Source organism: Streptomyces sp. TRM70350, assembly GCF_019219825.1.
Lineage (GTDB): Bacteria > Actinomycetota > Actinomycetes > Streptomycetales > Streptomycetaceae > Streptomyces.
The window spans coordinates 1-57,671 of the sequence record NZ_JAHUXH010000023.1; the positions used below are offsets into that span (position 1 = coordinate 1).

At 72.0% G+C, this 57,671-nt stretch carries 44 protein-coding genes and 4 pseudogenes (1 of these 48 running past the window's edge); 26 read left to right on the forward strand and 22 right to left on the reverse strand.

Features of this window, described 5'->3' with window-relative positions; genetic code table 11:
* Positions 1-192: 192 nt before the first annotated feature.
* Positions 193-1,374 (reverse strand): PP2C family protein-serine/threonine phosphatase, encoded by a 1,182-nt coding sequence (locus KWI83_RS27480; protein WP_218517079.1) that lies wholly within the window; start codon positions 1,372-1,374, stop codon positions 193-195.
* Between the two features lie 173 nt (positions 1,375-1,547).
* Between KWI83_RS27480 and KWI83_RS27485 the strand changes: the two genes are divergently transcribed.
* Positions 1,548-2,801 (forward strand): GNAT family N-acetyltransferase, encoded by a 1,254-nt coding sequence (locus tag KWI83_RS27485; RefSeq protein ID WP_218517080.1) that lies wholly within the window; start codon positions 1,548-1,550, stop codon positions 2,799-2,801.
* A gap of 7 nt (positions 2,802-2,808) precedes the next feature.
* On the opposite strand, the gene KWI83_RS27490 is transcribed toward KWI83_RS27485, so the two are convergent.
* Entirely contained in the window at positions 2,809-3,618 is an 810-nt protein-coding gene (locus tag KWI83_RS27490; protein ID WP_218517081.1) for an Fpg/Nei family DNA glycosylase, read from the reverse strand.
* Between the two features lie 99 nt (positions 3,619-3,717).
* Positions 3,718-4,206 (reverse strand): ribose-5-phosphate isomerase, encoded by a 489-nt coding sequence (locus KWI83_RS27495; RefSeq protein WP_218517082.1) that lies wholly within the window; start codon positions 4,204-4,206, stop codon positions 3,718-3,720.
* Between the two features lie 217 nt (positions 4,207-4,423).
* Between KWI83_RS27495 and KWI83_RS27500 the strand changes: the two genes are divergently transcribed.
* Positions 4,424-5,920 (forward strand): amino acid permease, encoded by a 1,497-nt coding sequence (locus KWI83_RS27500; RefSeq protein ID WP_218517083.1) that lies wholly within the window; start codon positions 4,424-4,426, stop codon positions 5,918-5,920.
* Between the two features lie 37 nt (positions 5,921-5,957).
* On the opposite strand, the gene KWI83_RS27505 is transcribed toward KWI83_RS27500, so the two are convergent.
* Positions 5,958-7,535 (reverse strand): protein kinase, encoded by a 1,578-nt coding sequence (locus KWI83_RS27505; protein ID WP_374106393.1) that lies wholly within the window; start codon positions 7,533-7,535, stop codon positions 5,958-5,960.
* Positions 7,536-7,776: 241 nt separating this feature from the next.
* Between KWI83_RS27505 and KWI83_RS27510 the strand changes: the two genes are divergently transcribed.
* Positions 7,777-8,487, forward strand: a complete 711-nt coding sequence (locus KWI83_RS27510) for a hypothetical protein (RefSeq protein WP_218517085.1) — start codon at positions 7,777-7,779, stop codon at positions 8,485-8,487.
* Positions 8,488-8,570: 83 nt separating this feature from the next.
* On the opposite strand, the gene KWI83_RS27515 is transcribed toward KWI83_RS27510, so the two are convergent.
* A complete protein-coding gene (locus KWI83_RS27515; protein WP_218517086.1) occupies positions 8,571-9,155 on the reverse strand; it encodes a biotin transporter BioY in 585 nt (194 codons plus the stop codon).
* 308 nt (positions 9,156-9,463) lie between these two features.
* On the opposite strand from KWI83_RS27515, the gene KWI83_RS27520 reads away from it, so the two are divergent.
* The 3 genes from KWI83_RS27520 (at position 9,464) to KWI83_RS27530 (ending at position 11,939) form a co-directional block, all read left to right on the forward strand.
* Complete coding sequence (locus KWI83_RS27520) at positions 9,464-10,843, forward strand: amino acid permease (RefSeq protein ID WP_218517087.1); 1,380 nt, start codon at positions 9,464-9,466, stop codon at positions 10,841-10,843.
* A 106-nt stretch (positions 10,844-10,949) separates the two neighbouring features.
* A complete protein-coding gene (locus KWI83_RS27525; protein ID WP_218517088.1) occupies positions 10,950-11,591 on the forward strand; it encodes a superoxide dismutase in 642 nt (213 codons plus the stop codon).
* 141 nt (positions 11,592-11,732) lie between these two features.
* Positions 11,733-11,939 carry a hypothetical protein gene (locus KWI83_RS27530; RefSeq protein ID WP_218517186.1) on the forward strand — a complete coding sequence of 69 codons (207 nt, stop codon included), beginning with the start codon at positions 11,733-11,735 and terminating at the stop codon, positions 11,937-11,939.
* Between the two features lie 9 nt (positions 11,940-11,948).
* On the opposite strand, the gene KWI83_RS27535 is transcribed toward KWI83_RS27530, so the two are convergent.
* Entirely contained in the window at positions 11,949-12,587 is a 639-nt protein-coding gene (locus KWI83_RS27535; RefSeq protein WP_218517089.1) for a DsbA family protein, read from the reverse strand.
* Positions 12,588-12,734: 147 nt separating this feature from the next.
* Between KWI83_RS27535 and pepN (KWI83_RS27540) the strand changes: the two genes are divergently transcribed.
* Both pepN (KWI83_RS27540) and KWI83_RS27545 read left to right on the forward strand, forming a co-directional pair.
* The gene (gene pepN, locus KWI83_RS27540) at positions 12,735-15,317 is read left to right on the forward strand and encodes an aminopeptidase N (RefSeq protein WP_218517090.1); all 2,583 of its coding nucleotides are present in this window, start codon (positions 12,735-12,737) and stop codon (positions 15,315-15,317) included.
* A 239-nt stretch (positions 15,318-15,556) separates the two neighbouring features.
* A complete protein-coding gene (locus tag KWI83_RS27545) occupies positions 15,557-16,594 on the forward strand; it encodes a hypothetical protein (protein ID WP_218517091.1) in 1,038 nt (345 codons plus the stop codon).
* Positions 16,595-16,672: 78 nt separating this feature from the next.
* Here KWI83_RS27545 and KWI83_RS27550 read toward each other — a convergent pair whose 3' ends face one another.
* The gene (locus KWI83_RS27550) at positions 16,673-17,815 is read right to left on the reverse strand and encodes a serine hydrolase (protein ID WP_218517092.1); all 1,143 of its coding nucleotides are present in this window, start codon (positions 17,813-17,815) and stop codon (positions 16,673-16,675) included.
* Between the two features lie 149 nt (positions 17,816-17,964).
* Complete coding sequence (locus KWI83_RS27555) at positions 17,965-18,420, reverse strand: NUDIX hydrolase (protein ID WP_218517093.1); 456 nt, start codon at positions 18,418-18,420, stop codon at positions 17,965-17,967.
* Positions 18,421-18,654: 234 nt separating this feature from the next.
* Here KWI83_RS27555 and KWI83_RS27560 point away from each other — a divergent pair, with 234 nt between their 5' ends.
* The gene (locus KWI83_RS27560) at positions 18,655-21,957 is read left to right on the forward strand and encodes a S8 family serine peptidase (RefSeq protein WP_218517094.1); all 3,303 of its coding nucleotides are present in this window, start codon (positions 18,655-18,657) and stop codon (positions 21,955-21,957) included.
* Positions 21,958-22,077: 120 nt separating this feature from the next.
* Here the strand turns inward: KWI83_RS27560 and KWI83_RS27565 are convergent.
* From KWI83_RS27565 to KWI83_RS27595, 7 genes and pseudogenes are all read right to left on the reverse strand, one after another.
* Positions 22,078-23,212 (reverse strand): annotated as a pseudogene (locus KWI83_RS27565) (protein-L-isoaspartate(D-aspartate) O-methyltransferase).
* A gap of 9 nt (positions 23,213-23,221) precedes the next feature.
* Complete coding sequence (locus KWI83_RS27570; RefSeq protein ID WP_218517095.1) at positions 23,222-24,145, reverse strand: radical SAM protein; 924 nt, start codon at positions 24,143-24,145, stop codon at positions 23,222-23,224.
* The gene (locus KWI83_RS27575; protein WP_218517096.1) at positions 24,142-24,711 is read right to left on the reverse strand and encodes a DUF6415 family natural product biosynthesis protein; all 570 of its coding nucleotides are present in this window, start codon (positions 24,709-24,711) and stop codon (positions 24,142-24,144) included. The genes KWI83_RS27570 and KWI83_RS27575 overlap by 4 nt, the downstream gene beginning before the upstream one ends.
* 559 nt (positions 24,712-25,270) lie before the next feature.
* A pseudogene (locus tag KWI83_RS27580) lies at positions 25,271-26,459 on the reverse strand (helix-turn-helix domain-containing protein).
* Positions 26,460-26,523: 64 nt separating this feature from the next.
* Positions 26,524-27,165: an HAD family hydrolase gene (locus tag KWI83_RS27585; protein ID WP_218517097.1), complete on the reverse strand. Its 642-nt coding sequence runs from the start codon at positions 27,163-27,165 to the stop codon at positions 26,524-26,526.
* A 764-nt stretch (positions 27,166-27,929) separates the two neighbouring features.
* Complete coding sequence (locus KWI83_RS27590; protein ID WP_308122209.1) at positions 27,930-28,658, reverse strand: hypothetical protein; 729 nt, start codon at positions 28,656-28,658, stop codon at positions 27,930-27,932.
* 1 nt (position 28,659) lies between these two features.
* Positions 28,660-29,205 (reverse strand): RNA polymerase sigma factor, encoded by a 546-nt coding sequence (locus tag KWI83_RS27595; RefSeq protein ID WP_218517098.1) that lies wholly within the window; start codon positions 29,203-29,205, stop codon positions 28,660-28,662.
* A gap of 214 nt (positions 29,206-29,419) precedes the next feature.
* On the opposite strand from KWI83_RS27595, the gene KWI83_RS27600 reads away from it, so the two are divergent.
* Positions 29,420-30,448, forward strand: a complete 1,029-nt coding sequence (locus KWI83_RS27600) for an aspartate-semialdehyde dehydrogenase (RefSeq protein WP_218517099.1) — start codon at positions 29,420-29,422, stop codon at positions 30,446-30,448.
* On the opposite strand, the gene KWI83_RS27605 is transcribed toward KWI83_RS27600, so the two are convergent.
* Positions 30,445-30,939 carry a DUF1203 domain-containing protein gene (locus KWI83_RS27605; protein WP_218517100.1) on the reverse strand — a complete coding sequence of 165 codons (495 nt, stop codon included), beginning with the start codon at positions 30,937-30,939 and terminating at the stop codon, positions 30,445-30,447. The two genes, KWI83_RS27600 and KWI83_RS27605, sit on opposite strands and share 4 nt — an antisense overlap.
* A gap of 113 nt (positions 30,940-31,052) precedes the next feature.
* Here KWI83_RS27605 and pepN (KWI83_RS27610) point away from each other — a divergent pair, with 113 nt between their 5' ends.
* From pepN (KWI83_RS27610) to KWI83_RS27620, 3 genes are all read left to right on the forward strand, one after another.
* Positions 31,053-33,671, forward strand: a complete 2,619-nt coding sequence (gene pepN / locus KWI83_RS27610) for an aminopeptidase N (RefSeq protein WP_218517101.1) — start codon at positions 31,053-31,055, stop codon at positions 33,669-33,671.
* Between the two features lie 92 nt (positions 33,672-33,763).
* Positions 33,764-34,219, forward strand: coding sequence for a GNAT family N-acetyltransferase (locus KWI83_RS27615; protein WP_218517102.1), 456 nt, complete (start codon positions 33,764-33,766; stop codon positions 34,217-34,219).
* A gap of 259 nt (positions 34,220-34,478) precedes the next feature.
* Positions 34,479-35,018, forward strand: coding sequence for a MarR family winged helix-turn-helix transcriptional regulator (locus tag KWI83_RS27620; RefSeq protein ID WP_218517103.1), 540 nt, complete (start codon positions 34,479-34,481; stop codon positions 35,016-35,018).
* A gap of 10 nt (positions 35,019-35,028) precedes the next feature.
* Here KWI83_RS27620 and KWI83_RS40425 read toward each other — a convergent pair whose 3' ends face one another.
* Together KWI83_RS40425 and KWI83_RS40430 are read right to left on the reverse strand one after the other, a co-directional pair.
* Positions 35,029-35,355, reverse strand: a complete 327-nt coding sequence (locus tag KWI83_RS40425) for a hypothetical protein (RefSeq protein WP_374106394.1) — start codon at positions 35,353-35,355, stop codon at positions 35,029-35,031.
* Between the two features lie 145 nt (positions 35,356-35,500).
* Positions 35,501-35,575 (reverse strand): annotated as a pseudogene (locus tag KWI83_RS40430) (FAD-dependent monooxygenase); the annotation flags it as partial.
* On the opposite strand from KWI83_RS40430, the pseudogene KWI83_RS27630 reads away from it, so the two are divergent.
* A pseudogene (locus KWI83_RS27630) lies at positions 35,574-35,977 on the forward strand (TetR/AcrR family transcriptional regulator). The pseudogenes KWI83_RS40430 and KWI83_RS27630 overlap by 2 nt on opposite strands.
* Positions 35,978-36,079: 102 nt before the next feature.
* Here the strand turns inward: KWI83_RS27630 and KWI83_RS27635 are convergent.
* The 3 genes from KWI83_RS27635 to KWI83_RS27645 form a co-directional block, all read right to left on the reverse strand.
* On the reverse strand, positions 36,080-36,355 hold the full coding sequence (locus KWI83_RS27635) for a hypothetical protein (RefSeq protein ID WP_218517104.1): 276 nt from the start codon (positions 36,353-36,355) through the stop codon (positions 36,080-36,082).
* Positions 36,356-36,433: 78 nt separating this feature from the next.
* Positions 36,434-38,563 carry a 4-alpha-glucanotransferase gene (gene malQ / locus KWI83_RS27640; protein ID WP_218517105.1) on the reverse strand — a complete coding sequence of 710 codons (2,130 nt, stop codon included), beginning with the start codon at positions 38,561-38,563 and terminating at the stop codon, positions 36,434-36,436.
* Positions 38,564-38,863 (reverse strand): hypothetical protein, encoded by a 300-nt coding sequence (locus KWI83_RS27645; RefSeq protein ID WP_218517187.1) that lies wholly within the window; start codon positions 38,861-38,863, stop codon positions 38,564-38,566.
* Positions 38,864-39,109: 246 nt separating this feature from the next.
* Here KWI83_RS27645 and KWI83_RS27650 point away from each other — a divergent pair, with 246 nt between their 5' ends.
* The 4 genes from KWI83_RS27650 to KWI83_RS27665 all read left to right on the forward strand — a co-directional run bounded on the left by KWI83_RS27650 (position 39,110) and on the right by KWI83_RS27665 (position 44,705).
* The gene (locus KWI83_RS27650) at positions 39,110-42,028 is read left to right on the forward strand and encodes a beta-N-acetylglucosaminidase domain-containing protein (protein WP_308122210.1); all 2,919 of its coding nucleotides are present in this window, start codon (positions 39,110-39,112) and stop codon (positions 42,026-42,028) included.
* A 102-nt stretch (positions 42,029-42,130) separates the two neighbouring features.
* Positions 42,131-42,664 carry a PadR family transcriptional regulator gene (locus KWI83_RS27655; RefSeq protein ID WP_218517107.1) on the forward strand — a complete coding sequence of 178 codons (534 nt, stop codon included), beginning with the start codon at positions 42,131-42,133 and terminating at the stop codon, positions 42,662-42,664.
* Positions 42,661-43,347 (forward strand): ABC transporter ATP-binding protein, encoded by a 687-nt coding sequence (locus KWI83_RS27660; RefSeq protein WP_218517108.1) that lies wholly within the window; start codon positions 42,661-42,663, stop codon positions 43,345-43,347. Before KWI83_RS27655 ends, KWI83_RS27660 begins: the two co-directional genes overlap by 4 nt.
* A 23-nt stretch (positions 43,348-43,370) precedes the next feature.
* A complete protein-coding gene (locus tag KWI83_RS27665; protein ID WP_218517109.1) occupies positions 43,371-44,705 on the forward strand; it encodes an FtsX-like permease family protein in 1,335 nt (444 codons plus the stop codon).
* Between the two features lie 89 nt (positions 44,706-44,794).
* Here the strand turns inward: KWI83_RS27665 and KWI83_RS27670 are convergent, their stop codons facing one another.
* On the reverse strand, positions 44,795-45,331 hold the full coding sequence (locus tag KWI83_RS27670; RefSeq protein ID WP_218517110.1) for an HNH endonuclease: 537 nt from the start codon (positions 45,329-45,331) through the stop codon (positions 44,795-44,797).
* A gap of 343 nt (positions 45,332-45,674) precedes the next feature.
* On the opposite strand from KWI83_RS27670, the gene KWI83_RS27675 reads away from it, so the two are divergent.
* The 8 genes from KWI83_RS27675 to KWI83_RS27710 form a co-directional block, all read left to right on the forward strand.
* The gene (locus tag KWI83_RS27675) at positions 45,675-46,790 is read left to right on the forward strand and encodes a mechanosensitive ion channel family protein (protein WP_218517111.1); all 1,116 of its coding nucleotides are present in this window, start codon (positions 45,675-45,677) and stop codon (positions 46,788-46,790) included.
* Between the two features lie 241 nt (positions 46,791-47,031).
* On the forward strand, positions 47,032-48,318 hold the full coding sequence (locus tag KWI83_RS27680; RefSeq protein WP_218517112.1) for an ROK family transcriptional regulator: 1,287 nt from the start codon (positions 47,032-47,034) through the stop codon (positions 48,316-48,318).
* 242 nt (positions 48,319-48,560) lie between these two features.
* Positions 48,561-49,829 carry a 6-phospho-beta-glucosidase gene (locus KWI83_RS27685; protein ID WP_218517113.1) on the forward strand — a complete coding sequence of 423 codons (1,269 nt, stop codon included), beginning with the start codon at positions 48,561-48,563 and terminating at the stop codon, positions 49,827-49,829.
* Positions 49,820-50,791, forward strand: coding sequence for a BadF/BadG/BcrA/BcrD ATPase family protein (locus KWI83_RS27690; protein ID WP_218517114.1), 972 nt, complete (start codon positions 49,820-49,822; stop codon positions 50,789-50,791). Before KWI83_RS27685 ends, KWI83_RS27690 begins: the two co-directional genes overlap by 10 nt.
* A gap of 157 nt (positions 50,792-50,948) precedes the next feature.
* Positions 50,949-52,409 (forward strand): hypothetical protein, encoded by a 1,461-nt coding sequence (locus KWI83_RS27695; protein ID WP_218517115.1) that lies wholly within the window; start codon positions 50,949-50,951, stop codon positions 52,407-52,409.
* 14 nt (positions 52,410-52,423) lie between these two features.
* Positions 52,424-53,440, forward strand: a complete 1,017-nt coding sequence (locus tag KWI83_RS27700) for a glutamate ABC transporter substrate-binding protein (protein WP_218517116.1) — start codon at positions 52,424-52,426, stop codon at positions 53,438-53,440.
* Between the two features lie 49 nt (positions 53,441-53,489).
* A complete protein-coding gene (locus KWI83_RS27705) occupies positions 53,490-54,833 on the forward strand; it encodes a hypothetical protein (protein ID WP_218517117.1) in 1,344 nt (447 codons plus the stop codon).
* Positions 54,830-57,671, forward strand: the 5' portion of a protein-coding gene (locus tag KWI83_RS27710; protein ID WP_218517118.1) for a serine/threonine-protein kinase. It continues 14 nt past the right edge of the window; 2,842 of the gene's 2,856 nt are visible here — the first part of the coding sequence; it begins with the start codon at positions 54,830-54,832; its stop codon lies beyond the right edge, outside the window. Before KWI83_RS27705 ends, KWI83_RS27710 begins: the two co-directional genes overlap by 4 nt.

The following is a 57,671-nucleotide window of genomic DNA, read 5'->3' on the forward strand; positions in this document are numbered from 1 at the left end:
ACCCCGCGAATCACGCATCAGCGTCGACAGCGTCTGCGCACCCATGTCGAACTTCATACCGAACCCGCCTCCCCCATCTCGTGTCCTGGTCGTCTCATCGTACGTAAATCATCTGTCATCTCTACCAACTCATCTCCACCAGTTACAGAGGCAGCACAAAGCCCTGACCAACACACATGACCAGCACATGGGTCAGCGCGCAGCGGACTGCGCCGCCGGGCCTTCGCGGCAGATCAGCAGGAGGGCTCGGTCGTCGTTGACGTCCTTCGCGACCGCCTCGATGAGGTGCCAGGCGGCGCCCTGGAAGCCGCCGACGACATAGCGGTCGGCCTCGCCGGTGAGGCGGTCGATGCCCTCGACGATGTCGCGGTCGGAGGTTTCCACCAGGCCATCCGTGAAGAGCATCAACACGTCACCAGGACGCAAAGAGCCCTTGACGGGGTCGAACTGGGCGCCGTCGTACACACCCAGCAACGGCCCTTCCGCCGCCTTCTCCTCCCAGCGGCCGCTGCCCGCGCTGAGCTGCAGCCCCGGCGGATGGCCCGCGGAGTACAGCTCGTAGTCGCCGGAGTCCAGGTCGAGGACGAGGTGGATGGAGGTGGCGAAGCCCTCCTGCCAGTCCTGGCGGAGCAGATAGCCGTTCGCGGCGGGGAGGAAGGCGTGCGGGGGCAGGCTGCCCAGCAGGCCGCCGAAGGCGCCCGACAGGAGCAGGGCGCGCGACCCCGCGTCCATGCCCTTGCCGGAGACGTCCGTGAGGACGACCTCCAGGGTGCGGCCGCCGTTCGTACGGGCCGCGACCACGAAGTCGCCCGAGAAGGACTGCCCGCCGGCCGGGCGCAGCGCCATCTCGCGGTGCCAGCCCTGCGGCAGCTTCGGTAGCTTGCTCTGCACCCGGATCCGTTCGCGCAGGTCGAACAGCATGGTGCCGCCGCGCCGCCAGGGCACGCCGACCCGGCTGCGGAACTGGGCGATCAGCAGACCGAAGAAGCCGCACGCGGCGACGACCAGGACGACCCCGGGTGTGACGCGCGACGGGCCCTCCGTGTACGGGCCCAGCTGTATCGACTCCACGATCAGGGCCGTGGCGGCCGCCGCGTACAGGCCGAGCAGGCTGGCCGGGCGCAGCAGCAGGCCGCCCGCGACGATCGGCAGGACCAGGACGGCCGGGGAACACCACACCGAGTTGGCGAGCGTCCCGGCGGTGATCAGGGGGATGGTGAGCAGCAGGCCCGCCAGCGCGACCCAGTCGGAGCCGTCGCCGCGGAAGTAGTCGACGGCGCTTTTGCGCAGGCCGACGCGGACCCGGTGCCACCTCATCTTCAACCGGGCCGTGAACGTATCGGCCGCCGCGCGCCGCTCTCGTCCTGCTGCCATCAGTTCGGGACCCTATCCATCGGACCAGCTGCTTGGCACGGGAGGCCCCACTTGTCCCCCGTCCGAGGCTCGACTTCACAGTGAACTTCACGGAAAGCCGCCGCGCCGACGTCCTGGCGAAGTCAGGGAAAATTCCGTCGCTCGTCCCGCAATGCCCTGATAGGCATGGGCCCATGGCAACTGACTTCCTGACCGGCCCGGGTACCGAGCTGCGGGTGCTGCGACCGGACGACTGGGCCCCGTGGTACGACACTCTGATCCGCGCCTTCGGTGGGGTGCCGGAGTCCGCCGAGGAGCGGGAGCTGTGGAACGCGCTCACCGAGTTCGACCGTTCCCTGGGGGCGTGGGACGGGGACGCGTGCGTGGGGACGGCAGGGGCGTTCAGCTTCCGGCTGACTGTGCCCGGCGGCGCCTCGGTGCCGGCCGCGGGCATCACCATGGTGAGCGTGGCCGCCACGCACCGCAGGCGCGGCGTGCTGACGTCCATGATGCGGCGGCAGTTGGACGACGTACGTTCCTGGGGCGAGCCGCTGGCCGTCCTGATGGCGTCCGAGCCGCCGATCTACGGTCGCTTCGGCTACGGCGCCGCGACCTTCCATCTGGGTGCCGAGATCGACACGAACCGTGTACGACTGTCCGTCCCGACCGGCACCGACGACGTACGGCTGCGGTACGCGGCGCCCGCCGATGTCCTCGACGCGTGTGAGGCGGTGTACGCACGGCTGGTGCCGGAGCGGCCCGGGATGCTGTCCCGGCGGCCGGGCTGGGAGCGGCTGGGGCTGCTCGATCCGGAGAGCGAGCGGGACGGGGCGTCGCCGCTGCAGTGCGTGGTCGCCGAGCGGGGTGGGGAGACGGTCGGCTACGCGCGCTACCGCGTCAAGGCGGACTGGGAAGTCACCGGGCCCAACGGCAAAGTGATCCTGCAGGACCTCGCCGCGCTCGACCCGGCGGCGGACGCGGCGCTGTGGCGTTTCCTGTTCGACATCGACCTCACGTCGACACTGGTCATGCGGGGTCGGCCGGTCGACGACGCCTGGCAGTACCTGGTGTCCGACATCCGGCGCTGTCAGCCGCGGACGCGGGACTCCTTGTACGTACGGCTGGTTGACGTGGGGGCAGCGCTGGAGGCGCGGACCTACCAGGCGCCGGTGGATGTGGTGTTCGAGGTGGAGGATGCCTTCTGTCCCTGGAACGCGGGGCGGTGGCGGCTGACCGGGGACGCGAAGGGGGCGTCCTGTGCGCGTACCTCCGATGCGGCGGATCTCGCGCTGTCGGTACGGGAGTTGGCGGCGTCGTATCTGGGCGGGGTGAGCCTGGTGGCGCTGGCGGCGGCCGGGCGGGTGCGGGAGCTGCGGCGCGGGGCGTTGGCGGAGGCGGCGGTGGGGTTCGGGGCGGCGGTGACGCCCTGGCTGCCGCACGGCTTCTGATGCGCGGTCAGTCGCGCTGGCAGGTGGGGCACCAGAAGAGGTTGCGGGCGGCGAGGTCGGCGGTGCGGATGTCGCCGCCGCAGATGTGGCAGGGCTGGTTGGCCCGGCGGTAGACGTAGACCTCGCCGCCGTGGTCGTCGGCGCGGGGTGGGCGGCCCATGGCCTCGGGGGTGTGCTCGGGGCGGACGGTGTCGATGCGGTTGTGCCGCACGCCCTGGCGCATGAGGTCGACGAGGTCGGTCCAGATCGCGTCCCACTCGGTGGGGGTGATGTCCTTGCCCGGGCGGTACGGGTCGATCTGGTGGCGGAAGAGCACTTCCGCGCGGTAGACGTTTCCGACTCCGGCGATGACCTTCTGGTCCATGAGGAGGGCGGCGATCGTGGTGCGGCTGCGGGAGATCCGCCGGTACGCGGCGGCGGAGTCGGCGTCGTCGCGGAGCGGGTCGGGGCCGAGACGGTCGTGGATCGCCCGCTTCTCCTGCTCGGGGATCAGGGCGCAGGTGGTCGGCCCGCGCAGGTCGACGTACGCGGTGTCGTGGGCGAGGCGCAGGCGGACGGTGTCGGTGGGCGGCGGGGCGGGGGCGTCACCGAAGGCGACCTTGCCGAACAGGCCCAGGTGGATGTGGACCCAGTCGGCGTCGCGGAAGCGCAGGAAGAGGTGCTTGCCGTGGGCCTCGGTCGCGGTCAGGACGGCCCTGTCCAGCAGGTCGGCGGCGTCGGAGAACTTGCCCTGGGGGCTGGTGACCCGGGGGGCCGTGCCGGAGAAGCGGGCGGCGTAGTCGTGCGCCAGCCGGTGAATCGTGTGCCCTTCTGGCACGGTTCCTGCTTCCTTCCAGCCCCAGGGGCAGTCTCAGTCGTGCTGCCCAGCCCCGCAGGGGCAGTCTCACTCCTGCTGCCCAGCCCCCCAGGGACGGTCTCAGTCCTGCTGCGGGTGGTGCGCCGGGATCGGCGGCAGGTCGCCCGTCGTCTCGTACGCCGACAGCATCTCGATGCGCCGGACGTGGCGCTCCTCGTTCGTGAACGGCGTGTTCAGGAAGGTCTCGACGAACTTTGTCGCCTCGTCCAGCGTGTGCATGCGGGCGCCGACCGCGATCACGTTGGCGTTGTTGTGCTGTCGGCCGAGCGACGCCGTCTCCTCGCTCCAGGCCAGCGCCGCGCGGACGCCCTTGACCTTGTTCGCGGCGATCTGCTCGCCGTTGCCGGAACCGCCGATCACGATGCCCAGGGACTCCGGGTCGGCCGCCGTGCGCTGGGCGGCGCGGAGGCAGAAGGGCGGGTAGTCGTCCTGGGCGTCGTAGATGTGGGGGCCGCAGTCGACGGGGTCGTGACCGGCCGCCTTGAGCCACTCGACGAGGTGGTTCTTCAGGTCGTAGCCGGCATGGTCGGAGCCGAGGTACACGCGCATGGGACGAGTGTGACATGCCCCGGGCGGGGCAGTGGGGCCGGGTGGCCGCCGCCGAAATGTGACCGAAAAGCGCAAGCAACACCACCGAACCTCAGGAAAACCTCAAGTAACGATCTGGGATCAAAGGTTCAAGAATCCATTCACCTCAGATTCACTGGTCCGACTCGTACACCGCTCGTACGGGAAACAGCTCACCCGGCGCAAAGGAAATCCGTCCATGACTTCGCAGCCGACCCTGACGAAGGCCGGAAGCGGCCCCGGGGGCCACGATGGAACCGGCGATCCCGGTTCCGGATCAGGTCTCCAGGCAGGGCTCAAGAACCGCCACCTGTCGATGATCGCCATCGGTGGTGTCATCGGCGCCGGACTCTTCGTGGGGTCCTCCTCCGGCATCGCCACCGCCGGCCCCGGCATCCTCCTGTCCTACGCGCTCGTCGGCACGCTCGTGGTGCTGGTGATGCGCATGCTCGGCGAGATGTCCGCCGCCAACCCGACCTCGGGTTCGTTCTCGGCGCACGCCGACCGGGCGCTCGGGCCCTGGGCCGGGTTCACCATCGGCTGGCTGTACTGGTTCTTCTGGGTCGTGGTGCTGGCCGTGGAGGCGACCGCGGGTGCCGTGATCCTCGAAGGGTGGATTCCCTCCGTACCGCAGTGGGCCTGGGCGCTGATCGTGATGGTCGTGCTGACCGGGACCAACCTCGTCTCCGTCGGCTCCTACGGCGAGTTCGAGTTCTGGTTCGCCGGGATCAAGGTCGTGGCGATCGGCGCGTTCATCGTCATCGGCGGGCTGGCCGTGTTCGGGCTGCTGCCCGGCGTCGACAGCGAGCAGGCCGGGCTGAGCAACCTCACCGAACACGGCGGCTTCCTGCCCAACGGGGCAGGAGCGATCCTGACCGGTGTGCTGCTCGTCGTGTTCTCCTTCATGGGCAGCGAGATCGCCACCCTGGCCGCCGGTGAGTCCGAGGACCCGCAGCGGGCGGTCACCAAGGCCACCAACAGCATCATCTGGCGTGTCGCCGTCTTCTACCTGGGCTCGATCCTCGTCGTGGTGTCCCTGCTGCCGTGGGACAGCACGGCGATCACCGACAAGGGCTCGTACGTCGCCGCCCTGGACTCCCTCGGTATCGCGCACGCCGGTCAGATCATGAACTTCATCGTGCTGACCTCGGTGCTGTCCTGTCTCAACTCCGGCCTCTACACCGCCTCCCGCATGGCCTTCTCGCTCGGCCGGCGCGGTGACGCGCCGCAGTCCTTCGCGCGGACCACCGGCCAGGGGGTGCCGCGGACGGCGATCCTCGTCTCCGTCGTCTTCGGCTTCGTCGCCGTCTTCTTCAACTACAAGTTCCCGGACTCCGTCTTCCTGTTCCTGGTGAACTCCAGCGGTGCCGTGGCGCTGTTCGTCTGGCTCGTCATCTGCTTCTCGCAGCTGCGGATGCGGAAGATCATCGAGCGGGAGGCGCCGGAGAAGCTGGTCGTGCGGATGTGGCTGTACCCGTATCTGACCTGGGCCACCGCCGCGTTGATCGTGTTCGTGCTCGGCTACATGCTGACCGACACCGAGCACGACGGACGCAGGACCGTGCTGCTGTCGCTGCTCGTCGCGGCCCTGGTGCTCGCCGTCGCCGTGGCCCGGCAGCGGACCGGGAAGCGGAACGCCCTCCAGGCCGACCAGACCGACCAGGCCGACCCGCAGACCGCCGAGGTGCGGGACTAGGCAGCGCGCCCCAGGAGAGCTTCACGCCACTGTGCCCTCACAGCGGCGTGAAGCTCTCCTTCACGTCCTCGTAGATGGCCAGTGCGGTGTCCGCCACGGCCGGCTGGTACCACGTGTTGACCTGGTACGACTTCCCCCTCGCGTCGAAGCCCAGCAGCCGGGCGTGCCACGGGACGCCGTCCAGCGTGAAGGTGTACTCCCAGACCACCGCCGGATGGCCGCGGAACGTCGTCTCCTCCAGGCGGATCTTGCGATAGTCCCGCCCCTGGTGGGCGTTGCGTTCCGAGGTGCGCCAGCTGTCCATCAGGTCGCCCCGGGCCAGGGAGGACTTGGCGGCCAGTTCCTGGGTGCCGTCGGGTGAGGTGTAGTGCACCTCCGAGCCCGTCTTCACATCCCGCCGCCAGCCCTGGGGCGTCACCCACGCGTAACCGCCGGCCTCCTGGCGCGCACCCGGCGGCAGGCTCGGCGGCCGGGACGTGCCCGCGACCGTGGGTGAGCCGGAGGCACTCGTCGACGACGCCGGTGGTGTGCCGTCCGCCCGGGTGTCGTCCGGCGGCCCCGCTGTCGCCGCCCAGACGATCCCGGCCACCGTGGCGGCCGTCAGCACGCCCGCCACGGCGACCACCGCCGTCCGGTGGGATCCGGGCGACGGCCCGGACGGGACCGCGGGGCCGGGCAGTTCGCTCCCCGGCGGTGTCTCCCCGGCTCCTGGCGTCGGACGCCGCTCGGTCACCGCCTGCGCCCGCGCCAGTGAGACACCGGCTCCCGGACGGGCCCGTCCGGCGGGCGGAGGCTTGACGAGGACCGGCGTCGGCTGCTCCTTCACCGGCACCGGCTCAGCCACCGGCAGGGTGGGGGTGGGTCCCGGAAACGCCACCGTCCGCAGCGCCGCCTCCACCTCCTCCAACCCCGGGCGAATCCCCGGGTCCTTGCGCAGCAGCGCGCCGAGCACCTCCCGCAACGGACCCGCCGACGGGGGCAGTTCGGGCTCCTCGTACAGAACCGCGTGCAGCGTCGCCAGCGTCGTGTCCCGCGAGAACGGGGACTGCCCGGCCAGCGCCGCCGACAGCGTCGCCCCGAGCGACCACACGTCCGACGGCGGCCCCTGCGGCCGCCCGGAGATCCGCTCGGGGGCCATGTAGTCGGGCGAACCCACCAGCATCCCGGCCATGGTCAGCGCCTTGGCGTCCTGGATCGCCGCGATGCCGAAGTCGGTGAGCACGACCCGCCGTCCGGCGTCCTCGACCAGCACGTTCCCCGGCTTGATGTCCCGGTGCAGCACGCCGCGCGCATGCACCTCGCGCAGCGCCTCCACCAGCCCCAGCCCGATCCGGGCCGCCGCGCCCGGCCCGAGCGGCCCGTCCTCGGCCATGATCCGTTCCAGGGAACGCCCGGCCACCAACTCCATGACGATCCACAGGCGTTCGCCCTCGTCCACCACGTCGTAGACGCGTACGACGTGGGGATGGTCGATCCGCGCGGTGGCCCGGGCCTCGCGCAGGGTGCGTTCGCGGCGGGTGCGGGCGTCCTCGGCGTCCAGGCCGTCGATGCGCATTTCCTTGACGGCGACCTGCCGGTCGAGTATTTCGTCGGCGGCTCGCCACACCCGCCCCATTCCCCCCTGCCCAATGCTTTCGGCCAACCGATAGCGCCCTGCCACCAGTAACCCTGGAACACCGGCACTTCGCGTATTCCCCGGCAATTCGCTGCACCCCCTCAACGACGCCCCGAATGAAACGCGTTGGAACGCATTGAAACACAATGGCCACACGTCAGGCGGTACCAGCATAGTGCGGAGAAATCTTGTGGTACCTCTTCAAGTACTGCGAATTCAGGCGCAGACAAGGGGGACGAACATGCGTTCACGTCGAGCGACCGTCATCACGGGATCGCTGGTAGCGGCAACTTTCTCGGCCGTGCTGATCGTTTCCGGCACCGCCGGGGCGGACGACCCGGGACCGGGCGGCGACAAGGGGGGAAAGGCCGTCGACAAGGCACCGGCGGGGGTGGCGCTGACCACGCTGCTGCCCGAGAAGATCTCGGTCGACAACGATTCGAAGGAAACGGCGATTACCGCCACGGTGAAGAACGAGGGGACCAAGGACAGCGGTCCGGTCAGGCTTCTGGTCGTCGGTTTCGACGGGCTGACGGTCACGAATGTCGAGGGTTGTTCCGCGATACCGGAAGGTGATCTTCCGGACGGTTCGAACAGCGGTTTCGCCTGCCCGCTGGACAGTCTGGCGGCGGGTGCGTCGAAGTCGTACGACGTCGACGCGACCTACGACCTGAGCAAGACCGGAAAGATCTGTCTGCCCGTCCAGAACGGCGACGGAAGCAAGACGTTCTGGCAGCAGGGCCCGGTCCCGTTCGGCACGACGAACCCGTCACCGAACGCCCCGGCCACCCCCCTGCTGCTCGGCACCGACAACAAGCCGGTGGCACCGGGTGGCGACGAGCTGGCCAGGACCGGTCCCGTCCGTGACGTCCTGCCGCTGGGCGCGGCCGGCGCGGCGCTGGTCGCGGCGGGGGCGGCGGGACTGTGGTGGTCCCGACGGCAACCGGCATAAGAAACAACCGGCACAAGAAAAACGCGGAGGGCCGGGAAGCGGCTGATGCGCCACCCCGGCCCTCCGCGACACCCACCAGGCAATCAGCGCTTGCCCACGAGCTTCCACGCCGCGGGCAGCAGCCCCATCGCCAGCGCCGCCTTCACCGCGTCCCCGATCAGGAACGGCGTGAGCCCGGCCGCGATCGCGGCGGAGGCGGACATGCCGGTGGCGAGGGCCAGATACGGGACGCCGACGGCGTAGATGACCGCCTCGCCCAGGAGCATCGCGCCCGCCATCCGCCACGGGGAGCGGTCGGCGCCCCGCCGGGCGAGTGCGCCGACGGCGGTGGCGGCCAGCAGCAGGCCGATGACGTAACCGAAGGACGGGGCGGCCGCGCCCGAGCCGCCGTCCGCGAACCACGGCACACCGGCGACACCGGCGAGCGCGTACAGCGCGAGCGAGAGGAAGCCGCGCCCGGCGCCGAGGGCGGTGCCGACGAGCAGCGCGGCGAAGGTCTGGCCGGTCACCGGCACCGGGGTGCCCGGGATCGGCACGGCGAGCTGGGCCGCGAGGCCGGTGAGCACGGCGCCGCCCAGGACGAGCGCGACGTCGCGGACGCGGGAGGCGGGGAGCAGGTCGGCGAGGACCTGGCCCGGGCGAAGGGGGGCGGCGGCAGCGGTGCTCATGGGGACTCCGCGTAGTGAGGGCGGTTCGGGACACCGTGACGCTAACCCAGCGCACCGGGGCCGACCACCGTCACCGCCCGACAAAGGCGCGAGCGCGGCTGTGGTGGGCTCCTTACAAAGAGTGGTGGTTACACGTGAACGGGCGTGATACCGGTCACTGAGGTGGCGACGTGTGGCTCACTCGGGAGGGGCGAGACGGGGTCTGTAGGGTCTCGCCAAATGGGCGGACACGGGGAACGCCACCCCGGCCTCTACACTCCGTACGGTTGTCCCCCCTTACCCCCTCACGTACTGGACGAGCCGCGCCCATGTCCCGCACCACCCCCGTTGAGGCCCCGCCCGAGGCGGACGCCTCCCTGTCCCACGGACTCAAGCAGCGCCACCTGTCGATGATCGCCCTCGGTGGCGTGATCGGCGCCGGGCTGTTCGTCGGCTCCGGCGCGGGCATCGCCGCCGCCGGGCCGTCGATCGTCGTCGCCTACATCCTCTCCGGCCTCCTGGTGATGCTGGTGATGCGCATGCTGGGCGAGATGTCGGCCGCGTATCCGTCGTCGGGGTCGTTCTCCGCGCATGCCGAGCGGGCGATCGGGCCGTGGGCCGGGTTCACCGCGGGCTGGGCGTTCTGGGTGCTGCTGTGCACGGCCGTCGGGCTGGAGGGCATCGGCGCCGCGAAGATCGTCAGCGGCTGGCTGCCGGGCACACCGGAGTGGGCCTGGGTGGCGCTGTTCATGCTGGTGTTCTGCGGGGCGAACCTCGCCGCCGTGAAGAACTTCGGGGAGTTCGAGTTCTGGTTCGCCGCCCTGAAGGTCGGCGCGATCTCACTGTTCCTGGTGCTGGGCGTGCTGGCGATCGCGGGTCTCCTGCCCGGTACGGACTCCCCCGGCACGAGCAATCTGACGGACTTCATGCCGGGCGGCGGCGAGGGGCTGGTGATCGGCCTGCTCGCCTCGGTGTTCGCGTACGGCGGCCTGGAGACCGTCACCATCGCGGCGGCCGAGTCGGAGGACCCGGTGCGGGGCGTGGCGAGCGCGGTCCGTACGGCGATGTGGCGCATCGCGCTGTTCTACATCGGCTCGATGGCGGTCGTCGTCACCCTCGTCCCGTGGGACTCGAAGGCCGTCGTCGAGAGCGGCCCGTACGTCGCCACCCTCGACCACCTCGGCATCCCGGGCGCCGGGCAACTGATGAACGTGGTGGTGCTGGTCGCGCTGCTGAGCGCGATGAACGCCAACATCTACGGCGCCTCGCGCATCGCCTACTCGCTGGTGCGGCGCGGACAGGGGCCGAAGGCGCTGGGCCGGGTGTCGGGCGGGGTGCCGCGGATCGCGGTGCTCGCGTCGTGCTTCTTCGGCTTCGTGTGCGTGGCGCTCAGCTACTGGCGGCCGGACGACGTCTTCCCCTGGCTGCTGAACATGATCGGCGCGGTCATCCTGGTCGTCTGGATCTTCATCGCCGTCTCGCAGCTGCGGCTGCGCCGCCGGCTGGAGCGGGAGGCGCCCGGGAAGCTGGTCGTGCGGATGTGGGCGTTCCCGGTGCTGACCTGGGTGGCGCTGGCGGGCATGGCGGCGATCTTCGTCCTGATGGCCCGGGAGCCGGACACGCGGGTGCAGTTGTACTCGACGGGCGGGATGACCCTGTTCCTGGCGGCCGTCGGCTACGCCTGGCAGCGGGGACGCGCCCGGCGCTGACACCGGACGACTGTCCGAAAGGCCCCCACGCGCACGCGTGGGGGCCTTCTTCTTGCTAGGTTGTAGTTGCAAGTCGCTTGCAATAAGAGCCTCGGAGGGGACCTTCATGCCCGTCTACACGCTGCCTGACCTGCCGTACGACTACTCCGCACTCGCCCCTGTGATCAGCCCCGAGATCATCGAGCTGCACCACGACAAGCACCACGCGGCCTATGTGAAGGGGGCGAACGACACGCTGGAGCAGCTCGCCGAGGCGCGGGACAAGGAGCAGTGGGGTTCGATCAACGGCCTGGAGAAGAACCTGGCCTTCCACCTCTCCGGGCACATCCTGCACTCCATCTACTGGCACAACATGACCGGCGACGGCGGCGGCGAGCCCCTGGAGAAGGACGGCGTGGGTGAGCTGGCGGACGCGATCGCCGAGTCCTTCGGGTCGTTCGCGAACTTCAAGGCGCAGCTGTCCAAGGCCGCGGCCACCACGCAGGGCTCCGGGTGGGGCGTACTGGCGTATGAGCCGCTCAGCGGCCGCCTCATCGTCGAGCAGGTGTACGACCACCAGGGCAATGTCGGGCAGGGTGCCACGCCGATCCTGGTCTTCGACGCCTGGGAGCACGCCTTCTACCTGCAGTACAGGAACCAGAAGGTCGACTTCGTCGAGGCCATGTGGCGGGTCGTCAACTGGCAGGACGTGGCGAGGCGTTACGAGGCGGCCAAGTCCCGCACGGACGTGCTGCTGCTGGCGCCCTGAGCGCGCCGTCCCTGATCGTCCTGCCTCGTGATCGTCTTCTCACCTTTCACGCGGGCAGGCGGATGAGAGGAGGCCCCCGCGAGGACGTGACTCGCGGGGGGCCTCTGCTGATCCGCCGGACAGGCGCTAGTCTCCCGGGCCATGCCGGATACCAAGCACTGCCCCAACTGCGGCGGTACGCTGCAGGATTTCCGCAGGGTCACCGCGGCGGAGGAGTCCTTCATCGCCGGTCGCGTCGGGATCAAGGACGCCCCGGGCTACTGGCGCTGCGCCAACGGCGGGTGCCTGTGGGTCCAGCCGTACTTCAACCAGGCCAAGGGCTTCAGTCTCCCCGAGTCCTTCAGGTGACCGGGCGCCTCACAGGTTGCTGAAGTCGGGGCCCTTGGTGCGGGTGCGCTTGATTTCGTAGAAGCCGGGGACCGAGGCCACCGCGAGGGTGCCGTCCCAGAGCCGGGCGGCCTCCTCGCCCTTGGGGGCGGGGGTGACGACCGGGCCGAAGAAGGCGACCTCCTCGCCGTCGGGGCCGGGGACCGAGATGACCGGCGTGCCGACCTCCTGGCCGACCTTGTCGATGCCCTCCTTGTGGGAGGCGCGCAGCTCGGGCTCGTAAGGGGTGGAGTCCCAGTGGTCCAGGAGGGACTCGGGCAGGCCCACGTCCTTCAGGGCGGCGGCGACCGTCTCCTTCTCCGGGCCCTGTTCCCGGTTGTGGATGCGGGTGCCGAGCGCGGTGTAGAGGTCGCCGAGCACCTCGGCGCCGTGCTCCTGCTGCGCCGCGATGACGACCCGTACCGGGCCCCACGCCTTGGTGGCGAGCATCTCGCGGTACTCCTCGGGGAGTTCGTCCAGCTTGTCCTCGTTCAGCACGGCAAGGCTCATGAGATGCCAGCGGACCTCGATGTCACGGACCTTCTCCACCTCCAGCACCCAGCGGGAGGTCATCCAGGCCCAGGGGCACAGCGGGTCGAACCAGAAGTCGACGGGGGTCTTGTCCGACATTTCTCTCCTCATGAGGAAGCGATTCTCCCGGGGAATGTCCGCACAACACCGCCGCTCGTCCCACCATTCCCGGCTGCCCCGGGTCAGCAGCGCGTGGCAGGATCGGTGCTGTCCGCATACTGATCACCACCCGAGGGAGTGCCGCCCGTGCCCGGTGAGAATCTGTCCCGCGACGAGGCCCGGGAGCGGGCCGCCCTGCTGTCCGTCGACGGGTACGACGTGTTCCTCGACGTGCGTTCCGCCGTCGGCGACGGGGACGGTGAGTCGCGCACCTTCCGCTCGGTCACCACGATCCGGTTCCGCTGTGCCGAGCCGGGCGCGGCGAGCTTCGCGGACCTGATCGCGCCGAGCGTCACCGCCGTCTCCCTCAACGGCCGCGACCTCGACCCCAGCGAGGTCTTCGACGGCTCCCGGATCTGGCTCGAGGACCTCGCCGCCGACAACGAGCTGATCGTCGACGCCGAGTGCGCCTACTCCCGCACCGGCGAGGGCCTGCACCGCTTCGTCGACCCGGAGGACGGCGAGGTGTACCTGTACACGCAGTACGAGCCCGCCGACTCCCGGCGTGTCTTCGCGGGCTTCGAGCAGCCGGACCTGAAGGCGCCCTTCCGCTTCGAGGTGCGGGCGCCCGAGGGCTGGACGGTGTGGAGCAACGGCGCCGGACAGCGCGCCGACGGGGTGTGGCGGTTCGCGGAGACGAAGCCGATCTCGACGTACATCACCTGCGTGGTGGCAGGCCCGTACCACCACGTCACGGACTCCTACACCCGCACGTTCGACGACGGTACGCGGCTGGAGATCCCGCTCGGCGCGATGTGCCGCAAGGGCCTCGCCCCCTACTTCGACGCCGACGACGTCTTCCTGGTCACCAAGCAGGGCCTGGACTTCTTCCACGACCACTTCGACTACCCGTACCCGTTCGGCAAGTACGACCAGGCGTTCGTGCCCGAGTACAACCTGGGCGCGATGGAGAACCCGGGGCTGGTGACCTTCCGGGAGGAGTTCATCTTCCGCGGGAAGGTGACGCAGGCGTCCTACGAGCACCGGGCCAACGTCGTCCTGCACGAGATGGCGCACATGTGGTTCGGCGACCTGGTCACCATGGAGTGGTGGGACGACCTGTGGCTGAAGGAGTCCTTCGCGGACTTCATGGGCTCGTTCGCGCAGGTCGGCGCCACCCGCTTCAAGGACGGCTGGATCACCTTCGCCAACCGCCGCAAGTCCTGGGCCTACCGCGCCGACCAGCTCCCCTCCACCCACCCCGTCACCGCCGACATCCGCGACCTGCAGGACGCCAAGCTCAACTTCGACGGCATCACCTACGCCAAGGGCGCCTCCGTGCTCAAGCAGCTGGTGGCGTACGTCGGTCAGGACGCGTTCCTGGAGGGCGCGCGGCGTTACTTCAAGCGGCACGCGTACGGCAACACGCGCCTCGGTGACCTGCTGTCGGTGCTGGAGGAGACCAGTGGGCGGGACATGGGGGCGTGGGCGCGTTCCTGGCTGCAGACGGCCGGGGTCAACTCCCTCACCCCGCAGGTCCTGCTGGACGCGCGGGGCCGGATCGACGAGCTGGCGGTGGTGCAGGAGGCCGCTGTTGTCGCCCCGGCGGAGCACCCCGAGCTGCGGCCGCACCGGGTCGCGGTAGGGCTGTACCGGCGTACGGACGCGGGGGCGCTGGAGCGGTACGCGCGCGCCGAGGTGGACGTGCACGGTGCGCGGACGGTCGTGGCGGAGCTGACCGGCGCGCAGGAGCCCGAGCTGGTGCTGGTCAACGACGACGACCTGACGTACTGCAAGATCCGCCTGGACGAGACGTCCCTCGACACGCTGCGCGAGCACCTGGGCGCGCTGACCGACCCGCTGGCGCGCGCCCTGTGCTGGTCGGCGCTGTGGAACATGACCCGGGACGCGCTGCTGCCGGCGCGGGACTTCGTGGACCTGGTGCTGCGGTTCGGTGGGCGGGAGTCCGACATCGGGGTGCTGCAGATGCTGCACGCCTGGGCCGAGTCGGCGCTGGTGCACTACGCGGCGCCCGACTGGCGCGAGACGGGAGGCCGTTTGCTCGCCGAGGGTGCCGAGCGCGAGCTGTACGACGCCGAGCCGGGCAGCGAGCACCAGCTGGCGTGGGCCCGCTTCTACGCGCGCGTGACCGAGGATCCGGCCGGTCTGCAGCTGCTGCGGGACCTGCTGGACGGCACGGCGGTCATCGAGGGGCTGGACGTCGACCAGGAGCTGCGGTGGGCGTTCCTGGAGCCGCTGGCCGCGCACGGGGTCGCGGACGAGAAGGTGCTGGCCGAGGAACTGGCCCGGGACGACACCGCCTCCGGCAGGCGCCACCAGGTGCGCTGCCTGGCCGCCCGCCCGTCTCCGGCGGTCAAGGCGCAGGCGTGGGCGCAGGTCGTGGAGTCCGACGCGCTGTCCAACGCGCTGGTCGAGGCGACGATCGCGGGCTTCGCGCAGGCCTCGCAGCGACAGCTGCTCGCGCCGTACACCGAGAAGTACTTCGCCGCCATCGAGCGGGTGTGGACCGAGCGGTCGATCCAGATCGGCATGGACGTGGTGCGCGGGCTGTTCCCGGCGCTGCAGGACTCGCCGGAGACGCTGGCGGCGACGGACGCGTGGCTGGCGGCGCACGAGGGTGCCGCCCCGGCCCTGCGCCGGCTGGTGCTGGAGGCCCGGGACGATCTGGCGCGGGCGCTGCGGGGGCAGGAGTGCGACGCGCGCGCGTGAGCCACGAGGCAGTGGCGGGCGGCTGACCAGCAGCTTTGGCCTGAGCTTGGGCCGTTGGTCACCGTTACGAAATTCCGGCAACAGGAGCCGTAACCCCTGGTCCGCACCTGAACGGACCAGGGGTTTTCGCCGCCCATTCGGCATCCGAACACGCGTCCTTTAGGGAGGTGTTGTCCTGTTTTGTCGACGGCCGTGTAACAACGGTTAAGGGGCGCGTCGGGCGCGGGAATCCCCGGGTCATGAACCACGACACCCCGCTCTCCCCCCGCCCCCTGCACCACCTGTCCGACGGCCGGCGTCGGGTCATGACGGCCGCCCAGCTGCGGGCGCACGGTGTCTCGGCCGCCGAGGCGAACGAGCACTGCAAGCCCGGCGGTCCCTGGCAGCAGATCCTCCCGGGCGTCTACCTGCTCCACCCCGGCCCGCCCACCAGCGAGGAGCGGCTGCACGCGGTGCTGATGTACGCCGCCCGGGAGACCTCGTCCGGCGTCCCGGCCCAGCCCGGCGGCGAGGAGGAACTGCGCCCGCCGTACCGGGACGCGATGATCACCGGCCTCGCCGCGCTGAACCTGCACGGCTTCGCCGCCGTCCCCCCGCTGCTCTCCCTGGACCGCATCGACGTCCTGGTCCCCCGGCTGCGCCGGCTCCGCTCGACGGGCTGCGTCCGCGTGCTGCGCACCCCCGCGCTGCCCACGCCGCAAGCGCGCACGGGCCTGCCGGTCGCGCCGGTGCCGCGCGCCCTGGCGGACGCGGTGGCCGACCTCGCGGACGCGGCGGCGGTGCGGCGGCTGCTCACCGAGGCGGTGCGCGGCGGTCACTGCGAACCGGCGGCGATCGTCCGGGAGCTGAACCAGGCCAGGCTGCTGAGCCGCCCGCACGTGGTCGACGCCGTGGACTCGCTGCTGGCGGAGGGGCGGGCGATCGCGGAGGACCGCCTGTACCGCATGGTCCGGGAGTACGGCCTGCCCGACCCGGTGTGGAACGTCGACCTGCGCCTGCCCGGCGGCCCGCACCTCGGCGGCCTGGACGCCTACTGGCCGGAGCACGCCGTGGCGGTGGAGCTGGACACCAGGGCGCCGCGCCAGGACGAGGACGCGTTGTGGTCGGAGTACGTCCGCAAGCGTGAGCACCTGGAGCGGCTGGGCATCACGGTCGTACACATCACGCCGAAGAAGCTGCGCGACGCGATGGAGCAGCAGGCGACGGTGGTGCGCACGGCTTTGATGGCGTCGGCGGAGCGGGATCCGGCGGCGTATGTGGTGGTGCTGCCCCGGTAGTGACGGACCGGGGCAGGCATCAGGAGGGGAGAGGAGGGGCCGTCCGGGCGGACACCGGGCGGCCCCTCCTCGTCTGCGTCAGCGCTTGCCGCAGAACTCCGCCTCGATCACCGCCTCGCTGTCGCCCGCCCAGTCGCCGTTGAGGTTGAAGGCGAGGGAATGGCGGGCGTCCGGGGTGGTGACCGCCTCCGACAGGGAACCGTGGATGCCGCCGCCGTGGCCCCAGACGTGCACGCCGCAGGACAGCTCGCGGTCCAACAGGCCCAGCCCGTAGCCGACGTTCGGGGCGCCGTCTATGGCGACCGTGGTCTTCATCGCCTTCAGCTGCTTCTGCGGCAGCAGCTTGCCGCCCAGCAGCGCCCGGTAGAAGCGGTTGAGGTCGGCCGAGTCGGAGATCATCTCCCCGGCCGCGTATGCCAGGGACGGATTCAGCCTGGTCACGTCGTACGTCGGACCGGTCGCCGTCTCGGCCAGCTTGCTGTACGCGCGGCTGCTGGGCTGCGGCACGGTGACCCGCGTGCCGGGCACCGACGTGGCGTTCAGGTGCAGCGGCCTGAGGATGCGGTCGCGGATCTCGGCGCCGTACGGGCGGCCCGTCGCCTTCTCGATCACCATCCCGGCGACGACGTAGTTGGTGTTGGAGTAGCTCCAGGACGTGCCCGGCGCGAAGTCCGGCTTGTGGGCCATCGCGATCGCCACCAGCTCGGCGGGCTTCTTCGTGTCGTAGCGGTGCTCGAAGAAGCCGTCCTTCAGGAAGTACGTGCGGCCGAACTCCTCGTCGGAGGTGTAGTCGTAGATGCCGCTGGTGTGGTTGAGCAGCTGGCGGAGGGTGACCTTCCGGCCGTCGTGGCCGTTGCCCCGCACCGCGCCCGGCAGCCACGTGTCCACCGTGTCGTCCAGCGACAGCTTGCCCTCCGCCTCCAGCTGGAGCAGCACCGTCGCCACGAACGTCTTGGTGATGCTGCCCACCCGGTACCGGTCGGCCGTCGAACGCGGCTCGCCGGTGCGCAGGTTGCCCACGCCCTCGGTCGCCCGCCAGGTGCCGTGCGCGTCCCTCGCCGTGGCCGTGACGCCGGGCACGCCGTCCTTCACGGCGGCGCGGAGCGCCTCGCGGGTCGCGTCGTGGCCGCCGCCGGTGGGTGCCGCCAGGGCCGGGGCAGCCAGGGCGGCCGACAGGGCCACGGCCGTCGCCGCCACCAGGGTCACTCGTACGCTCCTCATGTCTTCCCCCAACTGATCCTCTCGGATCCTTTTCGGATCACAACACGGTCGGAGGGAGAAACCATGAGGGCTCCGTGAAGGTTGCCGGGCCCCGTACCGGTTGAGCGGGTTTCAGCCTTTCTTCAGGACCGGCTCGGTGCCCCTTCTCCCTACGCCAGTTCGACGCGCCCCGCCGCCGGGCGTTCCCGCCACAGCCGCAGGCCCAGGTCGACCAGTCCGATGCGTCTGAGGGCGGGTACGGCGTCGAGTTCGTGCCAGGCGGCCATGTCGGTGGAGCCGCCGGTCTCGTAGCGGAGTTCGCCGCCGACCACGGTCCCCTCGTACACCAGGCGTACGCCGTGGTGGTCGGTCACCGGGCGGAAGCGGCGGCGCGGGAAGGTGCGGTGGAGGGAGTGGACGCCGAGGATGCCGGTGACCTCGATGCGGTAGCCGGTCTCCTCCCGCACCTCCCGGCGGACGGTGTCGTAGGGATCCTCACCGTGTTCCATGCCGCCGCCGGGCAGCACCCACTCGGGCGTGCCGTCGGGTGCCGGGGAGCGGGCGAGCAGCACCTGGCCGTCGCGGACGCATATGGCGTAGGCCGCCACCCTCAACCTCTTTCGCACGAGGCGACGTTAACCCCTCGCACCGGGAAGGGCGTCCGGCGCCCGAAATGTTCTGCACGCCCTCAATCAACCCTCATGCCCATCGCGGGTTTTCCCCATCCATCCATTTCGATTCGGTCAACCCTCGCCAAACGTCCTCCGGTTGCGTAAGGCTGAGCGGTCGTCCGGGATCGGATTCCGGACTGTCTCGTCCTTGACCCATAAGGGATGTTCCTTAACCAACAAGGGATGCCGATGACCCACACCCCCCAGAGCGATCCGATACCCGGCGCGAGACGTGTGGCCCGGATCGCCGTGGCCGCCGGTCTCGTCGCCGCGCTGGCCGCGGCCGGGCCGATACCCGTGGCCCTCGCCGCGGACCAGGCGCCCCCTGCGGCCGACCCGAGCGTGAAGTCCGCGCACGACAAGCTCGGTTCCGACGACGCCGAGCTGCTCGCCGAGGCCAAGGCCGACGGCGACAAGAGCGTGACCATGATGGTCGCCACGGCGCCGGGCAAGACGGAGCAGGTCGCCGAGCAGCTCGACTCGGTCGACGGCGGCCTGGTCGGCCGTACGTACGACAAGCTCGGCTACGTCCGGGCCACCGTGCCCACCGGCAAGGCGGACGCGGCCATCGCCGCCGCCACCAAGCTGTCCTCCGTGCACGGCATCGACCTGCGGGAGGAGATACCCCTGGAGGACCCGCGGCCGAACGCGGGCAGCACGAAGGGGACCGGGGCCACCGGCAGTTACCCCGCCCCCGGCAAGAACACCCCGGCCAAGAATCCGTACAACCCCTCCTTCGAGACCGGTGCCGTCGACTTCGTCGAGGACCACCCCAAGGCGGACGGCCGCGGTATCACCATCGGCATCCTCGACTCGGGTGTGGACCTCGGCCACCCCGCGCTGCAGAAGACGACGACCGGCGAGCGGAAGATCGTCGACTGGGTGACCGCGACGGACCCGGTCGTCGACGGTGACGGCACCTGGCGCCGGATGACCACCTCGGTCAGCGGCCCGACCTTCTCCATCACCACGCCCACGCTCGGCACCGAGACGTTCAAGGCGCCCGAGGGCTCGTACAAGTTCAGCTACTTCGCCGAGTCCGCCACCACCGGTGGCGACATGGCCGGTGACCTGAACCGCGACGGCGACACGACGGACGTCTGGGGCGTGCTGTACGACGCCGCGTCGGGCACCGCGCGCGTCGACCTGGACGACGACCTCGACTTCACCGACGACACCGCGATGAAGCCGTACAAGGACGGCTTCCAGATCGGCTACTTCGGCACCGACGACCCGGCGACCGAGATCGCCGAGCGGATCCCGTTCGTGGTGGAGATCCGCAAGGACGTCGTCTACAACGCGGCCGGCGCCAAGGCCGACTACGTCAACATCGGCGTCATCGAGGGCTCGCACGGCACGCACGTGGCCGGCATCACCGCCGCCAACAGCCTGTTCGGCGGCAAGATGAACGGTGCCGCGCCCGGCGCCAAGCTGGTCTCCTCCCGGGCCTGCACCTGGTCCGGCGGCTGCACCAACGTGGCCCTCACCGAGGGCATGATCGACCTGGTCGTCAACCGGGGCGTCGACATCGTCAACATGTCGATCGGCGGCCTCCCGGCGCTGAACGACGGCAACAACGCGCGCGCCGAGCTGTACACGCGCCTGATCGACGAGTACGGCGTCCAGCTGGTGATCTCCGCGGGCAACTCCGGCCCCGGCGCCAACACCATCGGCGACCCGTCCCTCGCCGACAAGGTCATCTCGGTCGGCGCGACCATCTCCAAGCAGACCTGGGCCGCCAACTACGGCTCGAAGGTGACGAAGCGGTACGCGATGTTGCCGTTCTCCTCGCGCGGCCCGCGTGAGGACGGCGGCTTCACGCCGACGCTGTCCGCGCCCGGCGCCGCGATCAACACCACCCAGACCTGGTCGCCCGGCGGCCCGGTCGCCGAGGCCGGCTACAGCCTGCCGCCCGGCTACTCCATGCTCCAGGGCACCTCGATGGCCTCCCCGCAGGCGACCGGCGCGGCCGCGCTGCTGCTGTCCGCCGCGAAGCAGAAGGGCATCGAGCTCACCCCGGCGATCCTGCGCACGGCGCTGACCTCGACCGCCGACCACATCAAGGGTGTGCAGGCGTACGAGGAGGGCGCGGGCCTGGTCGACATCGAGGACGCCTGGGACGTGATCCGCGACGGCGCCGGCGCGCACACGTACGCGGTGAAGGCGCCGGTCGACACCGCGATCGACCAGTTCCTGAAGACCCCGGGCTACGGCACCGGCCTGTACGACCGTGAGGGCGGTCTGAAGGCCGGCCAGAAGAAGACGTACGAGATCACGATCACCCGTACGTCCGGTGCCGACCGCGCCATCTGGCACAAGCTGGACTTCGAGAACAACGCGGGCCGCACCTTCCGGATCGTCGGCTCCGACAAGGTGCGTCTCCCGCTGAACGAGCCGGTCACCGTCAAGGTGCAGGCCGCGCCGAGGTCCGCCGGGCTGAAGAGCGCGATCCTGGAGGTCGACGACCCGCGCACCGAGGGCATCGACAAGCAGATCCTGAACACGGTCGTCGTCTCGCAGCCGCTGAAGTACACCTACTCGGCGTCCGGTTCGGTGCAGCGCAACAGCACCAAGTCGTACTTCGTGACCGTGCCCGAGGGCGCCAAGTCGCTGGAGGTCGCGATCGGCGGGCTGAAGGGCAAGAGCCAGACCCGGTTCATCGCCATCCACCCCTACGGCGTCCCGTCCGACCCGACGTCGACGATCAACTGCTACCCGAACTACGACAACCCGGCCAACACCTGCCGCCCCGACGTGCGTTCGTACGCCGACCCGCAGCCCGGCGTCTGGGAGATCGAGGTCGAGTCGCGCCGTACGTCGCCGCTGCTGAACAACCCGTACAAGCTGAACGTCACCGTGCTCGGCGCGGCCTTCGACCCGGAGACCGTGACCGTGCCCGAGGCCAAGGTCGGCACCCCGGCCGCCGCCTCCTGGAAGGTGACCAACGCCTACGCCGCGATCGACGGCAAGCTGGTCGGCGGGCCGCTCGGCTCGTCCAAGACCACCCGCCCGACGATCGGGCAGGGCGAGACCCAGACCAGCACGGTCGAGGTGCCCGCGGGCGCCACCTCGCTCGACGTCGCCATCGGCAACGTCTCGGACGCGGCGGCCGACCTGGACCTGACGGTCTACGACAGCACCGGCGCGGTCGTCGGCCAGGACGCCGACGGCGACTCCGAGGAGCGGGTGTCCATCGCCTCCCCGAAGGCCGGCACCTACACCATCGAGGTCTACGGCTACGGCGTGCCGGCCGGCTCCACCGCGTACGACTACCGGGACGTCTTCTACTCCGCCGCCCTCGGCAGCGTGAGCGTCGACGGCTCGGCGGCGGTGCAGCTCGGCACGGGCGACTCGGCGACGGTCTCCGCCACCGTCACCGCCGCCGCGGCCGCGCCCGAGGGACGTGAGTTCTTCGGCCAGGTGCGGCTGGTCAACGCCCGCGGGACGGCCGCGGGCGTGGGCAACGTGAAGATCGAGAAGGTCGTGCCGTAAGTCGTCGGTACGGCGGTGGGGGCGGGCGTCCGTACGGGCGTCCGCCCCTTCTCATGCTCTGTGCTGCCGACGCGGAGCGGGATCCTGCGGCGAGCCACGCGAGCGGGCCGGTCATGGCGGTCACTCCACGGTCGCCGACCATCCTCCCCGCGTGAGGGTGAGGGTGCCGTCCGGGTCGATCCGGGCCCGCGCCCCGGAGACCGGCAAGCCGCCTTCGCGGTTGAGCCGGTGACGGATCCGCTCCAGTTCGTCCCACAGGCGGCGGGGGCCGCCCTGGTGCACTGTCGGCGAGTCGAGGAACCCGGCCGCGGTGGCGCGGGCCCAGGAGCCGTCAGGGTGCAGCATCCACACGGTTCGTTCGTCGCCCCTGGCCGCACTCCGGTGGTCGATGCCGGGCACGAGGATTTCGAGCATCGACATCACCTCCCACGAGTCCGGCACGTACAGCAGCGGATACCGGCTGGTGCTCACGTGCTCGCCCTCGGCCTGCTCCAGCTTCTCCCACAGCTCATCCGTGGGCCGCTCGTAGTCGTCGGCGTGGCGGGTCCGCATGAATCCCGCGGGGTCGGGCTCGACGCGGCCGACGGCGCCGCCGTCGTCGGTCTTGTCCGCGGTGACGATCAGCCCGGTCCCGGCGAGGGTGGTCACGAGCCGCCCACCGGGACGCAGCGCGGCCAGCCACGAGGCCCGGCACAGGCCGTACGGACACCGTGGACACGATCCGGTCGTACTCCCCGGGAAGGGGCCCGGTGACGTCGCAGACGGCCGTGTGCGGGTGCAGGCCGATGGAGTCGAGTCGTTCACCCGCGACCCTGACGAGGTGCGGGTCGACGTCCACGCTCGTCACCAGTTCATCGCCGACCCGTCGGCACAACAACGCGGTGCCGTAGCCGGAGCCGGTCGTCACCAACACGCGAGAGCCGTCGGCGATCATCGCGTGCCGGTACATGGTCACGACCAGGCCCGGCAGAGTTGACGACGACGTGGGCAGACCGCGGGCGATGGTGGCGCCCGGCTCAGCGTGGTCGGCATGCGCCGGGCCGATGCGCGTCACGAGGGAGCGGTCCGCGTAGGCCGCCTGCATCCACGCCTCAGGGTCGGCGAGGCCGTCGCGCAGCTCCCACACCTGCGATCCGCGCGCCCACCAGCGAGGCACGAACACGTGCCGCGGGGTGGTGGCGAGCGGCTCGTACCAGCGCGACCCAGGGCGGACAACTTCGTCCGCCAGGCGCCGCGCGTGCGTCTCCCAGTCCACGGGCGTCTCCTAGTCGTACACGGGTTCGCAGGCCGGGGTCTCGGCCGGGGAACAGTCGGAGCCGTCCTGATCAGGGTTGCAGGCCGTCACGACTCCCGGGGAGGGCTGGCACGAGTCCTCTTTGGGGGTGCAGGTGTCCGGCACACAGTTACCGCGGTTGCGAGGGATCGACGCCGCGACGTGCGCCCACTGCTGCCCGGCGAACACCGCCTTCAGCCCGGCCGTCTTCACGGAGCCGGCGGGCAGGAACCGCCCCAGCACGCAGGGGGCCACGGTACCGTCCGGCAGAACAGCGGCTTTCCCGTCGGCGCACCGCCCGCACAACTCCGACATGGACGGGATCAGCGCCGTCCTGGCGGCGTTGCCCACGGCGCGCACCCGGTCGACGTGCACCCGCTTGACGCCGAGGGCTGCCATCTCGGCACGGGCCTCTTCGGAGCGCTGCCCGTCGCGCACCTGGATGATGCCGACCTTCACGGGGATGCCGCGGCGCACCGCCTCGGCGATGTTCGCCCGGGTCGAATCGTGGGACCCCTTGCGGCCGGTGATCTCGTCGGGGTCGTCGGAGTAGTACGACGTTCCCAGGCTGACCTTCGGGTGGGCGAAGAGTTCCCAGTGCTCGCGCCGCACTCGGTACAGATTGCTGAACACCTGGACTCCGAGCCCCGAGTCCAGGACGTACTCGACCAGAGCGGCGAAGTCGGGGTGCAGGGTGGGTTCGCCGCCGATGAACTGCACGGTTTCCACGCCGAGCTGGGTGGCCTCGTCGATGACACGCCGCCAGTCCTCACTGGTCATGGTGCCGTGGCCCTTCGTCGGCCCGGCCTGGGCGTAGCAGTGTGACGCGCACGTCAGCTGGCACCGGCCGGTGATCTCCAGCTCAAGGAAGGTCAGCGGTGCGGGCGTTGCGGGTGCCTCGGGAGCGATGGTCATACGTGTCCTTCCTGTGCTTGATGTCCGTCAAGCGATGGCCGGCTGTCGGTCCGGGCGCTTGCAGCAGTGGGGTTTCGGCGAAGCTGGTTCCAGTGGTCGCCGAGCCGTCGGCCGCGCTCGCAGTGGCTGTCGTCGGTCCGGCAGACCCAGCATCGCGTCCCGTGGATGGCCCAGCGGCGGAAGGCCAGTTGGGCGGGGCTCCAGTGGTCGCCCGTCACCGGTCCGCTGTTGAAGGCCTCGTAGTGGCGGCACAGGGCGTTGACCGAGCGGGCGAGCCGCTGGGCGTGCGCGATTCCGGCGGGCAGGCTGCGGCCGGGCTCGACGCCCAGGAGGTGCCGCGCCTCACCGATGCAGGCGGACGCCGCGACCCGGATCCCGGCGTCCGCCGGGGCGGCCAGGGTGGCGGTCTCGACCTCGGGGACGGCGAGCATGAGGTGCCCGCGCAGCTGGAGCGTGAGCGTCTCCAGCTCCTCGTGGCTGGGCGGTTCGGCGTCGTCCGCGAGCAGCCGGTGCGCGGTGGCGCGCATGGTCTGGATGTCGATCCGGAGGGAGGGGTTCACGGTCATGGCAGTTCACCCCTGGACCGGGCGTTGGCGGCCGCGACGGCAGCGCTGAGACCGTCAGAGACCGCGACCGGCTTCAGGTTCTCCGGCTCGGCGTCGGTCATCGTCACTGCGCCTCCCCGGCCGGTGCCGCACGCCGCCGGAATACGCGACCTCTCAGCTCTGTGAGGGCCCGTGGTACAGATGGCATGTCGACGCTCCTTACAGCGTTGGCCGCGCTCGGGACCGTCGCGCGCGGTCGCCGGGGTCTGTTGATCTCTGCGGAGTTCACGCCGCTTCCGCCGTGTTCTGGACCCGCAACTGACGGTCTGCCGGACGCGGTCGCCTCCAAGGAGCTTGACGTGTCCAGCTGCGCGTAGGCTCTTGTTGACGGCCGCCCGCAGTCGTAGCGGGCCTCACCGTGCAGTCGGACGGCCCTCACGCGCCCGTCGATGACCCTGGGCGCGAGCGGGACCGCGTTGGGCATCCCCGGTTCCCATCTGCTGGTTCCTACGCTTGCGACAGATGGTGAGGGGAGGAAGGAGCAACAAGTACCCCAGCGAGGGGTAGTTGGGCGGCCCACTCAGGTGGCGGCGCACCACTCGGCGAAGTTGGTGAGAGTCTCCGAGTCGGCTCGCTTCAAACGGCGCAGCGTGGCGGCATCCTCACGCACCCAGGGGTGTTCTCGGGTGTGCTGCGGGGCGATGTGCCGAGCGACCTTCAGCGACTCGAATGCATCGTCCGCGAGGCCGGACCACAGCTGCGCGCGGGCCAGCTCGATATAGAACCCGGAGCGCCGTTCGGCAGGCAGCTCTTTGGGTGGCTTCCACTCGCTGGCGATATCGAGGGCACGGCCGACGTGCTCGTCTCCGAGGCTGACCGCGACGGACACCTCGTGGGCCTTCACAGAGTCCGGGCCGAACGCGGTTCCGCAGTACACGTCCTCTGCTACCCGGTCGGCGAGCGCACTCGCCTCATTGAGGTGCGTGACGGCCGCTGATGCATCACCTGCCCTGCCTGCGATGACGGCGGCCCGCATGTGCAGGGCGCCCTTCGCCGCGATCTCCGGCGGGGCGGCGGGAGCAGGGGCCGCATCCAGGGCCTGTTCCAGGACGCGTAGTCCGGCCGCATGGGCGCGGGCTGCGAAGAACGTCTCCGTACGCACGTAGGCCACGGACGCGGACAGCAGCGGATCGCCGGCCTCGGGTACAGCCCAGCGCATGAGCTCGACGAGGCGCGCGGAGAGGTCGTGAGCACAGAACTTGTAGGCGACAGCGTCTGCGGAGCGGTAGGCCTTCACCAGAAGGCCGGCCAGCTCAGGCCGCTCTGGACCGCGAGCCGCGTGGTAGGCGCGGGCGAGTTCGGTGAGCAGGTCGGGCAGCTTGCGGGCGATACGGGTGTACTGGGCGGCCAGCCGCCAGCGGGCGGCCTCGGTGACGGCTGCCCGCAGTTCATGGATGGGACCGACCGGGCCGTCGTCCGGGAGGTCGTACGTGGCGAGCGCGGCGGAGAGCGCGGGCAGCGCCTCGTGCAACACGGGTGTGGGCCGCTCCGCGGTCGGCCAGTAGGCGCGCGGGGTCGACTCCCAGTGCCTCCGCGATGGCTTCGAGGGTGGAGTCGCCGACGCCGCGCTCGCCGCGCTCAATCTTGCGGATGGCGCCGAGAGACACATGTGCCGCGTCGGCGAGCTGCTGCTGCGTCAGCTTCGGCCGCATGACGCTGCGGTAATAGGCGATCCGCGCGCCTACTCCGCCCTTGCTGCGTGCGGGCATACTGGCTCCAGTTCGGTGCGTCGACTCCGAACCGTACCCGCGCCGAGACGCCGCGTGGTTGCGGTCAGCCCTTCGCGATCTCCGTGAGCTGGGTCAGGGTGTCGATCCGCCAGTCCGCCGCGGCCACAACCTCCGGGTCGTCCGCCCAGAGGTGCCCCCATGGTCCGCGGCGAACGTGCGCCACGCGCAGCCCGGCAGCCTTCGCCGGGAAGACGTCATTGGCCGGGTGGTCGCCGACGTACAAGGTAGCGCTCGGAGCAGCCTGCGCCACCTCCAGCACCCGCCGGAAGAACTCCTGCTGCGGCTTCGCCACACCCCACTCCCCAGAGGTCACGATGAGATCCGCCGGGAGGTCAAGGTCGCGTAGCAGCTCAGCTGCGCGAGTTGTCTGATTACCCGCGACGATGACGCGTACGCCGGCCTGCCGGAGCGCGGACAGGGCCGGGCGGACGTCGTCATAGAGGTCGCTCTCGTCGAGGCGTTCACCGCGGCCGGCGGCTTCGCGGGCGTGGTACTCGGCAGCGACGTCGATGCCTGGACGCGCGAGCCGGAGGGCTTCGGCGTTGTCGTGTCCCTGGGCGACAACAGCTCCGACGAGCGCGGAGACGGTATGACGGGGGACGTTCAGCCAGTCTGCCCAGGAAGCCCAGTACCGGTCGTCTCGGGTGATCGTCTCGCCGACGTCGAACACGATGGTCTCAATCACCCTGGGAGCCTAAGGCGCTGCCGGATGAGCGCGGTGATGATCGGGTGGTCGAGGGGAGCTTCACTGACGCCAGCCTCATCGGCGAGCGTTGCAGCGAGGAACGCCTTCAAATGCGCAGTACGGGGGCGCGAGGTCCAACGCTCGGTAACTCCGAGAGTTTAGGTGGTTCGTCCGGCGAATTCGTGACTTTCGGACTTCCACCGCCCGACCATCTGCCCGTCTCGCAGGAATTCACCTACAGGGAAGCCGCAAACTGGTTCCTGTGCCCGGACGTCGGCAAGACGGTCCGCGCCTGCGTGGCGGCGTTGCCGCGCGGGCCGATGGCGAGGTGACCGTCGGGGCCGCCCGCTTCTTCGAAGTGTCGTGCTTCCGCGAGCCGAGTAAAGGGTGAGTAAAGGGCGCTTCGCGTCGGCTTCGCCGATCGGCCTTCGGCCGACCCTTGACGCGACTCGCTGCAGCACGGGGAAGAAGCGGGCGAGCGGCCCGGAAAGGCGGGTGGCCGAGGCATGCTTGCGGAAGCAGGCCGGTTGCCTCGGCGCCCGGCGTGGACGGGCGCGTCAGCGTCTCGCATGCACGCCGGGCCGGCCAAGCGGGCTCGGCCCGGTGGGTGATACGCACCAACCGAGTGGGGGCACGCCTGGCAGGCTCGGCGGCCTGCCGCCTGCAGCTCGCGGCATTCGACGGCCGCTGGGACGGCTCGTTACGTCATAACCGTCGGAGCGGCGTGCAGGGGTCGGGCGTCCGGCTGGGCGCCCGCCCTTCCTCTATTCGCAGGGTGTCATACCCGCCTGCCGCAACGTCCGGATGAGCAGCGGGCGTTGCGCGGCGATCGCGGCCTCGCCGACCAGCCAGAAGTCGGGGGACGCGCTGTCGTGGCGGATGGCGACGAGCAGCTGATCGCCCTCGTCGAGGCCGACGTCGGCGGGCATCACGAACGTGGCCTCGGTGTCGGTCTTCGCCGGTTTGTAGGAGCGGGTCACCTCCAGGGTGACGCGTTCCTCGCCGGTGCCGGGGACGGGCCGCGTGTCCGTCACCTCGCCCTCGGCGACCAGACGGGCGCAGGCGAGGTAGGCGGGGGAGCCCAGGGGGCCGACGGCCTTGGAGGACTCGGACTGGGCACTGTCGGCCGCGGCCCCGGAGGTCTCCGTCACGCCGCCGCCCGCCTGGCCGAGCAGCCAGCCCAGGCCCACCACCATCGCCCCGGCGGCCGCGACCCCGACCGCGCCGAGGGCGAGGGCGAAGTGGCGGCGGCGGTGTGGTCGTACCCGGACCGGCGGCGCCGGGACCTCCGACGGTTCCTCCGGGGCCTCCTCCGCCAGCGCCCCGCCGATCAGCCGCAACTGCTGCCGCAGCAGCGCCACGTCCGCCGCCGCCGACCGGTGCTCGGCCATGAAGGCGGCGTCGGCGCGGGCCGCGTCGGGCAGCGGCTCGTCCGTGAGGACGGCCATCAGCGGGTCCACGCCGGTGCCCCCGCCGTCGTGTTCGACGGTCACCTCACACCACCTCGTCCTCGTGCAGGCGGGCGCGCAGGGCCCGTACCGCCGTGTGCAGCCTGCTCTTGACCGTGCCCTCCGGGATGCCGAGTTCCTCGGCGATGGAACGCACCGGCAGATCGGCGTAGAACCGCAGGACGAGGACCTGACGCTGGGCGTCGGGCAGCTCGTCCAGCCCCTGGGCGACCGCGAGGGACAGCAGGCTGGTGTCCTCGCCGGAGGGGTGCTCCAGCTGGCGCAGCGACGCCAGGCGTTCCCCGATCCGCTCCTGCCGGCGTTTGGCGCGGTGCCAGTCCATGGCGAGGTTGGAGGCGACGACCGCCGCCCACGCGGAGACGTCGCGCGGCGCCTCGCGGCCGTCGGCGGCCCGCTCCAGCAGCCGCAGGCGGACCTGCTGCACCCCGTCCGGCAGGTCCGCCTGCGGCACTCCGCCGAGCGCGAGCACCGCCCGTACCCGGCGCTCCTGGGCCGCGTCCAGGGGATCCCCGACATCGCTGTGTACGTCGCCCCCCTGGCCGCGGCGCGCCTTTCTGCGCAGCACCGCCACCCCTCTCCTCGCCGCGTTTCCCCTATGACGCCGGGACGGGCGGAAACGTTCGGTTCGGTTCCGGGGCGGTGATCAGTGGCGTATGTCACGGAGGTGCCGTCCCACTACGCGGGCACAAGCCCAAAGGATTGGACACAGGGGCCCGGGTGCCCCGCATGATGGAAAGGCCCCGGTCAGGGACGGGGCGCCCCGCAAACCACGCAAAGGAGTCGTCGTGAGGGTCGGAATCGTCGGAGCCACCGGTCAGGTCGGCACGGTCATGCGCAGGATCCTCACGGAGCGCGACTTCCCGGTGACGGAGCTGCGGCTGTTCGCCTCGGCCCGTTCGGCGGGGACGGTCCTGGACGGCGTGACCGTCGAGGACGCGGCCACGGCCGACTACACCGGCCTGGACATCGTCCTGTTCTCCGCGGGCGGCGCGACCTCCAAGGCGCTGGCCGAGAAGGTCGCCGGGCAGGGCGCGGTCGTGATCGACAACTCCTCCGCCTGGCGCCGGGACCCTCAGGTGCCCCTGGTGGTGTCCGAGGTGAACCCGCACGCGATCGCGAGCCGCCCCAAGGGCATCATCGCCAACCCGAACTGCACGACGATGGCCGCGATGCCGGTGCTGAAGCCGCTGCACGCGGAGGCGGGGCTGGAGGCCCTGGTCGTCGCCACCTACCAGGCCGTTTCCGGCTCCGGCCTCGCGGGCGTCGACGAGCTGTTCGAGCAGGTGAAGAAGGTCGGCGAGGACGCGCCGAAGCTCACCCACGACGGCTCGGCGGCCGAGTACCCGGCGCCGAACAAGTACGTCGCGCCGATCGCGTACAACGTGCTGCCGCTGGCCGGTTCGATCGTGGACGACGGTCTGGGCGAGACCGACGAGGAGCAGAAGCTCCGCAACGAGTCCCGCAAGATCCTGGAGATCCCCGAGCTGAAGGTCTCCGGCACCTGCGTGCGCGTCCCCGTCTTCACCGGCCACTCGCTCCAGGTCAACGCCCGTTTCACCCGCCCGATCAGCGTCGAGCGCGCCAAGGAGCTGCTGGCCGGCGCCCCCGGCGTGGCCCTGACCGACGTCCCGACCCCGCTCCAGGCGGCCGGTCAGGACCCCTCGTACGTCGGCCGCATCCGCCGCGACGAGACGGTGGAGAACGGGCTCGCGCTGTTCGTCTCCAACGACAACCTGCGCAAGGGCGCGGCACTGAACGCGGTGCAGATCGCGGAGCTGGTGGCGGCGGAGCTGACCACCAAGGCGGCCGGCTAGTCCCTGCGGATCGCCTGCTGGTCCCTGCGGACCTCGTAGAGGAAACAGCCGTACTCGACGGCCCGGACGTGGACGAGCGCCACCTCCGGGTCGTCGAACGCTTCAGCGAACGCGGTCTGGAATCCGTCCTCGACCAGGCGTCCGCCCAGGATGCGCCCCTCGGCCGAGTACCGCCGGACCGTGCGGTGGGCGTTCGTGAAGGGAAGCTCCTCGTCGAGCGTCGGCCCCGCGCACTCGTCCGCGTGAATGAAGGCGGGGCCCTGTTCGTCGTACGCCCCCGGATCGGCGCCCGTCTGAGCGGCCCAGCGGCGCAGCGGGGCGTACGAGACCAGGGCGATCCGCTCCCCCGGCGCACTGCGGCGCAGGCAGCAGCGCAGCGGCGCCCCGCCTTCCTCGTCCGTCACGGGAACCATCTCGCGTCCCGCGTCGTCAGCAGAACGCAGCTCCTTCAGGACCGGCGGCTCGATCGGTCGTGCGAGGTACGTCGTCATGGGCCCAGGCTCGCGCGTGCCCCGCCCCGCCCACCGGCGGTCAACGGACATCGCGTTCGGCGCTGGTCCCGTGGAAGGATGGCGCAACTGACACATAACGAGGAGATGACCGCGTGCCTGGCACAAACCTGACTCGCGAAGAGGCGCAGCAGCGGGCGAAGCTGCTCACCGTTGACTCGTACGAGGTCGATCTCGACCTCTCCGGGGCGCAGGAGGGCGACACCTTCCGGTCCGTGACCACCGTACGCTTCGACGTCGCCGGTGGGGGCACCTCCCGCTCGAGCGTAGCCGAGAGTGGGGGAGGTACCGAGTCCTTCATCGACCTGGTGGCGCCGACGGTCCACGAGATCACCCTGAACGGCGACCCGCTCGACCCCGGCGCGGTCTTCAAGGACTCCCGGATCGCCCTGCACGGCCTGCTGGAGGGCCGGAACGTGCTGCGCGTGGTCGCCGACTGCGCGTACACCAACACCGGCGAGGGCCTGCACAAGTTCGTCGACCCGGTCGACGACCAGGCCTATCTCTACACCCAGTTCGAGGTGCCGGACGCCCGCCGCGTGTTCGCGTCCTTCGAGCAGCCGGACCTGAAGGCGACCTTCCAGTTCACCGTACGGGCGCCCGAGGGCTGGACCGTCATCTCCAACTCGCCCACGCCCGAGCCCAAGGACAACGTCTGGGTCTTCGAGCCGACACCGCGCATCTCGACGTACATCACGGCGCTGATCGTCGGCCCGTACCACAGCGTGCACAGCGTGTACGAGAAGGACGGCCAGTCCGTCCCGCTCGGCATCTACTGCCGTCCGTCCCTCGCCGAGTACCTCGACTCGGACGCCATCTTCGAGGTGACCCGGCAGGGCTTCGCGTGGTTCCAGGAGAAGTTCGACTACGCGTACCCGTTCCAGAAGTACGACCAGCTGTTCGTGCCGGAGTTCAACGCGGGCGCGATGGAGAACGCGGGCGCGGTGACCATCCGCGACCAGTACGTCTTCCGTTCGAAGGTGACGGACGCGGCGTACGAGATGCGAGCCGAGACCATCCTGCACGAGCTGGCCCACATGTGGTTCGGCGACCTGGTCACCATGGAGTGGTGGAACGACCTGTGGCTGAACGAGTCGTTCGCCACCTACACGTCCATCGCCTGCCAGGCCGCCGCGCCCGAGTCGCGCTGGCCGCACGCGTGGACGACGTTCGCCAACTCCATGAAGACCTGGGCGTACCGCCAGGACCAGCTGCCGTCCACGCACCCGATCATGGCCGAGATCCGTGACCTGGACGACGTGCTGGTCAACTTCGACGGCATCACGTACGCCAAGGGCGCCTCCGTACTGAAGCAGCTCGTCGCCTACGTCGGGGAGGACGAGTTCTTCCGGGGCGTGCAGGCCTACTTCAAGCGCCACGCGTACGGCAACACCCGCCTGACCGACCTGCTGACCGCGCTGGAGGAGACCTCCGGGCGGGACCTGAAGACCTGGTCGCGCAAGTGGCTGGAGACGGCCGGGATCAACATCCTGCGCCCCGAGATCGAGACGGACGCGGACGGTGTCATCACGTCCTTCGCGATCCGGCAGGAGGCACCGGCGCTGCCCACGGGCGCGAAGGGCGAGCCGACGCTGCGGCCGCACCGGATCGCGGTCGGGCTGTACGAGATGGACTACGACGCCGGGAAGCTGGTGCGCGAGGAGCGCGTCGAGCTGGACGTCGACGGCGAGCTGACGGCCGTACCGCAGCTGGTGGGGCGCCCGCGTCCGAACGTCGTGCTGCTGAACGACGACGACCTGTCGTACGCGAAGGTCCGCCTCGACGAGCAGTCGCTGGCCTTCGTCACCGACCACCTCGGCGACTTCGAGTCGTCGCTGCCGCGGGCGCTGTGCTGGGCGTCGGCGTGGGACATGACGCGCGACGCGGAACTCGCCACCCGCGACTACCTGTCCCTGGTCCTGTCCGGCATCGGCAAGGAGTCGGACATCGGTGTGGTGCAGTCGCTGCAGCGGCAGGTGAAGCTGGCGATCGACCTGTACGCCGACCCGGCCGCCCGGGAGGCGCTGCTGACCCGCTGGACGGATGCCACGCTGGCACACCTGCGCGCCGCCGCGCCGGGCGGCGACCACCAGCTGGCCTGGGCGCGCGCCTTCGCGGCCACCGCGCGGACGCCGGAGCAGCTGGATCTGCTGGAGGCGCTGCTGGACGGGTCGCAGACGATCGAGGGCCTGGTCGTGGACACGGAACTGCGCTGGGCGTTCGTGCAGCGGCTCGCGGCCGTGGGCCGCTTCGACGAGGCGGAGATCGCGGGCGAGTACGAGCGCGACAAGACGGCGGCCGGCGAACGGCACGCCGCCACCGCCCGCGCCGCCCGCCCCACGCCGGAGGCCAAGGCGGAGGCCTGGGCCTCCGTCGTCGAGTCCGACAAGCTTCCGAACGCCGTCCAGGAGGCGGTCATCTCCGGCTTCGTCCAGACGGACCAGCGGGAGCTGCTCGCGCCGTACACCGACAAGTACTTCGAGTCGGTGAAGGGTGTGTGGGACTCCCGCTCCCACGAGATGGCCCAGCAGATCGCGGTCGGCCTGTACCCGACGGTCCAGGTCACCGCGCACACCCTGACGAAGACGGACGAGTGGCTGTCGACCGCGGAGCCGAGCGCGGCGCTGCGGCGGCTGGTGTCGGAGTCGCGGGCCGGGATCGAGCGCGCGCTGCGTGCGCAGGCGGCGGATGCGGCGGCGGGGGCGCAGGGGTAGGGCTGCCTGGCCTGGTTGTACGTCGATGGGGGCGCCCGGCGAGTTGGGCTCGCGGGCGCCCCTTCGCATGGGTGTGCGATAGTGTGCCGATCATGGGGGACTGGGAGCTGCGGCCGGCGTCGGGGGCGGACGTCGAGGCGGTGGCCGAGTTGCGGGCCGTGGTGCTGCGGGCGGATCTGGAGCGGCTCGGGCGGTACGACGAGCGGCGGGTGCGGCAGCGGCTGCGGGACGGGTTCGTACCGGAGCACACGTGGGTGATCGAGGCGGACGGCGCGTTCGCGGGCTGCGTGTCCCTGCGTCCGGCACCTGACGCCCACTGGCTGGAGCACTTCTACCTGACCCCGCACCTCCAGGGCACCGGCATCGGCGGGGCCGTACTGCGCGCCCTGCTCGAGCAGTGCGACCGCGACGGCACCGTGGTCCGCCTGAACGTCCTCCAGGGCAGTCCGGCTCGACGGCTGTACGAACGGCATGGGTTCGCGGTGGAGTCGGAGGGTGCGGTGGATGTGTTCATGGTGCGGGTGCCGGGCGGGGGTCGGCTTCCGTAGCGGGGGCGGGCGTCCGAAGCAGGGGCGGGCGCGTCCTGGCGGAGGCGCCGGCGCCGCCAGCGACGCGCGAGATCCACTTCCCCAGCGGCGAGCAGCTCGTACGCCTCCCCGACCTCCCCGCGCGCATGTGCCGCCAACTCGGCGTCCGCGAGCTCCAGTTGCTCGAACACCGCCTCCGGCCGAGTTTGCCTGATTACTAAGCAACTTACACGCAAGCTACTTTCTTGCCACCGACCAACCAGGCGCGGATACTGCACCCATGCCCCCGAACCCCAACCCCGCCCCCGCCCCCGCCCCCGCCCCCCAGGACCCCGTCGACGCGATCGTCGAGCAGTGGGCCGCCGTACGCCCCGACCTGGACACCAAGGCGATGGAGGTCTTCGGCCGCATCTACCGCCTCTCCCGCACGATGGGCGACCGGTTGGAGAAGGCATACGCGCGCTTCGGCATCTCACGCGGCGAGTTCGACGTCCTGGCCACCCTGCGCCGCTCCGGCGAGCCCTACGCCCTCTCGCCCCGCCAGCTGTCGGCCACCCTCATGCTCACCACCGGCGGCATGACCGGCCGCCTCGACAAACTGGAACGCGCAGGCCTCCTCCGCCGCTCCCCCGACCCCCACGACCGCCGCGCCCTCCGGGTCACCCTCACCGAAAAGGGCCTCCACCTCATCGAGGAGGCGGTCGGCGCGGGCCTCTCCGTCCAGGCGGAGGCCCTGTCGGCCCTCACAGACGAGCAGGCCGACCAACTGGCCGACCTGCTGAGGGAGTTGCTGGCGGGGGCGTCGGAGGATCGACGGTAGGGCGGGGCGTTCAGCCCAGGTGAGCCGTCAGAGCCGCCTCGATCGTGGTGGGGGTGGCGGAGTCGGTGGCCCAGGTGATGTAGGCGTCGGGGGGGATCAGGAGGGGGGTGCGGCGGGCGTCCGTCCAGTGGGCGACCGTCAGGCGGTCGGTGCGGGGGGTGGACGGTGGCTCGTAGGGGGCCGGGGTGATCAGGAGGAAGTGGCCGGTGCGGAGGGACTCGTAGAGGCGGCCGGTCGTGAGGGGGGCGTCGGTGCCGGTGAGGGGGGCCTCGGGGGGCCGGGTAGCGGTAGCCGATGCCGGAGATCTGGGCGACCACCTTGCGGCGGGCGGGGCCAGCGACGTTGACGAGGGCGGAGATCAGGGCGCGGGTGGCGCGTAGGGCGGGGCTCTGCGCTCCGACCAGGCGGACCAGGCCGCCGCTGCTGCGCAGTACCGCCTTGCCGACCGGGTGGCGTTCGGTCTGGTACGTGTCCAGCAGGCCCTCCGGTGCCCAGCCCCGGACGGCGGCCGCGAGCTTCCAGCCGAGGTTGGCGGCGTCCTGGAGGCCGGTGTTCATGCCCTGGCCGCCGGCCGCGGCGGGTGGCCTCCCAGAACGCTTCGCCGCCGACGGATACGAGCGCGCCACCATCCGGGCCATCGCCAAGGACGCGAACATCGACCCGTCGATGTCATGCGCTACTACGGCAACAAGGAGGGCCGCTTCGCGGCCGCCGTCGCCGTCGATCTGAAGCTCCCCGACCTCGCCACGGTCCCCCGCTCCGACATCGGCCGCGCCCTCGTCTCGCACTTCCTCGACATGTGGGAGGACAACGAGGTACTCACCGCCCTGCTAAGGGTCGGCGCGACCAACCAGGCCGGGGCCGAGCGGATGCCGCCCGCGACGGCGCTCGTCCGTCAGGAGATCGTCGCCTGGCTGGCGCCCACCATCCAGCGCTACCTCACCGCACCCAGCCCCTGAGCCCCTGGACATGCCAAGGGCGCCGACCTCGTGGGCGTACAAGACGTACGACGAGAACGGCGCCGTCGGGAGGTGCGCGGCGGACTCGGGCGGAGCCCCGCGTCAGGCCTTCGCGTCGGCCTTGGTCGTGATGTTGGACGTGGTCGTGTCCTTCTGCTTGTGGGACTTGTCCAGCACCATCACCAGGCCCGCGATCACCGCGAAGATCACGATCGGGGTGACCACGAACCAGCCCAGCGTCTCGATGACGCTCAGGCCCGGGCCGGGGTCGTCGCCGTCGTCACGCGTCAGCGCGAGCGCGGGGGACGACATGAGCAGCATCATCAGCGTCGTACCGGCGGCCAGGGCGCCGGCGCGCAGGGCGTTCTTCTTGTCCACGGTGCCAAAAGTACCGAACACCGGGTGCGGCCGCGCGGCCGGGGTGCCACAAGAGGCGCGGTGACCGTCAAAGAAGGGTCACGCCGACCCGGGGTCACCCCCACCACCGGCTCCAGTCCCGCCCTGAGCGCCGTCCCCCCGCAAAACCTCCACCAACCCCCGCAACCGCACAGAAGCCGCCAACCCCTCCAACGTCACCACCCGCCCCGCCGCATCCGCGATCGGCAGCCGCCAGTTCGGATACTCGTCCCACGTCCCCGGCAGATTCTGCGGCCGCCGATCCCCCACCCCGTCGGGCAGCCACACGCCGATCATCCGGGCCGGCGTACGCAGCAGGAAGCGATGGACGGCCTGGACCTCGGCCTCCTCCTCCCCCGCACCGAGCCCGCCGCCCGTGCCCCGCAGCAGACCGAGCCGGGCGAGCAGCGCCAGCCATTCCCCCGTGTCGGCGGCCGCTTCCCCCCGCTCCACGTCCACTGGGCGGGTGAGCAGGCCGAGCCGGTCGCGGAGGTCGACGTGTTCGCCGGTCAGCCGGGCGGCGGTGGGCGGCAGGTCATGGGTCGTGGCGGTGGCCAGGCAGTCGGCGCGCCAGCGGTCGGGCGGCAGCGGGCGGCCGTCGCCCTCCCAGTCCCGCTCGAACCACAGCACCGACGTGCCGAACACCCCCCGCCGCCGCAGCGCTTCGCGCACCCCCGGTTCCACGGTCCCCAGGTCCTCGCCGATCACCATCGCTCCGGCCCGCGAGGCCTCCAGCACCAGTACGGCGAGCATGGCCTCCGCGTCGTAACGGACGTACGTCCCCTCCGTGGGCGGCAGCCCCACCGGCACCCACCACAGCCGGAACAGGCCCATCACATGGTCGATGCGGAGCGCGCCCGCGTAGCGGAACAGGCCGCGCAGCAAGCCCCGGAACGGCGCGTACCCCGACTCGGCCAGCCGGTCCGGGCGCCACGGCGGCAGGCCCCAGTCCTGGCCGCGGGCGTTGAAGGCGTCCGGCGGGGCGCCCACGGACATCCCGGCGGCGAAGTACCGCTGCTGCGCCCAGGCGTCGGCGCCCCCGGGATGTACGCCGACCGCGAGGTCGTGCACGATCCCGACCGGCATCCCCGCCTCCCGCGCGGCGCGCTGCGCGGCGGTGAGCTGGGCGTCGGTGAGCCAGGCGAGACGGGAGTGGAAGTCGACGCGGTCCATCAACTCCCGCCGGGCACGGGCGGTTTCGGCCGACCGCGGGTCCCGCAGACCGTCCGGCCAGGTGTGCCACTCGGGTCCGTGCACCTCGGCCAGCGCGCACCAGGTGGCGTGGTCCTCCAGGGCCTCGCCCTGCTGGGCCAGGTAGTCGCAGTAGGCGGCGCGTCTGCCGGGTCCGAGGGGGACTTGTGCTACGAGTTCCAGCGCTTCCCGCTTCAGTTCCCACACCGCGTCCCGGTCGATCAGCGCGCCCTTCTCCAGCACCGACTCCCGCAGCCGGTCGGCCCGTTCGGCCAGTGCCCGCGCCCGCTCGCGGTCGCCGACGTAGGCGTACTCGGGGATGGCCTCGATGCGCAGATGCACCGGGTCGGGGAAGCGGCGGGAGGAGGGGCGGTACGGCGAGGGGTCGGTGGGGGCGCCGGGCACGGCCGCGTGCAGCGGGTTGACCTGGACGAATCCGGCGCCGAGGGAGCGTCCGGCCCAGGCGGTGAGTTCGTCGAGGTCGCCGAGGTCGCCCATGCCCCAGGAGCGCTGCGAGAGCAGGGAGTAGAGCTGGACGAGGAGGCCGTACGAGCGTGCTCCCGGCGTGGGCAGCCGGGGCGGGGCGGCGATCAGGTGGGCGGCGGCGGTCCGGCCGTCGGGTGCGGTGGCGGTGAGCCGGTGGACGCCGGGCGGGAGGTGCTCGGCGGCGTCGCGGGTCTCGCCCTGCTCGGTCTCGATCCGCAGCCGGGTGCCGCCGGGTAGCCCGGCGAGGGCGTCCGGCGCGGCGCCGCCCCAGCACACGACGGTCGGCGGCAGCAGCCGCTCGCGCACGTCCGCGCGGCGGGCGGCGAGTGCGGCGCGCGTGGCCTCGGGCGTGCTCGCGTCGACGCCGAGCGCGGCCAGGGTCCGGGTGAGCGCGGCGGCCGAGGCGGTGACCGTGCGCTCCGGGGAGGGGCTGTAGGAGGGGGCGACGCCGTACGACTCCGCGAGCCTGCACAGGTCTTCGCCGGGAGCTTCGGCCGGGCGGGGTGCGGTCATCTACGGCCTCGTGGAGTCGGCGTCCGGGACGGCGAGTGGCGGCTCGCTGGTGAGGGGCTCGGCGTCGGGCAGCGGGGGTTCGCTGGTCAGCGGGGCCTCGGTGCAGGCGCCCTCCGCGCTGAAGACGCACACGCGCGCGAGATCCGGATCGGCGGACGCCCCGTCGGCGGGCGACGGCTCCGCCTGCCGCGGGAACGGCGTGCGTTTGGAACGGGTCGTGTCCCCGGGGGCGGAGGTGCCTTGGGTGCGGGGCGTGTCGTCGGAGAGGGCGGACAGCAGAAGGTGTGCCGATGCGGCCACGGGGGCCTCCTTGTCGAGTCGAGTGGGTCATCGCAGCCCTACCCAGTGAGCGCGAGGCCAGACGCCCGCACGACGAAGAACGTCCTTCTCGTCACATTCCGTACGCGCCCGCTCTCTCCAGGTTCTGACAGTTCTGACAAACAGCGCACAGCGGCCACTCCCGTTGACACTCCCCGCCGCGGATGGTGGGCTCGATCTCTCTCTGACGCGGACATGAGAAGAGACGGACGACAGCGAGGAGGGCCTGTGCGGCTGCGGCACGGACGGGGGACGGTCGCGCTGGCGTTCGCCGTGGTGGCGGGGACCGGCACCGCCGGAACCCTGGGCTCAGTCCCCACCGCCCAGGCAGCCCCACTGGCCCCACCGGCTCCCCGGGCAGCCCCGCTGGCCCCACCGGCTCCGCGGACGGCCCCGGAGTCCCCCACCGCCGACGCCAAGCCCCCCTCCGTCTGGCCCCGCCCCCAGTCCCTGCGCCCCACCGGCACCCCGGCCACCGTCACCGACGAGGTCGCGCTCCAGACCGGCCCGACGGCCGACCCGTACGCCGTCCAGGCGCTGCGCACCCTGCTGCGCCAGGCCGGAGCCCGCCGGATCACCACCACCGGCGATCCCGTCCCGCCCGGCGCCCTCGTCGTCCGCGCCGGGACGCGGACCCCCGACCGCGACCTTCCCTCCGGCGGCTACGAGCTCACCGTCGACGGCGACACCGTCACCCTCTCCGGCACCGGCCCGGACGGCCTCTTCCACGCCGTTCAGACCCTGCGCCATCTCCTCCGCCCGGACGGCACGATCGCGGGCGCGGTCGTCCGCGACTGGCCCGGCACCGCCGTACGCGGCACCGCCGAGGGCTTCTACGGCGAACCGTGGACCCGTGAACAGCGGCTCGCCCAGCTGGACTTCATGGGCCGCACCAAGCAGAACCGTTACCTGTACGCCCCCGGCGCCGACCTCTACCGGCAGGCGCGCTGGCGTGAGCCCTACCCGGCCGGGCAGCGGGCGCAGTTCCGGGAGCTGGCGGAGCGGGCCCGGCGCAACCACGTCACGCTCGGCTGGGCGGTGGCCCCGGGCCAGGCCATGTGCCTCTCCTCGGACGCGGACGTCGAGGCGCTGACCCGGAAGATGGAGGCGATGTGGGCGCTCGGGTTCCGGGCGTTCCAGCTCCAGTTCCAGGACGTCAGCTACAGCGAATGGCACTGCGAGGCGGACGCGGAGCGGTTCGGGTCGGGTCCGGAGGCGGCGGCACGGGCACACGCGCGTGTGGCGAACGCCGTGGCGCGGTACCTGGCACACCGCCACCCGGACGCCGCCGCACTCACCTTGATGCCGACCGAGTACTACCAGGACGGCGCCACCGAGTACCGGCGGGAGCTGGCGGGCGCGCTGGACGCGGGTGTCCAGGTGGCGTGGACGGGCGTGTGCGTGGTGCCGCGCACCATCACCGGGCGCGAGCTGGCCACCGCCCGCGAGGTGTTCCGGCACCCGCTGGTCACCATGGACAACTACCCGGTCAACGACTACGCCCAGGACCGCCTCTTCCTCGGCCCCTACACCGGCCGCGAGCCCGCCGTCGCCGCCGGTTCGGCCGCCCTCCTCGCCAACGCGATGGCACAGGCGGAGGCTTCCCGCATCCCGCTGTTCACCGCAGCCGACTTCGCCTGGAACCCGCGCTCCTACCGCCCCCAGGAGTCCTGGCGGGCCGCCCTCGACGACCTCGCGGCGGGCGACGAACGCCGCGCCGAGGCCCTGACCGCGCTCGTGGGCAATGACGCGTCCTCGGTGCTGGGCGGGGAGGAGTCGGCGTATCTGCGACCGCTGCTGGAGGCGTTCTGGCGGGAGCAGGCGGCCACGGACGGCACGGCGGACGGGCGGACACGCGAGACAACCCAGGACCGCCTCCGTGCCGCCTTCACCGTCATGCGCGAAACCCCGGCCCGCCTCTCCGGCACCCCGCTCGCCCTCGAAGTCACCTCGTGGACCGAGCAGTTGTCCCGCTACGGCGAGGCGGGCCTCGCCGCGCTCGACATGCTCGAAGCCCAGCGCACCGGCGACCCGACGGCGGCCTGGACGGCGTACCGCACGCTCGGCGAGCTGCGGGAGCGGCTGGGCGCGGCGCGGGTGACGGTCGGCGAGGGCGTGCTGGACCCGTTCCTGGCGCGGGCGCAGCGGGCGTACGAGAGCTGGGCGGGGCTCGATGCCGAGCCGGGCGCCGACCGGGGCGGCGCGAGCGACGGCCGGACCGTCCGCTTCCCGCACGCCCGCGCGCTCGCCGCGGTGACCGTCCTGACCGACCCCGGCACGCGCGGCACCGTCGAGGCCCTGGTGCCCGGCGAGGGCTGGCGGCGGGTCGGCGCGCTGGACGCCTCGGGCGCCACCGAGCTGACCGCGCGCCTGCGCGCCGACGCCGTCCGTGTCACCGGCCCGGCGCCTGCCCGGGTACGGCATCTGGTGCCCTGGTTCGCCGACTCGCCCGCCGCCGCGCTTCAGGTGCCGGGCACGGCGGACGCGGAGATCGGCGGGACCCGGCGGCTGACGGCCCGGTTGAGCGCGCTCAGGCCCGCCGATGTGCGGGGCCGTCTCACCGTCGAGGCGCCGAAGGGGATCGAGGTGCGCGTCCCGGACGGTGCGCTGACGCTGCCGCGCGGGTCGTCGGTCGAGGTGCCGGTCGAGGTGACCGTGCCGGAGGGGGCGCCGGTGCGGTCGTACGACATCCGGCTCGCGTTCGGGGAGGTGTCCCGCACCCTGACCCTGCGCGCCTTCCCGCGGACCGCCGGGCCCGACCTGGCGCGCACCGGCACCGCCCGTTCCTCCGCCGACGAGACGCCCGACTTCCCGGCGTCCGCGGCGAACGACGGGGATCCGCAGACGCGCTGGTCGTCGCCGGTGGACGACGGCGCCTGGTGGCAGGTGGAGCTGGCCCGGCCGGTGCGGCTCGGGCGGGTGGTGCTGCACTGGCAGGACGCGTATCCGTCGGCGTACCGGATCCAGGTCTCGGCGGACGGCCGCCGCTGGCGTACGGCCGCGGTGGTGCGGGACGGGCGCGGGGGCCGCGAGGAGCTGCGGATGGACGAGCGGGACGTGACGTACGTGCGCGTGCAGGGCGAGAAGCGGGCGACGGCGTACGGGTACTCGCTGTGGTCGGTGGCGGCGTACGCGGTCGCCAACTGAGCCCCGTCCACCCGCGCGGGGAATTTTCCCCGAGTTAGCCACTGGTCACTTTTCCCGAGCCACTATTCACTCGGTACATGTACTCAGTACATACTGATCCCCATGAGCACCCGCCACATCCTGCTCGGGCTGCTCGCTGCCGGTCCCAGCCATGGCTACGACCTCAAGCGACGGCACGACGAACGCTTTCCGCAGGCCCGTCCGCTGGCCTACGGGCAGGTGTACACGACCCTGCAACGGCTGGTCCGCGACGGACTGGCCGAGGTCGACGGCACCGACGCGGACGGCGGCCCCGAGCGCACGCTGTACCGCCGCACGGCGGACGGGACGCGGGAACTGACGCGCTGGGCGGGCGAGATCGCGCCGCCCGCGCCCTTCGTGACGAACGAGATCTTCGCCAAGGTCGTCGTCTCGATCCTGTCCGGCGGCGATCCGGAGGCGTATCTGCGCGCCCAGCGGACCGCCCACATGGAGCGCATGCGGGAGCTCACGGCGGTCAAGACCGACCCGGGAGCCGATCTGACGACCGTGCTCTCGGCGGACTACGCCCTCAACCATCTCGACGCCGACCTCCGCTGGATGACCACCACGGCGGCCCGGCTCACCACCCTGACCGCGGAGGTCGACTCAGCATGAGCAACCCAGAGCCGCTGCTCGCGGCCCGTGACCTCACCAAGGCGCACGGCAGGACCGAGGCCCTGCGCGGCGCCTCGGTCGAGCTGCGCACCGGCGAGATCCTCGCCGTGACCGGCGCGAGCGGCAGTGGCAAGTCGACGCTGCTGCACTGCCTCGCGGGCATCGTCCGGCCCGACGGGGGTTCGGTGTCGTACGGCGGCGAACGCGTCGACCGGCTGCCGGAGCGGCGGCTGAGCGAGCTGAGGCGGACGGAGTTCGGGGTGGTGTTCCAGTTCGGGCAGCTGATTCCCGAGCTGACCGCGCTCGACAACGTGGCGCTGCCGCTGATGCTGGGCGGGGCCGGGCGCAAGGAGGCACGGGAGCGGGCCGGGGAGTGGCTGGAGCGGTTCGGGGTGCGCGGGCAGGGGGAGCTGCGGCCGGGTGAGATGAGCGGCGGGCAGGCCCAGCGGGCCTCGCTGGCGCGGGCGCTGGTCACCGGGCCGAAGGTGGTGTTCGCGGACGAGCCGACGGGCGCGCTGGACTCGCTGGCGAGCGAACAGGTGATGACGGCGCTGGTGCACACGGCCCGCGAGGCGGGCACGTCCGTGCTGCTGATCACGCATGACGCCCAGGTGGCGGCGTACGCGGACCGGGAGGTGCGGCTGAGTGACGGGGTCGTGGTGCCGGTGGGGGTGACGGCGTGATGAGGACGGGCGCTGGTGGAACGATGTCCGATCTGCGGCTCTCCTGGCTGCTCACCCGTGGGTCCGACCGGCGGGAGTGGTGGCGGGTGGGGCTCACCGTGGTCGGCGCGGCGCTGGCCACCGGGTTCGCGCTGGGCGCGGTCGCGGTCGCGTCGATCGAGGGGCAGTACGCCATCGGGTTCGGCAACGGTCTGCTGAACCAGCCCGGGGAACGGGCGGGGGTCGTCATCGCGCTGGTGCTGCTGCTGATCCCCGTGCTCGGGTTCCTCGGGCAGTGCTCCCGGGTCGGTGCCGTGCACCGGGACCGGAGGCTGGCCGGGCTGCGGCTCGCGGGCGCCGCACCGGGGCAGGTGCGGCGGATCGCGGCGCTGGAGGCGGGGCTCGCCTGTCTGGCCGGGTCGGTGGCGGCGACGGTCGCCTCCGTCCTGGTCGTGCTGGGGGTGTGGCAGCGGCCGCCGGTCGTCGTCTGGGCCGGGTTCGCCCTGGCCGCGGTGGCCGTACCGGCGCTGGGGGCGCTGGTGAGCGCGCTGGCGTTGCGCCGGGTGATCGCCTCGCCGCTGGGCTGGGTGCGCCGGGTGCCGATCGCGTGGCGGCCGGGGCGGGCGTTCCTGACGGCGGCAGCGGCGCTCGCGGTGCTGCTGGTCACCGCTCTGACCTCGGACGAGGGCGGTCTTCTCGGGTTGGCGCACGGCCCGCTGACGGTGTTCTTCGCCGTGCTGCTCGTCGGGGCGGGCGCGATCTGGCTGTCCGGTGCCTCGGCCCGGCTCACCGGCGCCTTCCTCGCCGCCCGAACCGACCGGCCTGCGGTGCTGATCGCGGCGGAGCGGCTGCGCGACGACCCCTGGGCCGCGGCCCGCACGCACGCCGCGGTGCTGCTGGTGACGATCGTCGGTACGGGATTCATGGGCGTCAGGCAGGCGCTGCTGGCGGCGCTCGACGCCGAGCAGCCGCCGGCCGCGAGCCGCTCCTTCTACACCACCGGCCTCGACCTGACCGCCGCCGCGATCGTGGTCGCCCTGCTCATCACTCTGTCGGCGCTCGCCGTCGGCACCGCCGAGTCCCTCGCCACCCGGCGCCGGGGCCTGGCCGCGCAGACCGCCGCCGGGGTGCCGCGGGTGGTGCTGGGCCGGGCGCTGCTGCTGGAGACCGCGCTGCCGCTGGCGCCGGCGCTGCTGCTGGCGGGCCTCGGCGGCATGGTCATCGGCACCGGGTACACCGGGCTCACCGGCAGCGGCACACTGCCGTGGGCGGCGCTGCTGGTCCCGGCGGGGGTGTACGGCGCGTGCCTGCTGGCGTCGGCCACCTCGCTGCCGCTGCTGCGCCGGTCGGTGCGGCCGGGGGAGCTGAGGTACGCGTAAGGGCAGGCGTGCTCACGGGACCGGGGTGGACGGGGGTCTTCCCGGTCCCGTACGAGCACCCTGTACGGGACATGCAAAAGCCCGGATCGTCAGGCGGAAATGCCGTCGATCCGGGCCAAGGCGTCGTCCGCGCCGTACGGCTGCAAGTACGGCAGCCAGCGCGGGTCCCTATGGCCGGTCCCGATGATGCGCCAGGCCAGGCCGGTGGGCGGGGCGGGTTTGTGTCGCAGCCGCCAGCCCAGCTCGACGAGATGGCGGTCGGCCTTGACGTGGTTGCAGCGGCGGCACGAGGCCACCACGTTGTCCCAGACGTGCTTGCCCCCGCGCGAGCGCGGGATGACGTGGTCGACGCTGGTTGCGACGCCACCGCAGTACATGCACCGGCCCCCGTCGCGCGCGAACAGCGCTCGACGGGTCAGAGGAACGGGTCCCCGGTACGGGACCCGAACGAATCTTTTGAGCCGGACCACGCTGGGTGCGGGGACTGTGACGGTCGCGCTGTGCAGATAGGCGCCGGACTCCTCAAGGCATACGGCCTTGTTCTCGAGGACGAGGATGAGCGCGCGGCGGAGCGGTACGACGCCGAGCGGCTCGTACGACGCGTTGAGGACCAGGACATGCGGCACGGATGCCTCCTTGTACGCCGGCGGCGCGTGGCTCGCGCCGGGACGATCTGCAGTCAGTCTCCCCTCATGCCTGGTGAAAGCGCCACCATGTCCCGGTAACGGGCTGAGAGTGTTTTCGACCACATCCGCTTCCTCCCCAGGCTCCCGACCACTTCCTCCCCCCTTCTCTCCGAACTGTTCGCCTCACCTGCTGTTCGTCTGATCTGTTCATCCCCCGGCGGGAACCGTCTCTCCCTCGAACATCGCAACGATCCCCACACGATGCCCCGATAGTGTGGTTCCTCCGCCCGTCAGGTGACCTTTTCGTGACCTTGGACCTGACCGCCGTACCGGGGGCGGGCCGTTGCACCTGGAGGTACCCGCCGTGTCGCCCCTGCCCGTCCCACTGGCCGCCGGACCGTCACCGTCCCCGCCTCCGTCCCAGACGGCACCCTCCGTGCCCACGCTGCAGGACGCCCAGCAGAGCGCGACGAACGCCGCCGGCTGGGTGGAGGAGAACTGGTCGACGTGGCTGGCGATCGGGCTGCAGGTGCTGCTGATCGTGGTGGTCGCGGTCGTGCTGCGGGTGGTGGTGCGGCGGGCGATCACCAAGCTGATCGAACGGATGAACCGCACCGCGCAGTCGGTGGACGGCACGGCGATCGGCGGCCTGCTGGTCAACGTGGAGCGCCGCCGTCAGCGCTCGCAGGCGATCGGCTCGGTGCTGCGCTCGGTGGCGAGCTTCGTCATCCTCGGCACGGCCGCCCTGATGATCCTGTCCACCTTCAAGATCAACCTGGCTCCGCTCCTGGCCTCCGCCGGTGTGGCGGGCGTGGCGATCGGTTTCGGCGCGCGCAACCTCGTCACGGACTTCCTGTCCGGCGTGTTCATGATCCTCGAGGACCAGTACGGCGTCGGCGACTCGATCGACGTCGGCGTCGCGTCCGGCGAGGTCATCGAGGTGGGCCTGCGCGTCACCAAGCTGCGCGGCGACAACGGGGCGATCTGGTACGTCCGCAACGGCGAGGTCAAGCGCGTCGGCAACCTCTCCCAGGGCTGGGCCACGGCCGGCGTCGACGTCACCGTGCGTCCCTCCGAGGACCTGGACCACGTCAAGGCCGTGCTCACCGAGGTCGGCGAGGCGATGAGCAAGGAGGAGCCCTGGAACGAGATGCTCTGGGGCCCGGTCGAGATCCTCGGCCTGGACAGCGTCCTGCTCGACTCGATGGTCGTGCGCGTCTCGGCCAAGACGATGCCGGGCAAGTCCCTCACGATCGAACGCGAACTGCGCTGGCGCATCAAGCGCCGCTTCGACCAGGAGGGCATCCGCATCGTGGGCGGCCTGCCGCTCCAGCAGGACGAGGAGTCCGCAGCCGACCCGACGGCGGGGATGGCGGCGCCGTCGGCGTTCGCGAGCACGACCTCTCCGCAGGCGGTCGCGGCTTCGCCGATTGCGCCGCCGACGAGCACGACGAAGTAGCGGAACGGTTCTGGACGACTGACGTCCGCTCCCGCGGCCGCCCCGCAGCCGCCCCCGCAGCCGCCCCCGCGGGCAACGACTCCGTTGCCCGCGGGGGCGTTCGCTCTTGACGCCCCCTTCCCGCCGGGCCTATCTTCCTGCCAGTCGAAGCCGGTAGGAAACCTTCCCAACAGATAGCCGGGATGGACGCACAGCCCCGCCCCGCTGCCAAGCCGAGCGGCCGAAAGGCAGGTGTCGACGCATGGCAGGAACCGCCGGTACCCCGGGCACCCCCCGCGTCCTGCGCGCCATGAACGACCGCGCCGCCCTCGACCTGCTCCTGGAACACGGCCCCCTCTCCCGCAGCCGCATCGGCAAGCTCACCGGCCTCTCCAAGCCGACCGCCTCACAACTGCTGGCCCGCCTGGAGGCCGCCGGGCTCGTACTGGTGACCGGCACCAGCGAGGGCCGCCCCGGGCCGAACGCCCAGCTCTACGCCCTCAACCCGGCCGCCGCCCACGCCGCCGGACTCGACGTCACCCCCGAACGCGTCCTCGCCGCCGTCGCCGACATCACCGGGCGCACGGTCGGCACGTACGAGGTGCCCGCCCCGGGCAGACGCCCCTTCCCCAAGCGCTCCGCTTCGCCCGTGCAGGAGGGACCCTCATCGCCCGTCGTACGCCAGGTCACCGACGCCCTCGACGGCGCCGTGAAGGCGGCCGGGCTGGCCAGGGACGACATCCGGCGCCTCGTCATCGGCACACCCGGCGCCTTCGACCCCAGCACCGGCCGCCTGCGCTACGCCTCGCACCTGCCCGGCTGGCACTCCCCCACCCTCCTCGACGAACTCGCCGCCGCACTGCCCATGCCGGTGGAGTACGAGAACGACGTCAACCTCGTCGCCGTCGCCGAGCAGCGGCTGGGCGCGGCCCGCGGGCACGGCGACTTCGTGCTGCTGTGGAACGAGGGCGGCCTCGGCGCCGCCCTGGTCCTCGGCGGCCGGCTGCACCGCGGGTGGACCGGCGGCGCGGGCGAGGTCGGCTTCCTGCCCGTCCCCGGCGCCCCCCTGGTCCGCCAGGTCACCCAGGCCAACAGCGGCGGCTACCAGGAGCTGGCGGGTTCCCAGGCCGTCCCCGCGCTCGCCCGCGACCTCGGCGTCCCCGACATCCCCCCGGGCCCGTACACCGAGGTCGCCGCCACGCTGCTGGCCCGCGCGGCGGAGGCGTACGACGACTCCGGGCGCACCACCCCCCGAACCGCCGAAGACGACCCCCACCGCGACCTCCTCCACACCTACGCCACGCGCCTCGCCACCGGCCTCGCCTCCCTCGTCTCCGTCCTCGACCCCGAACTCGTCGTCCTGAGCGGCACCTCCCTCACCTCCGGCGGCGAGACGCTGCGCGCCCTGGTGCAGGCCGAGTTGGCGGAGCTGGCGGCGGCCCGGCCCCGGCTCGTCATCGGTGACGTACGCGAACACCCCGTCCTGCGCGGCGCGTTGGAGAGCGCCCTCGCCACGACCCGCGACGAGGTCTTCGACACCTCGCGCTGAGCAGCGCCCCAGCACCCGCCCTGGGAGGCCTCGCCATGCCCGGCACATCCCGGAAGCGGCCACGAACACCCGAACGCGGCGCGGGTCGGCGGCTGCGGCGAAGTCCGGATGATGCCGTGGCCTCCCGGACCGTCCAAGAGAACCGTATGGACGCGATTCTCCCCCGTATGCGGGACGTACCCCCACCCCGGCGTGAACGCTGGGGCATCCTCGCAACAAACAGGTGAAGGGTTGACTGGACGATGAAACTCACCGTGGTCGGCGGCGGTTCGACCTACACCCCCGAACTCGTGGACGGCTTCGCCCGTCTGAGGGACACCCTGCCCGTCCAGGAACTGGTGCTCGTCGACCCCGCGGCCGACCGCCTGGAACTGGTGGGCGGCCTGGCCCGGCGTATCTTCGCCCGTCAGGGACACGGCGGACGGGTGGTGACGACCTCCGACCTGGACGCCGGTGTCGACGGCGCCGACGCGGTGCTGCTCCAGCTGCGCGTCGGCGGGCAGGCGGCCCGTCAGCAGGACGAGACCTGGCCCCTGGAGTGCGGCTGCGTGGGCCAGGAGACGACCGGCGCGGGCGGCCTGGCGAAGGCGCTGCGCACGGTGCCGGTGGTGCTCGACATCGCCGAGCGGGTACGGCGCACCAACCCGGACGCCTGGATCATCGACTTCACCAACCCGGTCGGCATCGTGACCCGCGCCCTGCTGAAGGCCGGTCACAAGGCGGTCGGGCTGTGCAACGTGGCGATCGGCCTGCAGCGGAAGTTCGCCGCGCTGCTCGCGGTCGCCCCGGCCGACGTCCACCTCGACCACGTGGGCCTGAACCACCTCACCTGGGAGACCGGCGTCCGCGTGGGCGGTCCCGAGGGCGAGGACGTCCTGCCCGGGCTGCTCGGGGAGCACGGCGACACGATCGCCGCCGACCTGCGCCTGCCGCGCGAGCTGCTGGACCGCCTCCGCGTGGTCCCGTCGTACTACCTGCGCTACTACTACGCCCACGACGAGGTCGTCAGGGAGCTGCGCACCAAGCCCTCGCGGGCCGCGGAAGTGGCCGCCATGGAGCGGGAGTTGCTGCGGATGTACGGCGATCCGGCGCTCGACGAGAAGCCGGAGCTGCTGGCCGGGCGGGGCGGCGCGTACTACTCGGAGGCGGCCGTGGACCTGGCGGCGGCGCTGCTGCGCGGTGCGGGCAGCCCGTACCAGGTGGTGAACGCGTACAACCGGGGCACGCTGCCGTTCCTGCCGGACGACGCGGTGATCGAGGTGCAGGCGGCCGTGGGCGCGCAGGGCGGTCCGGTGCCGCTGCCGGTCGCCGCGGTGGATCCGCTGTACGCGGGTCTGATGGCGAGCGTGACGGCGTACGAGGACCTGGCCCTGGACGCGGCCCTGCGCGGCGGGCGGGAGCGGGTCTTCCGGGCGCTGCTCGCGCATCCCCTCATCGGGCAGTACGAGCACGCCGACGCCCTCACCGACCAGCTGATCGCACACAACCGGGAGCATCTCGCGTGGGCCTGACCGCAAGCGTCCTCGCCATCGACGCGGGCAACAGCAAGACGGACGTCGCGGTGGTGGCGGCCGACGGGAGCGTGCTCGCCGCCGCGCGGGGCGGCGGGTTCCGGCCGCCGGCCGTGGGGGTCGAGGCGGCGACGGACGTGCTCGCCGAGGTGGTGGCGCGGGCCTTCGCCGCGGCCGGTGTCACCTCGGTCACGCATGTCTCGGCCTGCCTGGCCAACGCCGACTTCCCCGTGGAGGAGGCACTGTTGACCGACGCGCTGCACGCGCGCGCGTGGGGGGCCACTGTTGAAGTGCGCAATGACACCTTCGCGATCCTGCGGGCCGGGGTGACCGAGCCGCGCGGGGTCGCGGTGGTCTGCGGGGCGGGCATCAACTGCGTCGGTATGCGTCCCGACGGGCGCACCGCGCGGTTCCCGGCGATCGGCCGGATCTCCGGGGACTGGGGCGGGGGTTGGGGACTGGCCGAGGAGGCGCTGTTCCACGCGGCCCGCGCGGAGGACGGGCGCGGCGGGCCGACCGAGCTGGCGCGGACCCTGCCCGCGCACTTCGGGTACGACTCCATGGACGCGCTGATCGAGGCGCTGCATCTTGAGCGGGTGCCGCCGCACCGGCGGCACGAGTTGACGCCGGTTCTCTTCGCCACGGCGGCCGACGGCGACCCGGTGGCCCGCGCGCTCGTCGACCGGCTCGCCGAGGAGGTCGTGACGATGGCGACGGTCGCCCTGGCCCGGCTGGACCTGCTGGACGAGGAGACGCCGGTGCTGCTGGGGGGCAGTGTGCTGGCGGCCCGGCATCCGCAACTCGACGACGGCGTACGGGACCTGCTGGCGGCGCGGGCCGCGAAGGCGGTGCCTCGGGTGGTGACGGCGCCTCCGGTGCTGGGGGCGGCGTTGCTGGGGCTGGACCGGGTGGAGGCGGACGCGGGCGCGTGGGAGCGGGCGCGGGCGCACTTCGAACGCTGACCTTCTCGGCCGAGGAACCGAACCGATTCCCAGGGCGTATTCATGGGCAAGGGGTGCTGCGAGACGCGCGAGCCATCAAGATCCAGCCAAGGCCGGTGCGGATGTCGGTCCCGGCGGCGATACTGGCGGCGACGGATGACCATGGGGGAGGTCAGCAGTGACACAACCGCCGAAGAGCAGCACGGCACCACCGGGTGCGCCCACCATGCCCGGCGCGCTTCCTCAGCAGGGCTCGCCCGCACCCGCCGCACCCGGCCCCGTCGCACCCGGCCCCGCGCCGACCGCCGTCGCCCCGTCCCGCCGTACGGCGTTCGCCGAGGGCGTGGACCAGCTGCGTGCCGTCGCGACCACCGAGCCGGGCCGACTGCGCATCATCGGCGCGGTCCTCGCCCTGCTGGTCGTGGCCTTCGGCGCCGTGACCGCCTGGCAGGCCACCGACCGGGCGGCCGCCGCCGACGACGTGCTGAACAACAGCCAGCCCCTCAGCTCCGCCGCGGCCGACATCTACCGCTCCCTGGCCGACGCCAACACGGCCGCCTCCAGCGGCTTCCTGGCCGGCGGCCAGGAGACGAAGGCCTCCAGGGAGCGGTACGAGAAGGACATCCGCACGGCGGCCGAGAAGCTCGTCCTGGCCGCCAACAACTCCGAACCGAACTCCCGTTCCGCCGAGACGATCTCCAAGCTCAACCGGCTGCTGCCGGAGTACAAGGGCCTCATCGAGCGCGCCCGCGCCAACAACCGCCAGGGCTACCCGCTCGGCGGCGCCTACCTGCGGTACGCCAACGCCACGATGCAGACCGAGATGCTCCCGGCGGCGGAGGACCTCTACAAGACGGAGAACGAACGGCTGCGCGACGACTACGCGCACGCGACCCCCTACCCCTGGGCGGCGATCGCGCTCGGCGTCCTCGCCCTGGCCGCCCTCGCCTGGGCCCAGCACCGCACGTACGTGCGGACGAACCGGGTCCTGAACCACGGCCTGGTCGCCGCCACCGCCACCACGACGGTGGTCCTGCTCTGGCTGGTCATCGGCCACAGCGTGGCCCGCGCCGGGCTGAACGACTCCTACGACCACGGCGTCCGCTCCCTGAACGTCCTGCACGACGCCCGTATCGCCTCCCTGAAGGCCCGCGGCAACGAGAACCTCACGCTGGTCAGCCGGGGCGCGGAGACGGTCGAGGTGGGCGGCGAGTTCAAGGACAAGTTCGACGTGGCCTACCAGGCGTCGATGAAGGACCTCGCCGCCGGTCTCGCCGCCGCGGAGGACCTCGCCGACGACCAGGCGGGCGAGCAGCCGGTGCGGGCCGCCGCGGCCAGCATGGACGTGTGGAAGGAGCGGCACCAGCAGGCCCGCGACGCCGACGACGCGGGTGACTACCAGGCGGCGCTCAGCAAGATCATCGGCTCGAAGGACGACGAGCCGACGGGCGAGTGCTTCGACAACGTCGACCGCAGCCTGGAGACCGCCCTGAAGCACGAGACGCTGGAGTTCGAGCAGGCCGCGGGCGACGGCCGGGACGCGATGACCGGTCTGCCGGCCGGTGCGGCCGTGCTCGCGGTGCTGGGCGCGACGGGCGCGGTGCTGGGCATCGGCCGCAGGCTTTCGGAGTACCGGTGAAAGGGGGCGCGACGATGCATGCACGACGCTTGCGGGCCAGCCTGAAGGGCTGGGGCGGCGTGGGCGCCATGGCGGTCGTCTGTGCCCTCGCCGTGGCCTTCGTGCTGCTGCTGCCGCACACCCAGCCACGCGGCGACGGCAGCACCGGCCTCGGCGGCCCGGGCGTGGCGGCCGGCCGGTGGGCGAAGGCCGAGGCGTGCGAGAACCCCCAGGACCAGAGCCTGCCCCCGTCGAACGCCGAGGGCGACACCATCGCCGCCATCAAGCAGCGCGGCTATGTCTCGGTCGGCGTCGACCAGAACAGCTACCGCTGGGGCTACCGCAACCCCAACGCCACCGAGAAGAACGTCGAGTTGGAGGGCTTCGACATCGACCTGGCCCGCCGGATCGCCCAGGAGCTGCTCGGCGACCCGGACCGGATCCGGTTCAAGGCCATCCCCACCAATCAGCGCGTCCCCGCGATCCAGAGCGGCCAGGTCGACATGGTGGTGCGCACGATGACCATCACCTGCTCCCGGCTCGCGGACGTCGCGTTCTCCGCACCGTACTTTCTGACCGGCCAGCAGGTCCTCGCCCCCAACACCTCGACGATCAAGGGCTACGACGAGACGCTCGCGGGCAGGCGGATCTGCTCGGCGGCCGGTTCGACGGCGTACGACAACCTGGCGGCGGACCAGAAGTCCGGCAAGCTGCCCGCGTCCACCGACATATCCACCACCGTCCCCAACCAGCTCGACTGCCTGGTCAGGCTCCAACTCGGCGAGGTGGACGCGGTGGTGACGGACGGCGCGCTCGCGGCCAGCCAGGCCGCACAGGACCCGACGGTGGAACTGAAGGGCGACCGGTTCACCACGGAGTACTACGGCGTGGCGATGAAGAAGGACGCCGACGATCTGGTACGCCGGGTCAACCGCATACTGGCGGACTACCGCGCGGACGGCGGCTGGAAGGCCTCGTACGACAAGTGGCTGTCACCGACGCTGGGTAGGGACTCGGAGTCGGCGACCCCGCCGACCCCGCGCTACAGGTGACCGGCCGGCAGCGCACCGACAGCACAGACCAGCAGACGAGAGGTGATCGATGGGCGACACGGGAGCCTCCGGTCCGGTGATGGACCGGGACGAGGTGGACCGTGCGCTGGCGCGGCTCGGCGCGGAGCACGAGGCGATCGAGACCTCGCTGTTCGCCCTGCAGGACCACGCGGGCCGCCGACTCCTCGAAGGCGCCGAGCTCACCGGCATCACCAAGGAGCGCTGGGCGGCCACGGAGGCGTCGATCTCCCTGCTGTGGGCGTACTTCGACGCGTACACCGACGCGCTGCGCACCGCCCGGGACATCCGCGCCCGGCGCCGCTGGTCCAGCCGCGAGGACCTGGTGGAGTTGACCGAGCTGCTGCGCGGCGAGTCCGTCACGGTCGCCGGCGGCGCCGCGGCGACGGCGAACGCGCCGACGCTGCACGGCACGGGCAAGCTCAGCGAAAGGTTCACCCTGGCCACGCTCGTGGACCGGATGAACGAGCTGTACGCCAAGTCGCTCGACATGGTCGTCGCCGCCGACGCGGTCTGGTCGGCGCTGCCCGCCCGGATCGATTTACTCGCCGCCGAACTCCAGCGCACCCGCAGGCTCGCGCACTCCGTCGGCGTACGCCCCGGCGAGCACCCGGCGGGGGACGACCTGGAGCGGATCACACGCACCCTGACCCGGCTGCGCGAGCAGGTGGTGTCCGACCCGCTGGCGTTCTGGCAGCCCGCCGAGGGCAGTTCGGCCCCGGGCGGCGGCAAGCCGGACACCACGGTCTACGACCGGGAGGCGCGCGCCCTGGAGGAGGTGCGCCGGGAGATCGACGCCGTGCTCGCCGTCCGCAAGGACGCCGAGCAGCGGCTGGTCAAGCTGCGGGACGTGCTCTCGCGCGCGGACCGCACGCTCGCCGAGGCGCGCACCGCGCGCGGGGAGGTGCTCGCGAAGATCGCCGCCACGGAGGTGCCGGTGGTCAGCGGCCCGCCGACCGCGCTGCAGGAGCAGCTGGCGACGGCCGCCGAGTACCGCAGACAGGCCCAGTGGCACCGCCTGTCCCCGCTGCTGGAGTCCCTGGAGCAGAAGGCGGAGGACGAACTGCTGCGCGCCCGCGAGTCGTTGACCGCCGTCACCGCCCCGCTGGCGGTCCGCGCCGAGCTGCGCGGCCGCCTCGACGCGTACAAGGCGAAGATCGCCCGGCACGGCCTGGCCGAGGACCCGCTGCTGGTCGAGCGGTACGACGCGGCCCGCCGCATGCTGTGGAGCGCGCCCTGCGACCTGCGGGTCGCCGAACAGGCCGTGCTGCGCTACCAGCAGGCGGCGGCCGAACTGCTCGGCGCCGCGCCGCGGGTGCCGCAGCAGAACGGTCCGCCGGAGCTTCAGGATCGTAGGGGGGAGTCGTCGTCATGAGTCAGCCACAGCGGACCTGTCAACGCCCCGGCTGCGCGGGCAGCTACGAGGACGTCGGCGGCGGCGAGCTCTACTGCGACACCTGCGGCCTGGCGCCGGTGGTGTCCGCGAACGGCATGGTCTCCTCACCGCCGACCGGGGTCACCGGCGGCGGCAAGGGCTCGGCGGGCAGCGGCAGTTCCCGCTCCGGCTCCCGCGCCAGCTCCCGTACGTCGTCGCAGTCGTCGAAGTCCCGGCGCTCGGTGTCGGGACGGCTCTCCCGCTCGCTGTCGGGCCGGGCCTCGAACCGCTCCGTGTCGGTGCGCAGCTCCGGCTCCACGGCCGGTTCCTCGACCCGGGGGCGGCTGGGCGCGGGCCTGGTGCAGGTGCCGCAGGTGCCGCGGCCCGACCCGCGCGCGGTGGTGCTGCAGAACCCGCAGGTGCCGGAGCGGAAGCGGTTCTGCTCGCGTTCGGACTGCGGGGCGCCGGTGGGCCGCGCCCGCGGTGACCGTCCCGGGCGCACCGAGGGCTTCTGCACCAAGTGCGGTCACCCGTACTCGTTCGTGCCGAAGCTGAAGGCCGGCGACATCGTGCACGGCCAGTACGAGGTGGTGGGCTGCCTCGCGCACGGTGGGCTTGGCTGGATATACCTCGCCGTCGACCGCGCGGTCTCGGACCGGTGGGTGGTGCTCAAGGGCCTGCTGGACACCGGCGACCAGGACGCGATGGCCGCCGCGATCTCCGAGCGGCGGTTCCTCGCGGAGATCGAGCACGCCAACATCGTGCGGATCTACAACTTCGTCGAACACCTCGACCAGCGCACGGGTTCCCTCGATGGGTACATCGTCATGGAGTACGTCGGCGGCAAGTCCCTCAAGGAGATCGCCAACGCCCGCCGCACCCCCGAGGGGCGGCGCGACCCGCTGCCGGTGGAACAGGCGTGCGCGTACGGCATCGAGGCGCTGGAGGCCCTCGACCACCTGCACAGCCGCAACCTCCTGTACTGCGACTTCAAGGTCGACAACGCCATCCAGACGGAGGACCAGCTCAAGCTGATCGACATGGGCGCGGTGCGCCGCATGGACGACGACGAGTCGGCGATCTACGGCACGGTGGGCTACCAGGCGCCGGAGGTCGCGGACGTCGGCCCGTCGGTGGCGTCGGACCTCTACACGGTGGCCCGCACGCTCGCCGTCCTGACCTTCGACTTCCAGGGCTACACCAACGTCTACGCCGACTCCCTGCCCGACCCCGACACCATCGAGGTCTTCCGGCAGTACGAGTCGTTCTACCGGCTCCTGGTGCGCGCCACCGACCCCGACGCCGCCCGGCGGTTCGCCTCCGCGCAGGAGATGTCGGAGCAACTGACGGGCGTGCTGCGGGAGGTCGTGTCGCTGCAGACGGGGCGGGCGCGGCCCGCGCTGTCGACGCTGTTCGGGCCGGAACTGCGGGTGACGGACACGGAGTTGTTCCCTCGGCTGGAGGGGGACGTGTCGCGGCTGGGGGCGCGGGGGGTGAGGCCGCGCCGGGGCGCGGCCGGTGGGGGGACCGCGACCGGATTCAGTGCTGGGGCTCTTGCCGGAAACGCTGCCGGGGCTCTTGCCGGGACCGCTCACGGATTCGCTGCCGGGACCGCTCACGGATCCGCTCCCGGGGCTCCTCCCGGGACCGCTGCCAGATCCGCTACCGGAGCCGCTGCCGGGGCTCCTCCCGGGACCGCTGCCGGATCCGCTACCGGGGCTCCTCCCGGGACCGCTGCCGGAGCCGCTCCCGGGGCTCCTCCCGGGACCGCTGCCGGATCCGCTACCGGGGCTCCTCCCGGGACCGCTGCCGGAGCCGCTGCCGGAGCCGCGCCGCTCCCGGCCGGAGGCGCCCTGCACGCCCTGACCGGCGGGACCGATGGGGCTGGCGGGGCCCATGGGACCGGCCTCGTCAAGCCCATCGGCACCGCTGCCGCCGCCCTCGCCCTGCCCGTCCCCCGCGTCGACCCCACCGATCCCAACGCCGGTTTCCTGGCCGGCCTCATGGCCACCGCCCCGGCCGAGCTGCTCAGCGCGCTCGCCGCCGCGTCCGCGCCCTCGGTGGAGACGCGGCTGAGGCAGATCCGGGCGTGGCTGGAGAACGGCGACTCCACGGCCGCGCTGGACGCCCTGCGCGGGCTGGAGGAGGAGCGGCCCGACGACTGGCGGGTCGTCTGGTACCGCGGCGTGGCCGCGCTGGTCACCGGCGACCACGAGGGCGCCGCCCTCGCCTTCGACGCGATCTACGACGCCTTCCCCGGCGAGACCGCACCCAAGCTGGCTCTCGGCCTGTGCGCGGAGGTGCTCGGCCAGCTCGACAACGCCGCCGAGTACTACCGCCTGGTGTGGGCGACCGACCCCAGTTGTGTGAGCGCCGCGTTCGGCCTGGCCCGCGTCCAGCTCGCCACCGGCGACCGGCGCGGCGCCGTGGGCACCCTGGAGTCGGTGCCGGAGTCGTCCATCCACTACACGGCCGCCCGCGTGGCCGCGGTGCGGGCCCGGCTGAGGCAACGCACGGCCGCCGCCGGCGACGTACCCTTCCTGGAGGATCTGACCGCCGCCGCCGGGCAGGTCGAGGCGCTGGACGCGTACGGTCTGGACCCGACCCGGCGGGAGCAGTTGGCCACGGAAGTGCTCGGCAGCGCCCTGGACTGGATACTCTCCGGTGGCCAGGGTTCCGTCGCTCCCGCCGCCGGGGGACGGACGCTGCTCGGCAGCGGCCTGGACGAACGGGGCCTGCGCTTCGGCCTGGAGCGTTCGTACCGCACGCTGGCCCGCCTGGCGCGGGGCGGCGAGGAGAGGATCGACCTGGTGGAACGTGCCAACCGTTACCGCCCCC

What these genes read in the sequence shown, in the direction of transcription:
- KWI83_RS27655 (WP_218517107.1), top strand. Translation starts at nt 42,131, where the DNA reads ATGAGCACCCGCCACATCCTGCTCGGGCTGCTCGCTGCCGGTCCCAGC.
- KWI83_RS27620 (WP_218517103.1), top strand. Translation starts at nt 34,479, where the DNA reads ATGCCCCCGAACCCCAACCCCGCCCCCGCCCCCGCCCCCGCCCCCCAG.
- KWI83_RS27570 (WP_218517095.1), bottom strand. Translation starts at nt 24,145, where the DNA reads ATGACCATCGCTCCCGAGGCACCCGCAACGCCCGCACCGCTGACCTTC.
- KWI83_RS27560 (WP_218517094.1), top strand. Translation starts at nt 18,655, where the DNA reads ATGACCCACACCCCCCAGAGCGATCCGATACCCGGCGCGAGACGTGTG.
- KWI83_RS27495 (WP_218517082.1), bottom strand. Translation starts at nt 4,206, where the DNA reads ATGCGCGTGTACCTCGGCTCCGACCATGCCGGCTACGACCTGAAGAAC.
- KWI83_RS27500 (WP_218517083.1), top strand. Translation starts at nt 4,424, where the DNA reads ATGACTTCGCAGCCGACCCTGACGAAGGCCGGAAGCGGCCCCGGGGGC.
- KWI83_RS27510 (WP_218517085.1), top strand. Translation starts at nt 7,777, where the DNA reads ATGCGTTCACGTCGAGCGACCGTCATCACGGGATCGCTGGTAGCGGCA.
- KWI83_RS27505 (WP_374106393.1), bottom strand. Translation starts at nt 7,535, where the DNA reads ATGGGGCGGGTGTGGCGAGCCGCCGACGAAATACTCGACCGGCAGGTC.
- KWI83_RS27485 (WP_218517080.1), top strand. Translation starts at nt 1,548, where the DNA reads ATGGCAACTGACTTCCTGACCGGCCCGGGTACCGAGCTGCGGGTGCTG.
- KWI83_RS27700 (WP_218517116.1), top strand. Translation starts at nt 52,424, where the DNA reads ATGCATGCACGACGCTTGCGGGCCAGCCTGAAGGGCTGGGGCGGCGTG.
- KWI83_RS27535 (WP_218517089.1), bottom strand. Translation starts at nt 12,587, where the DNA reads ATGTCGGACAAGACCCCCGTCGACTTCTGGTTCGACCCGCTGTGCCCC.
- malQ (WP_218517105.1), bottom strand. Translation starts at nt 38,563, where the DNA reads ATGACCGCACCCCGCCCGGCCGAAGCTCCCGGCGAAGACCTGTGCAGG.
- KWI83_RS27545 (WP_218517091.1), top strand. Translation starts at nt 15,557, where the DNA reads ATGAACCACGACACCCCGCTCTCCCCCCGCCCCCTGCACCACCTGTCC.
- KWI83_RS27480 (WP_218517079.1), bottom strand. Translation starts at nt 1,374, where the DNA reads ATGGCAGCAGGACGAGAGCGGCGCGCGGCGGCCGATACGTTCACGGCC.
- KWI83_RS27680 (WP_218517112.1), top strand. Translation starts at nt 47,032, where the DNA reads ATGGCAGGAACCGCCGGTACCCCGGGCACCCCCCGCGTCCTGCGCGCC.
- KWI83_RS27530 (WP_218517186.1), top strand. Translation starts at nt 11,733, where the DNA reads ATGCCGGATACCAAGCACTGCCCCAACTGCGGCGGTACGCTGCAGGAT.
- KWI83_RS27660 (WP_218517108.1), top strand. Translation starts at nt 42,661, where the DNA reads ATGAGCAACCCAGAGCCGCTGCTCGCGGCCCGTGACCTCACCAAGGCG.
- KWI83_RS27520 (WP_218517087.1), top strand. Translation starts at nt 9,464, where the DNA reads ATGTCCCGCACCACCCCCGTTGAGGCCCCGCCCGAGGCGGACGCCTCC.
- KWI83_RS27605 (WP_218517100.1), bottom strand. Translation starts at nt 30,939, where the DNA reads ATGACGACGTACCTCGCACGACCGATCGAGCCGCCGGTCCTGAAGGAG.
- KWI83_RS27665 (WP_218517109.1), top strand. Translation starts at nt 43,371, where the DNA reads ATGTCCGATCTGCGGCTCTCCTGGCTGCTCACCCGTGGGTCCGACCGG.
- KWI83_RS27705 (WP_218517117.1), top strand. Translation starts at nt 53,490, where the DNA reads ATGGGCGACACGGGAGCCTCCGGTCCGGTGATGGACCGGGACGAGGTG.
- KWI83_RS27550 (WP_218517092.1), bottom strand. Translation starts at nt 17,815, where the DNA reads ATGAGGAGCGTACGAGTGACCCTGGTGGCGGCGACGGCCGTGGCCCTG.
- KWI83_RS27575 (WP_218517096.1), bottom strand. Translation starts at nt 24,711, where the DNA reads ATGACCGTGAACCCCTCCCTCCGGATCGACATCCAGACCATGCGCGCC.
- KWI83_RS27685 (WP_218517113.1), top strand. Translation starts at nt 48,561, where the DNA reads ATGAAACTCACCGTGGTCGGCGGCGGTTCGACCTACACCCCCGAACTC.
- KWI83_RS27525 (WP_218517088.1), top strand. Translation starts at nt 10,950, where the DNA reads ATGCCCGTCTACACGCTGCCTGACCTGCCGTACGACTACTCCGCACTC.
- KWI83_RS27515 (WP_218517086.1), bottom strand. Translation starts at nt 9,155, where the DNA reads ATGAGCACCGCTGCCGCCGCCCCCCTTCGCCCGGGCCAGGTCCTCGCC.
- KWI83_RS27615 (WP_218517102.1), top strand. Translation starts at nt 33,764, where the DNA reads ATGGGGGACTGGGAGCTGCGGCCGGCGTCGGGGGCGGACGTCGAGGCG.